Here is a 54612-nt window from a genome sequence, read left to right as displayed (position 1 = left end):
GGCCGCGACCTTCGAGGGGTGCACGCCCGACGCCCTGGTGACCGATGAACTGATCGACTTCCATCGAGAGGTGGCCGCCGGTGGCGTCGGCATGACCACCGTCGCGTACTGCGCGGTCGCGCCCGGCGGTCGCACCGATCGGCATCAGATCTGGACGCGCCCGGAAGCCGTTGCGGGACTGCGGAAGCTGACCGACGCGGTGCATGCCGAGGGTGCTGCGGCCAGCGCGCAGATCGGGCATGCCGGACCGGTGGCCAATGCCGCCTCCAATCGGGTACCGGCGCTCGCGCCGAGCCGGATGCTCAGCCCGCTGAGTATGAAGTTCATGAAAAGTCCCAGTGTGTCCGAGATAGCCGAACTCGTTGCCGCGCACGCGAATGCCGCACGCTTGGCCGAACAGTCCGGATTCGACGCGGTGGAGATCCACTTCGGCCATAACTATCTGGTCAGCTCGTTCCTGAGCCCACTGCTGAACCGGCGCAACGACGGCTACGGCGGAATCTTGCGCAACCGGGCTCGACTGGCGCGTGAAATCGCTTGTGCGGTAAAAGATGCCGTGGGCGATCGGCTTGCGGTCATCGCCAAGCTCAATATGGAGGACGGCAGGCGCGGTGGCCTCACCATTCCGGAATCACTCCAGGTGGCAGCCTGGCTCGAGGCCGACGGCGCACTCGACGCCCTCGAATTGACCGCTGGCAGTTCACTGCTCAACCCCATGCTGCTTTTCCACGGCGCCGCGCCGCGCAGCGCCTTCGCGAAAGTCTTGCCCGGCCCGGCCCGCCTGGGCTTCCGGCTGGTCGGGCGCGCCTTTCTCAAGGAGTACCCCTACCAGGAGGCGTACCTGCTGGAACGGGCCCGCCAGTTCCGTCGCGAACTCTCCCTGCCGCTGATCCTGCTGGGCGGCATCACCAATCTCGACACCATGCGGCTCGCCAGAACCGAGGGCTTCGAATTCGTCGCCATGGGCCGGGCATTGCTGCGCGAACCGAATCTGCTGCACCGCATCCAGGCCGATGACTCCACGCGATCGGCGTGCGTGCACTGCAACGAGTGCATGCCCACCATCTACACGGGCACGCACTGCGTGTATCGCCCCAACCTTTCGCATGAGCCGATCCAGCTGACGCTCGGCTGAACACCCGACAGAGAACACACGCCATGAGTGAACAGCTGCCGCCGCCGGTTGCGCACGATCCGCGGCGCGAAACGCGCCCCGAGACCGCACGGGACGTCGACCTCGACCGAATCGAGAAGACGGCAGCGTGCCATCTCGAGCCCGCTACGCAGTGGATAACCGGGAGATCGTGCATGCAGATCGAGGGAAGAGTATTCGTCGTCACCGGAGCCGGGAACGGCATCGGACGATGCGTCGCATTGGAGCTGATCGCCCGCGGAGCGGTCGTGGTCGGCGCTGATCGTGATGAGCAGGCACTCGCCGCCACCGCCGCACTGGTCACGAACCGTGAGCGCTTCACGGCCCACCCGATCGATATCTGCGACCGAGTCGCCGTGGCCGCGTTCCCCGGCAACGTGATCGCCTCCCACGGACAAGTCGACGGTCTGTTCAACATCGCGGGAATCGCTCAGGAACTCCAAGCCGTCGCAGATCTCAGCGACGCTCGGATCGAGACGCTGATGCAGGTGAACTTCTTCGGCGCGGTGTGGATGTCGCGGGCTTTCCTCCCGCACCTGCTGCAACGCCCCCGAGGCATCATCATGAACACCTCGAGTCTGTCGGCGATCGTTCCGGTGCCCGGTTCAGCGGTGTACGGCGCGTCCAAGGCCGCGCTCGCCCTGTTCAGCTATGGCCTGGCACAGGATCTGCGCGGTCGCTCGAATGTCACGGTGACCACGGTGCTTCCCGGTTCGGTCTGGACCGACCTGGTGCGCAAGGTCGCCCAGCAAATGGGTGCGCCCGAGAAGCTCGCCAAGGGATTCTCGGCCCAGCCCGAGCAGGTGGCGCGCCGAATAGTCGATGCGACCGCGAAGGGTAGGGGGCGTGTCGTGATCGGCAAGGACGCCCACGTCTACGACACCGTCCGACGGCTCAGCACCCGACTGGCCGATCGGCTGTCCTACATACAGGTCGGTCACGGTGTCTACCCCAAGCGCACCGCACCCACCCCCCAGTAAGAAGCTGCTTCTGAACCTCGGCCCGGCGCAAATCGCGGGTCTGCTTGTTCGCCATGTCGATCACTGGCTGCGCTGGTGAATCCTGATGCCTCCAGTCACACACGGACTATGACGTCGTGCGGTGAGCCTGAGATCTGTTGATATCAGCGAGTTCTGACGTCAACAGCGAGCGTGTCGCTCTGTCAGGGCGGGTTTGACGGATGCACGTTTTGCGGAGGACCTATGAATACGCCGATGTCCTTGTTGCTCACAACACTCGGCGACTATATGAGCCGCACTCGTGCGTGCACGAATGCGCGATGACGGACGGGCTGGCCCCCGGCCGTCACTGCCAAGCGCTCGCCGTCCCCCCGGACCTGGAGGTGCCCGTCCGCCGTGACCGGCTTCGAGTGGTAAGCGGCCAGTTTCGAGGTTTACGCCGGAGGTGTCTGTGTGAGCGCTCGGACGTGGCCGAGGACATCGGGGTATCGGCGCAGGTGTGCGCCTCCGTTGAGGTCGATGGTGGAGCCGGTCATCCAGGTTGCTCGATCGGAGGCGAGGAATGCTGCCATATCCGCGATCTCCTCGGGGCGTCCGCTGCGTCCCAGGGGAGTGTTTTCCAGGTAGTCCTCGGTCAGGCCCGGCACCAGTGCGATTCCGGCTACCAGGGGTGTGTCCACCAGCCCCGGAGAGATTGCGTTCACGCGGATTCGGCGTTCGGACAGTTCGAGCGCCGCGACCTCCACGAGCATGAGCACTCCGGCTTTGGCCGCGCAATAGGCGGCCATTCCGGTACCTGGTTGGCGTCCGTTCAGCGAGGCGATGCAGGTGATGCTGCCGCCGTCGGCGATATGACGGCCCGCGTGTTTGAGTACCAGGAAGGTACCGGTCAGGCAGACGTCGAGGGTGATGTGCCAGTGTTCTAGTTGGAGTTCGGTGATCGGGCCGGGCATCGAGAGCCCGGCGCAGTTCACCACAGCGTGCAGGGCGGGTGCCGCGCGAAATCCGGCCTCGACCGACGCCTCGTCGGTGACGTCCATGCCGATGCTCGAGGCGGTCGAGCCGATGGCGGTGGCAGCGTCTCTGGCTCCGGTCTCGTTGAGGTCGGCGATGATCACCTGGTATCCGTCAGCGGTCAGGGCGTGCGCGGTCGCCAGGCCGATGCCCGACGCGCCGCCGATCACCATCGCTGTGCGGTGGTCTGTGGTCATGCTGCTCCCTCGGTGCTGTGGTGGTCTGTGTAGTCGAGTAGGTGTCGGCGTAGGAATCGCAGTTGTTGTGCGACAGCCGGTTCGAACCATGGGTTCGGCACGAGTAGGTCGAAGTGGTCGCACAGGGAGTGCATGACTTCGGCACGTGATTTGTCCGCGGCGTGCGGTGGGGCGGTGCGGTCGAGGTCGGCGATCTGGACCAGCGGGTCGCGCCGATGTGTTCGGCCCCGCCGGTGGGGATGCGCGACCGCGCCTACACCAACCTGCGACAAGGCGTGTTGAGCGCCTTGCTTGTGGTCAGGCCGCTGATATCGGCGCCGATGACCGCTGTCCGCGGTGGGGGCATGGCTACTTTCCTTTCAGCGTTGTAGACACATCTTGAATTTTGTCTACAAGTAGACACATTCTCAGATCTGTCTAGTTTTTGCTAGGGTTCGAGCGAAACCGCTGTCGCGCCCTGAACCCGTACCGAAAGTGAGCCGCGTGATCGAAGCAGGGACCGCCACGGTGGTCGACAGGCTTCTCGATGCCGCTCAGAAACTGTTGGCACGCAAGGGAATCCGAGCGACTACCGTCATCGAAGTCGCCGAGGAAGCGGGTGTCTCGCGAGCGTGGCTCTACCGGCACTTCCCGGACAAGACTTCGCTGCTCGGCGCGGCGATCGTCCGGCTCAACGACGCGTTGTGGAGCGGCGCGCGCGCCGAGCTCGACCCGCTCGGAACCTTCGCCGAACAGCTCACGGCAGGTGTGCGCATCGGGCGCGGGGCCTACGACGACCCAGGGGCATTGTTGCTGCGGTTACGGATGGCCGAGCCCGAGGAGTTCGCACTGTGTGTCGGCGTGGGGGTTTCCGGTCTCGTTCCCGATCTCGCCGCCTTCTGGCGTCCCTACGTCGAGGCCGCCGCCGCGCGAGGCGAGATCCATCCACACCACGACCTCGCCGAGGTATCGGAGTGGGTGGCGCGCATTCAGATCAGCCTCGGCACTGTTCCCGGAGATACCATCGACACAGACGACAGCGCTGCTGTCCTGCGCCACGTGCGCCGCTACATCCTGCCGGGCATGGCCGCGGACCCTGGTGGATTCGACGCCCGCCCGAATGGGTGAGCTGGGCATCGTCGACGATTTGTGGGCGGTCGCCCAGGGTTCTCAGGAATCGGAGATCCCCGACTGTCGGCGAGCCGCCGGAGCCGCCCGAACGAGGTCGTGCGCGTGCACGAGTTGCGCAGCGTCGGCGGAGTGCGCGTCCGCCGCGGGATGATCGAACCTGACCGTGGTCATGACGAGGTAACAGTGCCGACGCGGCCGCGGGCGGACAGTTCGGATGGTGTCCGCCCACGGCCGTCGGCGATGCCTGCCGACAGGAGTTCAGCTACCGCGCAGGCTGTATAGCAGGCTCGAACAGGGTGTAATCCGTCAAAACGATCGAATCGGCCTTCTGCATGGACTTGGCCATCAATCCGCGCAGCGGCCTCGAGGTGAACATCCGCACCGACAGATTGCGCATCCGGATGGCGGCGCGACTGCTGGGGAGGAACCCGTTGACGCCGCCGGGCGGCAGCTTCTGGCACTCGGTGACATACGGCCGCAGCTGCTGCTGATATCCGTGGAATGCAGCGTGATGATCGCCTCGAGACCGGGCGAGTTCGCCCGCGAGGACATACGCGCCGACCATCGCCATGGCGGTGCCATTGCCCGAGAGCGGTGATCCGCAGTAGCCCGCGTCGCCGACCAGCACGATCCGCCCACGCGACCAATCGTCCATTCGGGTCTGGCTGATGGTATCGAAGTAGAAATCCGGCGCGTGATCCATTCCGGCCAGCAATCGCGGCGCGAGCCAGCCCATTTCGGCGAACGTCTCGGCCAGGATCCGCTTCTGCCCCTCGACGTCGCGCCGATCGTAGACCAAATCCGTTGCCTTGAAACCGAACATCGCCTTGGCGTTGGACGGTCCTTCGGGCCGGACGGCCGCGAGCTTGCCGCCGGGTGCGTTGTGCAGCTGGAACCAATCCGTGAGCCCGAGCCCGTCCACCGGGACGGTGAAGTAGGCCATGTACGCGCCGAGATGATGGACGAAGTCGGACTCGGGCCCGAAAGCCAGCTTGCGGACGGTTGAGTGCAGACCGTCTGCGCCGACGACAATATCGAATACGCGTGATGCGAGGTGCCGGAAGGAGACCACAACGCCGTCGGACACTTCACGCATACCGGTGATCGTGTCGTCGAAGATATATTCGACGCCCGATTGTGCGGCCGCGTAGAGGATTTCGGTCAGATCGCCGCGCAGTATCTCGATCCCCGCTACCGCGCCTTCGCCGTCGAAGAGCTCGGCGGGCATTCTCGCGCTCCATGCGCCGGTTTTATCGACATAGGCCAGCCCATTCTCGTGGACGCGCGCCCGATCGATCTCCGGCATGATGCCCATCCGCTCGGCGACTTCTTTGGCGACGCCGCGTAGATCGACGGCCTGCCCGCCGGGGCGTGGTGCGGGAGCTCGCTCGACCACGGTGACGTCGAAGTCATAGCGGCGCAGCCAATACGCGAGCGTCAGCCCGGCGATGCTGCCGCCGGAGATCAGAACACTGCGTCGGACGGTGCTGTTGTTCATGGGGTTCTCCTGAGTTGTCGTGGGTCATGGATTCGGAGGATCGGCGGCCACCCTTGCTCGTGGGCGAGCTCGCCGACGGCGTCGGCTAGCGGGCCACCCGCGTGGTCGCCGCCGACGAGCAAACGACCCGGGTCCGCGTTCAGCTCCGCGGCATGATCGGCGGCCCACTGCAGCACGCTCATCGCGTCCGGCACGATGACCGACCGAAAGTTCCGGGACGCGGGTGCGTAGCGCACCGACAAGACGATGAAATCGGATGCGCTGCAGAGATTCCGGCAATGGGCGTCGAAATCCGCGGTGTCGCTCGGCCTGCCGATGTCGAACAGCGCCAGCAGCGGCCGCGGTGGCCCGGTGGGGGACGGCCAATAGATCCGAGTGCTACGGGATCCGATGGTGCGGCGCAGCCGCACCTCGGCTACCCGGCAAACGGTTGGTGAAGATGTCACCCGACAACGTTCGCATCCGGTGCGGGGGAGAAGGAAGGTCCGAATGGGCATGACAGTCTTGCGTCAGCGACATAACCATCCACGGATGGCAATAGACGATACTGCATGTCATGAGCAGCGAGGATGCGGCGGGGACGCTGTCACATATGCCGAAAGCGCCGGACGCGATCGAGTTGCGCCACCTTCGGTCGTTCGTCACCGTGGCCGACGAACTGAATTTCGGCAGGGCCGCTGCCAAGCTGCATATATCGCAGCCCGCATTCAGCAGGCAAATCCGTTCGCTCGAGCGACTCGTCGGCTGTGATCTGTTGCGCCGCACCACGCATCAGGTCGAGCTCACAGTCGCGGGCGACGCGTTGCTCGAACGGGCCAGGCGGATCCTCGGTGACGTGGACGAAGCGGTAGTGGCGACCCGATCGGTCGGCGGTGAGCTGTTGGCTCGGATCTCCAAGTACTGGGAGCCGCTCGGGGATCCCGATCCCGAATTGCCAGTGCTCCGTGACGCATACGAAGAGTTGCACGCGCAGTTTCCACCGCCCCCGGAGGTTTCCGTGCGGCCTATCACGGCGGGCGGGGTGTCCAGCCTGCTGCTCACGCCGCAGGAGCCCGCCGACATCACCGTGCTGTACCTGCACGGCGGTGGCTATATTGCGGGATCCGCGTTCGGATATCGCTCGCTGGCCGGTGCTCTCACCGCCGCTGCGAACACCACCACCCTCCTGCCGGACTACCGTTTGGCGCCAGAGCATCCGTTCCCCGCGGCCGTCGACGACGCGCTGCGCGTCTACCTGTGGCTGCTCGACGGCGGCACCGAACCCGACCGGATCGCCATCGTGGGCGACTCCGTCGGCGCGCATCTGGTGATGTCCACGCTGACACGCCTAAAACAACAGCAGCTACCGATGCCCGCTGCCACGGTAATGCTCTGCCCTGGAATAGATCTGCACTGCCACGAGGAGGTGGCGGTTTCGCGGCAGGCGCAGGCGGACACCGTCTCGGCGAGCCAGTTCCGCAGGCGCATCGTCGGCGACTACCTGGCCGGTCACCCGGACGACGATCCGGTCGTCAACCCGCTGTTGGCCGACCTGACCGGCATGCCGCCGATGCTGGTGCAGGCGAGCACCGGCGACCCCCATCTCGTCGATGCCCATCAGCTCGTCGACCACGCTCGCGAGCACGGTGTCGATGTCCGTCTTCAGCTCTACCCGGTCGAGACCCACAACTTCCACATCTTCTGGTCTTTCCTGCCCGAAGCATCCGACGCATTGCAGCAGGCGGGTCAATTCATCCGAGAGGAAGCAGGCCGAAGCGTGGCACGCGCAAGTTCTCGATCGAGCGCATAGCGTCGAGCTCGCCCAATCGGCGCGGAAGTCAAGCTGCGGGAATCTATTTCGGAGCTGATGAATACGCTTGCAAAGCAGGAGAACTCGCCCCGGTCGCTGAAGCACTGCCCGAGACCGAACTTCCGCGGCATCACAGCGACCGGCTGCCCGCCACACTGCCCGGAGCCCTGTTGGCCCTTGCCGACCGGTTCGACCTGCTCGTTGCGATGCTTGCCGTCGGTACCAAGCTCACCGGAACCTCGGATCCGTTTGGGCTGCGCCGCCCTGGGCATAGTCCGAATCCTGCGCGCACACCCTGTACTCGAAACGCTCACCTATCGCCAGGTGCTCGACATTGCGGCTGAGGCACTGCGCAGCCAAGGCGTCGCTGTCGACACCGCGGTCCTCGACACCGCCGAAGACCTGCTCATCACCCGCTACGAACAACGACTCCGCGACGAGAGTATCCCCGTGCCTCTTATCGATGCAGTCCGGCCTGCGGCAGGAAATCCCCGCCGCGCCGACCAATTGCGCGCCGAGATCGACCAAGCCCGCAATATCCACGGTCCACGCTTTGTCGAGCTGGTGGAAGGACTTCAGCGCATCGTTCGGATCTTGCCGCCGGGCGCGCTGCCCGGTTGCGACACACGTCGACTTACCGAACCAGCTGAACAGCGGCTCATTGACGCTATCGCCACCCTGCGTCGCACCCATGCCACCTCGTTGCCGGACTGGGTTGCCAGCGCCGTGCCACTGGCTGATGGTCTGCGAACCTTCTTTGACGCCTTACTTGTCATGACCAGTGACCAGGTAGAACACTTCAACGCGGCCTGCTCGGCCGGAAATGCCCTCGGACCTTGATCGCACGCCGGTAGATGGCGGTGAACGACTCGATCGGTTCGTCGAGCAGATGACCCGCCGGATCGCGATGTCATAATCCAGGGACGAGATGAACTGCTCCCACGCGTTCTGTCTAGACGCGATCGAACGAGAAGATGATGCCCAGGCGAGAGAACTGGCAGAATTACATACAGAATCACGCATCCGCCGCCTCGTCGCCCTACGTTTGGAGCTCCGTGATCGATGAAGGAGACCGATAGCTTTCCGGCCCCGGTGACCGTCGAGTCGCTCGCTTCTGCCGTCGCAAGGCTGGCCGACGAGATCTACCTGTCGGTAGCAACCATCGGGACCGCGCTGACGACCCTGTGGGATGGTCTCACCGAGAAACTGGGGTCCGCTCCTCGGTCGACTGATCTAGCACCGCTGCGCGAGACCATTGTCGGAGAGCTCGAGCGGCGCGAAAATCTGTTCGACGGCGCAGGCGTTGTGTTGGCCGACGGCCTTCTCGTGGATCAGCCCCGGCATCTGGAATGGTGGCTTCTGGACGTGCAACGCGGACCACGACGCCTGATGCTCGAATTGAATCCGCAGAGTGAATACTTCTACGACTACACCGGAATGGACTGGTTCGTGATCCCGCGTGACCAGGGTAAGCGGTGGGTGGACGGGCCGCACCGCGATTACGCGTGCACCAATCGGTGCGTGTGTACGTTCGCGATACCGGTCACGACCGCATCGGGAGCCTTCCTCGGAATCGCCGGTGCCGATGTGTCGGCTGCCTCGATCGAGGAGGTCCTGCTTCCGCGTTTCCAGGTATTCGGTCAGCGGCTAGTGCTGGTCAACAGCGAAGGCTGCGTCATTATGGGGACCGATTCCGAATTCACGACCGGGTCCAAGACGACCCGGACGGACCGATCTGCTGCGGCAGTGCCGATCGAGGCGATGCCCTGGTTGTTGCAGCCGCTGGGATCCATGCCGTCTCACTGACGCGCAGCACACTACTGTGGCAAGCCGGGTCGGCTACCATCACCCGGTTCCGGCTGGAACCTGAGAATTCGCCCCCAGCAATGCGGAGGAACCTCGGGGCGAGTTCCTGCCGCCTAACTTGCATTGACGTCTGTGGTACTCGGTTGCGCGAGATTTGCGCCCCTGTCATCATCCTCGGGTGAAGATATCGAAAGTTGCGGTGCTCGGTGCCGCTGCGGCGCTGTCAGTCGGAATCGCCGGCTGCAATTCCGACGAGAAATCGTCGTCCGCCGCCACCTCGGTCGCGTCGACCAGCGTCGCGGCCTCGTCGCCCGCATCGATCGATTACACGAGGCTGCTCATCAAGCCGAGCGATATCGACGGCGGCTGGGCATTGAAGACCACCAAGCCGGAGCAGGACGGCATTACCGGCATTTTCGGCAACGGTGAGGGCACTGAGAAGATCAGTACGTCTATCACTGTGCGCGAGAATTCGGAGACCGCCGCTGCAGCCGTCGCGGCGGCAAAGGACGCCGTGTCCCAGAAAGCCGGAGGCGCGGCCTTTTCTCCCGTCGATGTCGGTGTTGGCGGCGGCATACTGAATGCCCCGGGTGGGACGACGGTCGTAGCTTTCGGTGAGGGCAGAGGTTTTGCGATCCTCGAATTCAACAGCAAAAACGGTGAACGTGTCCCGGCTGACGTGGCAATCGAGATCGCGAAGAAACAGGACGCCGCCATCAAAGCAGGCGTGAAGTAGGAGCAGGCTCCTTCGGTCTCGAGCACACCCTTCCTCACTGCGGCCGGGTCGGCCACGGGGTGAACCGACAGTTCCCACAGTGGAGCCGGACCCCGACCGCGACGTAGGGTCTGGCTCTAAGCAGCCCCAGGTGAGGGGCACCGCTTCGCGGTGCCCCTCACCTGGGTGTTTGTGAAATGCGTTGTCCGCGTTGGTGTGTCGGTCACCAGATGTAGAAGTGGCCTCCGGTAGACGGTTCAGCGACGAAGAACCTGAATTACCGGGAGACCTCGTGACCAGCGCAACGGTGACGGGACGCCCGGACCTGACCGATGCCCCATGGGCACGCCAGGAACCGCTGCTGCCCCGACGAAAACCGGCCGTCCACCGAAATGGACTAACGACAGCTCATCAACGGGATCCGGTGGCGGACCCGGGTCGGCTCACCGTGGCGCGACGTGCCACCACAGTACGGGTCGTGGCAGGTCATCTACAGCCTCTTCCGGCGCGGGCAACCGCACCGGGGGCGGTCAGATTCGCGATGTCGTCGAAGCTGCTCCTGGGCTGAAGCCGCATCGCGGCTGGTGGTCCGGTTCATGTCGGCGCGGCTCGGCGGTAGAGTGCGGCCGCGGTCTGTGCGAGTGCTGTGGTCAGGGGGTTGCGGTCGCTCGTTTCCCAGGCGAGGACGAGGTCGCTGCGGGGCGCATCGGCCAGGGGGACGGTGACCAGGCCTTCGGGTTGGGTGTGGCCGAGCGGGGTCAGGCCGACTGAGCCGTTCCAGAGCACAGCCTGAAGGCATTCGCTCACGGTGCGCACCACCGGGCCGTCGGGCCCGGTGTTCGGTGGCGTCCAGAATGACCGCCAGACCGGATCGGTGTCTTCCGGCAGGCGGAACCAGCGGCGGGTACGTAGGTCGTCGGTGCGCAGTATGGCGTGGCCGGCCAGCGGGTCGTCGGCGCGCAGCACCACGCCGAGCGGCTCGGACCGCAATACCCGCACGGTGAGACCCGTCAGGTCGAACGGTGACCGGGTGAGGGCCACGTCCACCCTGCCGCGGCGCAGGCCGGCGGTCGGGTCGGTGAAATCGGCTTCCCTGATCTGAATCTGGATGCCGGGGTGCTGCTGCCGGTACGCGTCGGCGAGGTTGCCGACCTCGGCGTTGTCGGCGAGGGTGCCGATGGTGAGCGTATGCGTGCCTGCCGCGTTCTGGGCTCGTGTGCGCGCCTGCTCGGCCGTGCCGAGCAGTTGCTTCGCGTCGTTGTACAGCGACAGTCCAGCGGCGGTCAGTACCGCCCCCGATGGCGATCGGCGTAGCAACTTGCAGCCCAGATCGAGTTCGAGCTGTCTGATGGCTCGGCTCAGCGGCGGCTGGGTCATGTTCAGGCGCGCCGCCGCCCGGCCGAAATGCTGTTCCTCGGCTACCGCCACGAAGTAGCGCAGTGTTCGCAGCTCCATCACACGCACGATACCCAAAAGGTATGGGGCGCACAGGATTGGTCTTGGACCACCCGCCCTGTCCGGCGGTGGAATGGACTCGACAGTTCCGACCGTGAAGGAGTCGACATGACCGACCCGCTACGCCTGCCCGATCCGGTGGTCGAGCTCACCGAAATCCATGAGCTCGCCGACGATTTGGTTGTCATCGGCGACCGTCGGGTGGAGTTGGTGCCGAATGTGGGCATCATCGGTGGACGTGAGGCGGTCCTGGTGATAGATACCGGCATGGGTCCGGCCAACGCCGAAACCGTGCTCGGGTTCGCCACCGAATTCGCCAACGGCCGTAAGCTTTACCTGACCACGACACACTTTCACCCCGAACACGCCTTCGGTGCCGACACCTTCCGCGGCGCCGCGACATACCTGGTGAACCGGGCTCAGGCCGATGACCTGAAACAGAAAGGTGACGGTTATCTCGCCTGGTTCCGCGAGTTCGGCGGCGCGGTGGCCGCGCGCCTCGCGGGCGTCGTGCTCCCGGAACCGGACATGGTTTACAACGACAGCTACGAACTCGACTTGGGTGGCCGGATCGTGCGGATGCGCGGCACCGGTCGCGCGCACAGCAAGGGCGACCAGGTCGTCGAAGTCCCCGGCGCGAGCGTTCTGTTCACCGGCGACCTGGTAGAAGCCGCGCACTTCGCTATCTTCCCCTGGTTCCCACCGCACGACACCGATGTCTCCGGCCTTCGCTGGATCGAGGTGATGGACCGGCTCGCGGCCTTCCCGCCCCGCATCGTAGTGCCCGGTCACGGTGACATCGGCGGGCCGCAACTGCTCTCCGACGTCGCCGACTACCTGCGGCTGCTGCGCGACGAAACCTGGATCCGGCGCGACTCCGCGATGAGCGAAGAAACGATCGCGGAGGAGATTACGGCGCTGATGATCCAGCGACACCCGGATTGGGCCGGACGCGAATGGATCAGGAACGGCGTTGGCTGCACGTGCGCCGAACACGAACTTCATCGAACGCCGCAGCGTTCCTAGCGGCGAACGCGGGGCGCTATCCCCGTTGTCGATCGGAGGTCACGATGAGTAGGTGCCCCCACCCATGTCGGCTCACACCCACATCGTCGTGCAAAGGGCCCGGGTAGTTCGCCTCGGCCGGATCGTGCGGTCACCGCTCCGCCGGATGCTGATCGGCCCGATCGGGATCGGTGCGTTCTCAACCGCGACCGCGGACGGACCCGATGTGTTGGTTGTGGCGGGGTGGGGAGATCTCGGCCGCGCCTCTGGACGCGGAGGAAGGCCGGCACGATGCGGCGCACCAGGTCGGGCCGGATGAGAGCGATCTCCTGGACGACGAAGCTGCCGATCGAGAATCCGAGGATATCGACCTGCGGGGCGTTCAACGCGGCGATGAAAGCAAGAGCATCCCGCGCTGGTCCTCGCGTTCCCCCATCACCGTCATGGCCGTGCGCCCTTCCCAGAGACCACCGACAACCCCGTGCGATCCGCCTACCGCTCCCGCTCGTGCATGGACTCCAGCGCACGGGTCAAGGCATTCCCGGTCACGCCCTCGAGTGCGCTCCCGGAAGCGCTTCGGGATTCCCTCTGGTCCAAGGCTTCTCGCTCACGGTCAGCCTCAGCGAGTTCCCGGTCGATCGCTTCCAGCCGTTCGGCGCGTTCGAGCAAGTGTCGCTGCCGAGCCTCGGCGGCCGCGGCGACGTCGCGTTCGACCCTCTCCAGGTGCAAGACGTTGCGGATCTTCGTCAGCGCCTCGCTGCGCAGCTTGATCAGCTCGCGGCGCTCATCGGCGGAATACAAGCCCTGCCACTTGCCGAAGTCGCTGACCAGCATCCTGGTGTGCTCATGCAGATCGACCGCCTCCTGCCACGTCTGCATGTGTCTGGCATCCTCGATCACGTCGAGAAACAGATCCTTCAGAGTGGTCATCCCCATCGCCTCCACACCCAGACCGACAAGCCGTCACGACCGACAATAGGTCAGCCCGCTGCGGCAGCGAACCGGATTCGCCAGACCGCAGTCACACGTTTGTGTGGCGAATTGCGTTGCCCGGATACGTGTTCCGCGTTGGACGCTCGCCGAGCTCGGTCGGCGAGCCCGCAGTGCGTCGAGTCAGAATCGCGGCAGCCCCGTTGGGCTGCACGACATCGCCAGCATGGTGGGTATGGTGCTGAACCACCTTTGGTAGTCAGTCCAGTCGGTGACCGGAATGTCGTTGTGCGGCAAAGATGGTGGTTCGTGGATTCCAGTGATGGCCAGCCCGTGGCTGGTCAGCTGTTCGGCGTACCAGGACAGGGGGCGGTGGTAATGACGGTGTCCACCGAAGGATTCGATCCACCGAGTTTCATGCTCCAGGTAGCCGGTGACCTTGCGGTAGCGCTGTCCGTCGGGTGCTTCGTCAACGATGTCGCGGTTGAAGAAGGCCGGATGCAGTATCGAGAAGACGAACACGCCTCCGTCGCGCAATGCGGCCGCGACATCGGTGAGCAGGCGGTCCAGAACCGGAACGTCCATGAGGACCATGTGCGCGACGATCCTGTCGTATCGGCGGGCCGGGTCGGGCAGGCCGAGCGTGAGATCGTGTTGATGGAAATCGATCTCGGGGTAGTGCGATCGCGCAGTGGTCAACAGTGCCTGGCTGCCGTCGATGCCTGTGACGCGGGCACCGGCCCGTCGAATCTGTTCGGCCAGCCAACCGTGCCCACACCCCAGGTCCAAGACATCGAGATCGGCGATTGAACCCAGCTGGGACCACAAGAACCCATGAATCCGCCGATAGAAGCTATCGGCGGGACCCGACACCGTCGTGGTATAGCTGGCGGCGGCCGCATCCCACAAACGCAGATCCTCAGAACTGTTCGTCACCGACGAAGCCTGCCTGGCACCGGCACACCGATCAAGTCGTTATGCCGCGAACCTGACCACGCCTCGCGAATTCGGTTGATCCCAGCCCGAATCGACCGGCCACTCAGATTCTGGAACCTCCGACATGCCGACAGCGCATCATGTCGACCCGAAGTGGTCGCGGGTGCATCGGGACGCGGGCGCCCCCTCGTTGCGGGCGCGATTTGAGGCAAACGCCTCATGCGAACACGGAGCGGCGGACCGATGATCAGGGCATGACAAAGCGAGTTCAGGAATCACGGAGATCACTGGTCATGACCGAATTGACATTCGAACCACCGACCGTCGAGCGGTTCGGTACGCGCACTTCAGATCACGCACCTGGAGTGCCGGACGGCGGGCGAGTCGATGCAATCAACGTAAGCCGGCATGTCGGGGCGCGGCAGATTCTCCAGAAGTTGTCGTTGTCGGTCGAACCAGGCGAGTTGGTCGCCATTGCCGGCGGCAGTGGAGCAGGAAAGAGCACATTGCTGGAGATCCTCGCGGGACTGCGACCACCGTCTGCCGGGGAAGTTCGGCATGACGGCGTCGTTCGCGGGGCCCGAGTCAGCGCCGATTCCCGTATCGGCTACGTGCCCCAGGAGGACATCATTCACCTCGAGATGCCCCTGCGTCGCACGCTGCGCTACGCGGCGCGGCTGCGGCTGCCCGCAGGCACATCGGCGGCCGAGGCGGACCAGGTAGTCGAACAGACCATGCATGACCTCGACCTGGCTGATCGGGCCGAGGTGCCGGTCCGTGCGCTCTCCGGCGGCCAGCGCAAGCGGGCCAGTATCGCCGTGGAGCTACTGACCCGGCCACATCTTTTCTTCCTCGACGAACCCACCTCCGGGCTCGATCCGTCGACCGCAGCCGACGTGATGCGCCTGCTGCGCCGACTCAGCCAGCGCGGGGTCACAGTCGTCCTCACGACGCATGAGCCGACCTCCATCGACCGGTGTGACCGGGTGGTATTCCTGGCGCGCGACGGCCACCTGGCCTTCACCGGCAGCCCGACCGAGGCTCGGCGCTACTTCGGCGTGGAGGATCTCGCCGAGGTGTACGACCGGCTGGCTCGTGAACACACCCCTCAGATCTGGGCGAAGCGATTCGCGGACAGCGGTGGGAAGTCGAAAACCCGGCCTGGCTTGGCTCTACTGCCCATCCCCGCCACCCGTTCAGACGTCAAGCGCACAGACATGGTCCGGCAATGGTGGCTACTTACACGACGCAATGTTGATGTTCTCCTTCGCAACCGGCTGACCCTGGCGGTCCTGCTCGGCTCACCGGTGCTGGTCACTGCGATGATGGCGACGCTGTTCCAGCGAGACGCGTTCGATCCGCGTAACGAAGCCGACCTCGGCCCGGTCCAGATCGTGTTCTGGATCGCATTCGCAGGCTTCTTCTTCGGCCTTACCTACGGCCTGCTCCAGATCGTCGGGGAGATGGCCGTCTTCCGGCGGGAGCGCCTGGCCGGGCTCAGCGTGGGCGCCTACGTGGCATCCAAGGTGACAGCGCTGCTTCCGGTGCTGGCTGGAGTGAGCGCGGTGCTCCTCGGTGTGCTGCGGGCGCTCGGTCGGCTCCCCGCCGTTGGATGGGACGTGTCCGCCTTCCTGTTTGTGACGATTGTGATCGAGGCGACCTCGGCACTGGCCCTCGGATTGCTCGCCTCGGCCGCGGTCTCCAACGCCGCGCAGGCCGCCCTCGCCCTGCCGATGCTCTGCTTCCCTCAGGTTCTGTTCGGTGGCGCCATAGTCCCCGTTGACGAGATGGCCCTCCCGGGACGCCTGATGAGTCTCGGCCTATCCAACCGCCACGCATTCGAAGCGCTGGGTCGCGACCTGGATCTCGAGCGGTACACCGCCACGCTGCCGGCCATGTCCGCCTACGGCGACACCTTCCACGGAGGCACCGGCGCCAGTCTCATCGCGCTCGCCTTGTTTGCCGTTGGCCTCATGCTGGCCACGATATGGGTCTTGGACCGGCGGTCCCGGCCCAGCGCATCCCGGCGATGAAGGCCCCGCGCAGTCGGTCCCGCTGTCGGCTCGGCCGACTCGCTACCGGGTCCCGACTGTGCGTAATCAGCCGGGTCTCCGGCGCGCTCCACATGCCGACTTGCCCGTCCATCAGCCGTCCACCTGCCCCGCATCGACTACGCCTCTGAGCCATGTGACGTCGATATCGCGCCGGGCAGCATCATTGCTGGTTGCCGAGCTGAAGTACCTGGCGCAGCGGATGCTTCAATTTCCGACGGTCGCATTGACCGGAAACCCCGCCAGACCCCGATCGATCGCGGCGAGACTGGCCTGCGTGCGGTTGTTGACGCCGAGCTTGGCGTAGACACGTTCGACGTGGTTGCGTGCCGTTTTCTCGGCGATGAACAGTTCGGCGGCGATTTCTCTGTTCGATCGGCCCTGCGCGACGAGTCGCAGGATCTCGACCTCGCGGTCGGTCAGCCCGGCCGGCCAGGGCGTCCGCCGCGAGATTCGCGGACCGGCCACCGCAAGCACGGCCGCAGCCGACTCGGCGTCGAAGCGTCCGGCGCGCGCCTCCTTTCGCAACTGATCGGCAGCGCCGCGAGGATCGAGCGGCGGCCGGTAGGGACGCGGCTCGAGCAGTCGCTGATACGCCTCCGCCGTGGCAAGCAGCCGGTCCTGCGCGGTCAACTCCGCGCCGGCGATCCCCCGGGGAAAGCCTGATCCGTCGATCCGTTCCCGGTGCTTCATCGCGATGGGCACCACAGACTCCAAGCCGTTGACTCGACTCAGTATCCGGCCGGTCAGATCCGGATACATCCGTACCCGTTCCCATTCAGCCGTAGTGAGCGGCCCCTTCTTCTCCCAGATCCGGTTGGACACTCCCATTTTGCCGAGGCCGTGCACTAGGCCGGCACGGTAGAGATGCGTGATGTCCGACGGCGACATGCCCAGGTGTCGGGCTGCCCCGGCCACCAGGTTCGCGACGCCACGCGAATGCCCCAGAGTGAAAGGAGATTTGAGATCGGCGAAATCGGCCATGGCCTCGAGCAACTCGTCGCTCTCTTCGGCCGTCAGGGTTCGGTCACGATCCGGTGCTTGGGCCAACGCTGCTGTCCAGACGTCGATTTCGAGCAACCCGTCCACGATCGCCGCCGCGTCGCGATCGAACACCGCCGCCACGGCTGGGCTGAACTGACTGCCGCGCCGAGAACGGACAACATCCTTCGCGTGCTCGAGCCCACCCGTCCGCAGGTGCACCTCGACGACGTCTGCGACGTGAGCGATGTGGATCTCGACCGGGATATCGTCTCCGTGGGAACCATTGGGCAACCCCCGGCCGTCCCAGCGTTCGAAGGCGTGGGCCAGCGCCTTTCCGACCTGCTCGTCCAAGCCCATCCGATCGGAGAGAACCCCGGCGGAACTGCAATGTGACTGGATCAGTGTGGCGACCTGGCTGCGAGCCGTGACCAGAAAGGCAGTGGCACGGATGCCGCGCTCCCAGCCCGGCAATCCGTCGCCGACATGACTCATCATCAGCCGCAGAAACGGCAGGCCGGTCATGTCCACCGTGTAGGTGTCGGCCCGGAAGGCGATGTCGTCGCCGAAGAGCGCCGAGAGTTCGTGGGAGTCGGCGTGACAACCGATCCACCCGACCAGATTGGCGTAGTACACGGTCGCCCGCTGTTGCAGGTCGAGCCTCATCCGCTCGGCGATCCGTGTCGCGATCAAGGACGACCGAAGCATGTGTTCCATCGGCTGACCCAGACCGAGGTCGATCGCAAGCGATATCGCGGCGAGCAGTTCGGCTCTGCTCAGCCCGTTTCCCGAGCCGGGCAGCGTCCCGTGCGGGTGCATCTTCCCATTGTCCACCTGGACAACGGCTATCTCTGCGTGAATCTCGAGCAGCTCGACGACGCGATCACGACGATGGCGAAATTCGGTGCCGACGTTGTCGTCGGTGCTGTCTTAGTGGTGACGCCGCCGTCGCCCAGCTGCGGACTGCCCCGACCAGCGCGAGCACGACATCTCCTGGACAGGGACGTCGCCCACCTTTTCTGCCAGTTGCCGAACCGACTCGCCTCGCCGCCGCACTGCTGCACCGTTGTCCAGCGTTCACAGCGGCCGCTGGCGTCCAGGACTTGATCGAGAGCTGCGATGTCGAGGTTGCGCGCACCGTTCGTGTTGTCGACAGTTGTGGCATCCACATGCCGAGAGGTCGAGTGGCCGGGCTCGACGTTCCGGTCGCGACAGTGCTGATCCTGGCAGCAGACGCAGTAGCTGTTTTGTCAGCTGTGTTCGACAAAGCCGACGATCCGCCACCGCGGATCGGATGATTCCCCCGCCGGTCCAGCGCAGCATGGCCGACCGGGCGAACGCGACCATCACCGAAGTCGTCGGGAGTCACGCGGTCTATGTGCCGCAGCCGGAATCGGTGGCCGCTCTCATCAGAGAGGCCGCGGACGCGGTGTCGGTGTAGCGGTTGCTCGAGAACGCTCGACGTTACTGATCATTCGACTAACATCGGTGATCGTGGCGTCGGTGCAACTGATCGGCCGAGACCGTGAACTCGCCCAGTTGAACACCTTCACGACCGAATCCGCTGTCGGTGGCGGCGCGATGCTGGTCGTCGGCGAGGCCGGAATCGGGAAGACCGTTGTACTCACCGCCGCAGCGGAATCGGCTGCGGCGGTAGGTATCCGGGTGCTGCGGTCCGCGGGTGTGGAATTCGAGGCATCGGTGAGTTTTGCCGGGCTTCATCAGTTGCTCTACCCGCTGCAGGATCGGCGGCACCAGCTCGCGGCTGTGCATCGGCGTGCGCTCGGTGTCGGGCTCGGATTGGACGATGGCCCCGTTCCCGATCAGCTCGGCCTGGTCAACGCGGTGCGCGCGTTGCTCGTGCGCGCGGCGGTCGATGGGCCGGTGCTGCTGGTTGTCGATGACCTGCACTGGATTGACCGCGCCAGTGCGCTGGTGTTGGGGATGCTCGCGCGTCGATTGCGCGACACCAGGGTCGGATTGGTCGCGGCGATCCGCGCGGGCGAGGACAGCTTCTTCGAATCCGAAGGGCTACACGAGATCCATATCGGTCCGCTCGACGATGATGCCGCTACCGCGTTGTTGAGCGAACACTATCCGGACCTGGCGAGTCGTTCCTGCCAGCGTTATCTCGCAGAGGCACAGGGAAATCCGCTCGCGCTGATCGAACTGCCGGACGCGAGCACTGCCCATCGGGCGCCGGGCGTCACCCGAGTCGGTCGGCGCCTACATACCTTGTTCGCGCGGCGGATCGAAAGCCTTCCGGCCAGGACGCGCCAACAGCTGCTCCTGGCGGCGCTTTCCGGCGCCGAGCCAGGTCCCACGGCCGTCCCGACCGACCTCGGCCCGGCGGAGGAACTTCGCCTGGTGTGCGTCGATGTCGACAGCCGTCGCCTGCGATTTCGGCATCCACTGATCAGGGCAGCGGTCGTCGACCTGGCCACACACGAACAGCGTCGCCGGGCGCATCAGGAACTGGCAGAGCGCTTTCCGGAGTTCTCGGAACAGCGCGCTCGGCACCTGGCCGACGCCGCGGTCGGGGCCGACGCGCACATCGCCGACTTGCTCGAGCGGGCGGCGACGGGAACTCAGCGTCGGGGCGACCCAGTGGGCGCGGTCGGCCTGATGCTGCGCGCGGCCGAATTGAGTTCGCGATCGCAGGACCGCGAGCGCAGAGTCATGGTCGCGGCGTATCTGGGTGCGGACATCACCGGTGACCTGGCCGAGGCAAGGCGGCTGGTCGAGGGCGCCGAACGAAGCCCGGGTGGATCGTCGGCGGGGGCGGTTGCTGTGGCGTCATTGATGCTCAACATCGGTGGTGACATCGACACCGTCCATCAGTTGCTGGTCAATGCGATCAAGGCGGCTCGAGATCCCTCCGATGCCGACGACGTCGTCCTGGTGGAAGCGCTCTATGTCCTACAGGCCACCTGCTTTTTCGGCTCGAGGGCAGGTCTGGCGGCCGACTTCCACACCGCGCTCGACCGTCTCGGTCACACGGCGCCGGAGTTCCTCGTCCTGCTCGGCAGCACGTTCTTGGAGCCGGTCCGTCTCGCGCTGCCGATGCTAGGACGCCTGGACGCGGAGATCGCGGGGATCAGCGACCAGAGCGATCCCGCGCATATCGTGCGGCTCGGCATCGCCGCGCTGTACGTCGACCGGTTGTCGGGCTGCCGGACGGCGTTGGAACATGTTGTCGCGCACGGCCGTTCCGGTGGCGCGATCACCTCCGCGATCGAAGCGTTCGTCCTGCTCGGCTACGACGGCGTACTGAGCGGGGAGTGGGACCGAGTCCAGCAGCTGGCCGGTGAGGGGCTCGAGTTCGCAGAGCGGCACGGGTACACGTTGCTCGGTGGGCTCCTGCAATTCCAGCAGGCCTACCTCGCGGCCGCGCGAGGAGACAGCGACACCGTGAAAGCCGTGACGGATGAACTGACCCGGTGGGCTACGCCCAACAGGATCGGGCTGGTGCTTCACCACGCCGCGCACGCGAAAGCATTGGCCGAACTGGGACGCGGCGATTTCGATGCGGCTTACCAGCAGGTCAGCGGCATCTTTGCCGAGACGATCCCCGTTCACGCGCCGCATGCGCTGTGGATCCTGCCCGACCTGGTCGAGGCCGCGGTCCGCGCGGGCCGGTTAGCGGAGGCGGCTCGGCATGTCGATGCGGTGGCTGCTACCGATGTCGCGACGATCTCGCCGCGCCTGGCGCTGGTGGTAGCCGGAGCCCGAGCCATGGTCGCCGGACCCGAGGACTGGCGCGACCGATTCGGCCTCGCGCTGGCGACACCCGGCGCCGAGCGATGGCCCTTCCACCACGCTCGAATCCAACTCGCCTACGGTGAGCGCCTTCGTCGCGCGAAAGTCACTGTCGGAGCCCGCCGGCACCTGACCGCGGCACTGGAGACCTTCGACCGGCTAGGGGCTCGACCGTGGGCGGACCGCGCGCGCAACGAACTCCGTGCGACCGGCCGCGCCACCGCGCCGGGCGGCTCCATCGAAACCCTCACCCCGCAGCAGCGACAGATCGCGTTGCTCGCCGCGTCCGGGCTGACCAACAAACAGATCGGCGACCGACTGTTCCTCTCGCCGCGCACTGTCGGCACCCACCTCTATCAGGTGTTCCCCAAGCTCGGCGTCACTTCACGTGCGGCGCTGCGTGATGCCTTGAGTCCACCGGATATCACCGACTAGGCCTGTTTCGAGGTGATGGTGGGTGGCGCTGCGACGCGGTGCCACCCACCCTTCGTTTCGGCGAAAGATGATGCCCGCGTTGGTATAGGTGAGGTCGCTGGTAGCGCAATCGATGGGATCGGTAGACCCGGTCCAAGAAGTCAATGCGTCTGGGCGAACAGGCCGAATCCGATGATGCTGGAGCAATCGTCGGTTGATCCAGCGCGGACGGCTGACGACGGCCTGGTCACGTTTACTAAGCACTTCTTCGGCGATACCGCCTACCTGCTCGAACGATCCCTGCGCCACATCATGTGCAACGTGGACGCCATCGTCACGACCACGATTATGCCGATCACATTCTGCTCGAAAGCTGTTGTGTCGCAAACGCTCACACGCTCCACCCGCTCTGCGCGACTACCCGTGGATCTGTATCGATCGCCTGTACCGCCGGACCGGCGGGGAGATGCTCACGGACTACCGACCGGCTGATCAACTTCGACCTCCTTCGGCGGGAGGGCGGCCTCCTGAAGACTGCACAGACGACCGCCAGCACCCGTGTGGGCCGCATCGGACCGCCTCCCTGTCCGGTGTAACCATGGTTCGGCATCCTCCTGCACTGAACAAGGGGCGTAAACGTTTCCGGCTCACCGCCTCGGGGGCGACTCTGTCCGGAAACCGGCAAGTTCGCACACCACCTGATTTGGGTCAATAACCCTTGGGCGGAATGACAGCTTCGGATTCAGGCGGCCTACTTTGCGGCCCAGGCCAGCTTCGGTATTCCCCGGCCCAGGAGCGGCCGTCGTCGTCGTAGTGGCCGGTGTGGGCCTCCGACGTGTCGCAATGGCCCAACCCACGCAGTCTCGCTGAGCGTGACTTTCCTGCCACTGGCCCTTGATGTGGGATCTGTCAGCTCTGTGTCAGCGGTCGTGTCAGCACGGCGACAGTCTGATGTCAGGACAACGGGCGATTGTTGCTTCCGTAATCAGTTCGGCGAGCACGACATACGCCGACCCGGACAGCACAAAGTCAAGGGAGCAACCACCATGTCCATCACCCTCACCCTCACCGACCAGGACAAGGCCACCCTGCGGACCGCCGCGTACGGCGCCGTCTCGCTGATCGCCGCCGCTGATGCCACCGGCAAGCCCCACAAGGCCGCCACCAACGGCAGCAACGCCCTGTACGCCGCGACCGGCCTGGTCGGGCACGTGCTGGCCGCGAAGTCCAAGGACATCAAGCTGAAGGGCAAGAACGTCGCCGAACTCGCCGATCAGGTGCTGCCGGCACTGACGGCGGCCATGAGCATTCTCGGGCAGCATGATCCGGCCGAGGCCGAGAACTTCCGCAGCACCGTCCTCGTCGCTGTCGACGCCGCGACCCGCCACCAGAGCCGGCCCAGCCCCACCGTGGCCGCGATGACCAGCAAGATCACTGGAGCCCTGTACGCCGCGTGAGGGGATGGGGCCGGGAAAGAATGCGCAAGCAGCAGCCGGCTTTCGGGGAGCGCCGTCGGGGCCATGGGCGCCATACCGGGACGGGTCCCGCAGATCGAACACGATAAGCAAGGAGATCAATGATGGGGCACAACAACAGCGGCTTCTCCGAAGCAGGGCTGCGCAGAGTACGCGACGTGCTGGCCCGGCATGTCGAGTCCGGAAAGATTCCCGGGCTCGTCGCTCTGGTCAGCCGGGGCGGTGAGACACACGTCGAAGCTATCGGGACGATGCGCGTCGACGGTGACGCTCCGATGCGCCGGGACACCATCTTCCGGATGGCGTCGGTGTCCAAGCCGGTCACGATGGCGGCGGCGATGATCCTGCTCGACGAATGTCGGCTGCGGCTGGACGACCCGGTAGATCCGTGGCTGCCCGAACTCGCCGACCGTCAGGTGCTGAGGCGGGCCGACGGACCGCAGGAGGACACCGTGCCTGCGCGGCGACCGATCACCGTACGGGACCTGCTGACCTCCACGTTCGGGCTCGGAGTGGATCTCACGTTGATGGGCTCCCCGATCATGGCCGCGGTTCTCGACCGGGCCAACTACAGCCCGGAAGCGGGGTCGGCGCCCGAGCCGGACGAGTGGATGCGCCGCCTGGGCGAGCTGCCGCTGTCGTACCAGCCCGGAGAGCGGTGGCAGTACGAACTCAGCCACGATGTCCTCGGCGTGCTTGTCGCCAGGGTCTCGGGTCAGTCGTTCGAAACGTTTCTCCGCGACCGCATCTTCGATCCGCTGGGGATGAAGGACACCGGCTTCCACGTGCCCGCCGGCAAGATCGACCGGTTGCCGCCGAGCTACGCGCCCGACCCGCAGACTGGAGAGTTCATCGTGTGGGACGAGGCAGCAGGCGGAAAGTTCAGCCGGCCTCCGGCGTTCCAGCATGGCGGCGGCGGGCTGGTCTCCACCGTCGAGGACTATCACGCCTACTTCCAGATGCTGCTGAACCGCGGGATGCACGGGACCGAACGGATCCTGTCCCGGCCCGCCGTCGAGCTGATGACCACCAACCGCCTCACGCCCGAACAACAAGCCGACCGAGATGCCCTGGCCAAGAACAACGTCCATCTGTCATTCGGCCAAGGGCAGCAGGGCGGCTGGGGCTTCGGGATGGCGGTGCGCACCTACCGTGGCGACTACGCGCCCATAGGTCAGTTCGGTTGGGACGGCGGAACCGGCACCACGGCCTACGCCGACCCGGACAACCAGCTCACCGGAATTCTGTTCACCCAGGTCGGGTTGTCGACCCCGGATCCGGCGTGGCTCATCCACGACTTCTGGACCACGCTCTACCAGGCACTCGACGCCTGACGAGGTCGGTCTCGACCCCGTTTGCCTCAGGTCGGGTCGCCGGAGGGGGAGATCACCTCGTGTGACCCGACCTGAGCAATCCAGACAACGGATTTATCAGCCGACGAGCTGAGCACCTGGGATCTGTACGCCTCGAGGGTGGACTCGATGCCTTCCAGCGAGCTACGCTCACAATCGCTGATCTGCCGCATGACGGCCCTGCGCGACAAGCCTTTCCAGCGTGGTGGCTGCTCGTCGAATTCTTCTGTGCCAGCAACAAGGGCTGCACACCGAGCAGCGACATCACCCGCATCCGGTGGCGCTACCTCGACGACGCGCAGGCCGGAGGCTGATCCACCGCAACCGACGAACGGAGGACTCCATTGCTGGCCCTGACGCCAGCAGGGGAGTCCTCCGTTTCGGGGTCAGGGTTCACGATCGTCGTCGGGTGCCGGGCCCAACTCGCCAGACTGCACCAGCTCGTGACAGTTGATTGCGCGTGGAAACGTACTGGTGGGCAGAAAGATCGGCTCTTAGCGGGCCTGCGGATAGCCGATTTCGGCGATGTCTTGGGCCAGGTCCGCCAGGGTGACCTCTACGTTCAACGACGACACGAGTTCCTGGTCCAGCGGCCGCAAGGCATACACTTCACTCACCGCTTTCAGGTCCACAGAGACCTCGTAATAGTCCTCGGCGAAGCGCTGGAACGCTTCGGGTGAGCGTTCGACCAGTAGTTGGAACAGACCTGTCACCCCATCAGGGTCGACACGGTCCGAGGGGAAGTCGATCGTGCCGTGGTGCCACTGATCATCCGTCGCCTCCCGCCACAAGCAGGCCGTCACGACCGGCACGCCGTCTTCGTCGGTGAACGCCGGCTCCTCGACGAAGGGTTTGAAGACATCGGGAACATCGTCGATCACTCCCGGCCAGGGCTCGCAGTCATGGCCATACGGGCTCATCGGCGATTCGTGGCTGAAGCCGCGGGCATAGACCCCGGCCAGCGAGAACACGATGGAGAACTCGTCTCCCGACCCGTTGCTCATCGAGGCCATCTCCTCGCCTTCAGCCCAAGCGGCGTTGAAGGAGTAGTACCGGCTTCCCCAGTCCGGGCTCAGGATCGCGTCGAGCATCGCAAGCGAGCGGCACAGGTCCCGCAGGTCGGCGATGGTCGGAAGCTGGCGGGCTACGTCATAGACAGTCACGGGCTCATCCAACCGGATCCCTCGGACATCAGCCGCGCCCCTGCCAGACGTCACGGTCAGCAGCAATTACAGAGCTGGACGGGCCAACACGCGACAGTTGAATATGCGAGCCGATCAGTATTGTGCCGCCAATCGCGACGGAAGCCAAGGCCGCTCAAGAACCGGTCCGGCATCCGGTAATCAGCGTGCGCGGCAGATAGTCGGTCTCGACGGGCGGTAGCCAACCCTCGCGGCGGTAGGCGAGAGCGGTCAGGGCGAGCGGCACGAGTGGAAGCAGAGCACGAGGCCTGCCGAAGAAGCCGGGCACGATGCCGAACTGGACCAGCGACTCGGTCAACTCTGTGAAGGGGTCGGGCACGGTGCCGTACTGGAGCAGCAACTCGGTCAACTCTGTGCCGAAGGCCTCCTGGTCACCGGCGGCCAAGGCGCGCAGTCCGCGCAGTGCGGTGCGGTGCGGTAGGTCGGAAAAACTCTCTCCCACGTGGACTCGGGAAAGCGCGGCGTCGATAGCGGCGACCACTGCTTCCCTGGACGGCGGGTAGTCGGCGTACTCGTTCCCCGTTAACCCGAGGACGTAGGCCATCAGGCCGTTGACCAGCTCGACGTTGGGCTGGCCACCCACATCGCCATCGAGCTCCTTCCGAGCGAAGCTGAATGCCTCGCGATACCATTCCGCTCTCTCGGACAGGATCGCCAGACAGAAGGCGTCCAGCCACTGGTTGGCGGAGACAGGATCCGGGTCGTACGGGGTTTCCCTCTGGTAGTCCATCCCGAAGTTCGCGTAATCGAGGAAGACGAAGAAAGTGGTGTTGCCGAAGTAAGCGGCGCACTGCACGCCACCGGCGGCGGCCTCGGCGGCGTTGTCGAGGACCGCCTTGACCTCTGGAGCGTCGAGGTCGGGGAGCACGACGGAAAGAGCACCCAGATAGTCGAGGAACTCGCGCGAGATCCGCCACCACTCGTAGGTTCCGATCGGACCGGCCTTCGCCATGGAGTGGCACTCGCCCTGGATTCGCTCGGCGAAGCCATCGCGGGCCGCTGCCAGTACGGCTTCATCCATCCGGCGTCGCTCTATCCGCATCTCTCACCCTTCATTTAAAGGTACGTGTTGATCATCCTAAGGAAGGGGCGGAAACGGGGGTGTCCCTGTGGGATTCGTCAAGGGTTGAGTGGGGTGTTGAGGCGTTCAGATGCCCGCGTCCGTCGTCGCCGACGCACTCGGCTCTCACTACGTCACGACCACGAAACTCGCCGCCGAGGCGGCGGTGACCTGGAGTCGCGACGTCACCGCGCCACGATTCCGGTCACCGAGCGGCTGGACTCCTTCGACAACTCGCGACAGTCGAATACGCGATCTCACCAGTCCGGACCCTCGATATCCCCGCTCAAAATTCGCCCGCAACGTCGCCCGCGCCGAGCGGGAACGGAAGCCCATGGCGCGGCAATTCCGACCATCCTGAATCCGCGCAGCGCGCACGCAGACTGGACTCCCAACGCCATCATCCAATCCGAACGCACCCGCTGAGAAGGCATCGAGCGTGAACGCTGACCGGCCGAGAACAACTGCGATGCGGGTCTTGGTCAAGTCCTCCTCCGGACACCACCAATGCGCAACCAACCTGCGAGTGAGTTCGATCCTTGTCGGTCTCGCCGCGCCTCGCCCAGTCACTTATCAGCTGGGATGACCGACTTCATGTCGGAGGCAAGGCATTTAGCGATGGCTTCAGCGGCAGTGCGCAAACCAGCGGTGGGCGTGGTCGAGAAGGAGCCATCTGCCCCGTCCTTCTGGCCGGTGTAGTCGTCGCCTTTGACCTGCACGTGGACGCGCAGGTTGCTGATGCGGAATCGGACCACGCCCGCCGGCCGCTGCTGGTCTATTCGCGTCCCCGCCAACGCCTCGTCACCTACATCCACCAAAGTGTCGAAGTGGGGGCCGAATTCGGCGCGGAACTCTCGGAGGTCTTGCTGCACGGCGGCGATCGGATCGGGCTCGGCGGTGGTGACAGTGAACTCTACAAAGACACTGCGTTCGACGGGAGTCCCGGCCGAACCGTCGGCTTCGGATGGGGATTTGCTGGTGTAACGGGCCCAACATTGGGATTTGAAGAACTCGGGCGGCCTGGATCCCCACCCGTTGCTGAGCTCCACGAATTCATTCTGCGAGGTGTACAAGGCGCCCGCGAATCGTTGAATTTCCGGCTGAGCAGAGCGGACAAGGTTATTGCACGTGGTCGGTAGCGCGGTGAACCGCAGTGTCTCCAGATCGGAGCAGCCTGTCAGACCGAGCGTTAGCACGATCGGCGCTGCGAACCTGTAGCAGGCGGAGTCCATCAATAGTCGAGGGCGTGTTCCGGTTGACAGACATGCATGGGAGACGGCAGATATCGGACGATGGCGTCCAGGAGCGGGGCGATGTCACTCCATGGCGCCGCATCGCACAGGACGGGCGCAGCGTCGCCGATTCGCGTGAGGCAGCGGACGCGGTCATGCAACTGGTCGGGTGGGATCTCTCGCAGGCCGAGGAGGTCGTCCGAATCGGTGGCGTCCTGTTCCATCATCGTGTCCACGAGGTTGCGGTACCACTTCTCGGCGACTTTCCAATGGCTCCCGTAGAATTCGACGGCCATCGGTTCGAGCGCCCACATCGGGACCAGGTCGATGACACCTTCGAACTCGGTGCCGATGCCGTGAGGAATCTGCAGCGTCAACGGCACCGCCCCGTGCGTGTCGGCGATCGTGCGGACGCAGCGGTCGAAGTCGGCGGCGGGATGATCGAGTCCGGTCACCAGACACAGCCGTGCGACCTGGTGGTCGTCGGCAACCCGCAGTATCGTCTCGAGTCGCGGGGCGCTCTCCTCGGCAGCGTTCACGACCGCGATTACCCCATCGGATACCCGGATGGACCGCTCCAGGGCCGCGATGGGCGCGTGGCTCGATAGCTCGGCGATACGAATCGTGTGATCGACATGGCTCGTCACCCAATGGATCGTGGCCGGCGTGCCGGACCCGGTCTTGGCGAAACGGCGGTACAGGCCGTGGACAACTCGTGTTGTCTCATCGGGGTCCCCGATGATCGTGACGTTGCGGATCGACTGCGGTTCAATGGCTTTGGTGCCCATCGCGTTGTGGTACTCCAGATCGACTCGAGGATGCCATCGCATCCTCAATCCGGTCTCACCGTACCTCCGCCCGCATGCCGGTGGAGCAGATTTCCGCCCCAAAGTAGAACGTGTTCCTATACCGTCAGGTTTGTGCAGAAAGATCAACGCCCCGCCGTGGCTGACTGGTTCACCGCGGACGACGGCACGATGCGTCTGAAGGGAAGTGGTTGTACTGCCTGCGGCACGCCGTACTTCCCGCGGAACACGTTGGCCTGTCGGAACCCGCAGTGCGCAGGTCCGAAAGACGGCTCCGAGCTCGTCGAGTACCTGTTTTCCACACGTGGCCGGATCTGGTCGTATGCGGACGCCCGTTACAAGCCGCCCCCGCCCTATGTCTCGCCCGATCCGTTCGAGCCGTATGTCGTTGCGGCGGTGGAGCTCGAGGTCGAGCGGATGGTGATTCTCGGGCAGGTGGTGCGCGGCTTCACGGTGGATGACCTGGCCGTCGGCATGCCGGTCGAACTGACCCTCGGCGTGCTGTACGAAGACGAGGAAGCGGAGCACACGGTGTGGATGTGGAGGCCGGTCGATGACTGACACGAATGATCGCGCTGTCGCCGTCCTCGGTGCGGGCATGCACCAGTGGGGCAAGTGGGGGCGCAATTTCGTCGAATACGGGCTGGTCGCGGCGCGCGCGGCGCTGGTCGATGCCGGGGTGGACCACCGCGACGTCGGCTATATCGCCGGCGCGGACACGATCCGCAACGGATACCCAGGTTTCGTCTCGGGCGCGACGTTCGCCCAGGCGCTGGGCTGGTCGGGTGCGCGGATCTCGAGCAGCTACGCCGCCTGCGCCTCCGGTGCCCAGGCCATCGCCAACGCGCGCGCCCAGATTCTGGCCGGGTTGTGTGACGTGGCGTTGGTGGTCGGCGCGGATACCACCCCGAAGGGCTTCTTCCAGCCGGTCGGCGGTGAACGCCGCGACGATCCGGACTGGTTGCGTTTCCACCTGCTCGGCGCGACAAACCCCATCTATTTCGCGCTGTATGCCCGCCGGCGGATGGCGCTGCACGGTGCCACGCTCGACGATTTCGCCGCGGTCAAGGTGAAGAATGCCAGGCACGGCCTGAACAACCCGTATGCCCGCTATCGCAAGGAGGTTTCGGTCGAGGACGTCGCCGCCTCGGCGATCGTCTCGGACCCGCTACGGCTGCTGGACATCTGCGCGACCAGTGACGGCGGTGCCGCACTGGTGCTGACATCGATGGATTACGCGAGGCGCCACGGCGTCACCGATCCGGTCCGCATCCGGGCGCTGTCGACGGTCACGCCGACATTCCCGAAAACCGTGCTCGATCTGCCGGATTTCGCGACGGACTCCGCCGTGGCCGTCGAGGCTCCCCCGCGCGCGTTCCGTTCCGCCGTTGCGTACGCCGCGTACGAAGAGGCCGGGCTCGGGGCCGCCGACCTGTCCTTCGCGGAAGTCTATGACCTCTCCACCGCGCTGGAGTTGGACTGGTACGAGGACATCGGGCTCTGCGAGACAGGCGGCGCGGAGGAACTATTGCGCAGCGGCGCAACGACATTGGGCGGACGTGTGCCGGTGAACCCCAGTGGTGGTCTGGCCTGTTTCGGTGAGGCGATACCCGCGCAGGCAATCGCCCAGGTCTGCGAGCTCACGTGGCAGTTGCGCGGCCGAGCCGAGGGCCGCCAAGTGGATAACGCCCGCGCAGGTATTGCGGTGAATCAAGGCCTCTTCGGCCACGGCTCGGCAATCATCGCCACCCGCTGAACCTGGGGGTCACCCAGGTCCACTGCATCGCCGCCTCGATCTGGAGCCGCGCCCCCGACACGCCCAGGGGCCGGCCGAACGGCGACGGGTGGGCACGGTGTGGGGCAACGGATTCGAGACCGATGACTTGATCGTGCCTGTCGGCGGCCGGGAGCCATCCGGTTGTGAACGATTGAAAAGCCTTGCCGTGCTGGACAAATACTCCGACCTGACGGCTAGCGCCAAGGCCTGAACGGGGGCATCCCCGAGGATGGGACGGTGCGATGAATCCCGGGTCTGGGCGCTCACGGGCGGATGAGGACCTTGAGCGCTGCGCGAGTATCCATCGCGTGGTAGCCGTCAGAGACGTGGTCGAGGTCGGTTTCACGATCGAAGACCTTGCCCGGTTCGACGCTGCCATCGAGGACGCCGGGCAGCAACGTCTCGATGTAGGCGCGGACAGGTGCGGGCCCGCCGGTGAGAGTGATATTGGGAGCGAACAAGCTACCGAAACCGATTGGTGCGCTTTTGTATTGGGGAACGCCGACACGGCTGATCACGCCGCCGGGCCGGACCACGCCGATGGCTTGCTCGTAGGCGGGAAGGTGGCCGACGGCTTCGATGACGACATGGGTGCCGTCGCCGCCGGTGAGGTCGCGAACCGCAGCGATGCCTTCGTCACCACGCTCGGCGACCACATCGGTAGCGCCGAATTCGAGCCCCAGATCGGTGCGGTCTTTGTGACGGCCCATGAGGATGATCCGCTGTGCTCCGCGTTGAGCTGCCGATAGCACGGCCATCAGCCCGACGGCACCATCGCCGATGATGGTCACGGTGGCGCCGCTGGCGACATGGGCTCGAGATACGGCGTGGTGTCCGGTGCCGTAGACGTCGGACAGGGTCAGCAGCGAGGGGATCAGGGGTGAGTGCTCTTCGACCGGGACAGTGACGAGTGTGCCGTCGGCGAGGGGGACTCGGACCGCTTCGGCTTGTCCGCCGCCGACACCCTCGGTGTTCCAATAGCCGCCGTGCCTGCAGGAGGTGTGGAGTCCTTCGCGGCAGAAGTCGCAGATGCCGTCCGAGAATACAAAGGGTGCGATGACCAGGTCACCCTTCTTCACGATGCGTACGTCGCGGCCGATGTCCTCAACGACACCGACGAATTCGTGCCCCATCGAGTTGCCGTCCGGGGTGGGCCGCATCGAGTGGTAAGGGTGCAGGTCGGTACCGCAGACGCACGCTCGTACCACGCGCACGATCGCGTCGGTGGCTGCCTGGATCGTCGGGTCGGGTACGTGGATGACGCGGACCTCGCCCGGGCCGTACATGTAGGTCGCTCGCATGGGAACTCCTGATGATCTATGGACGAATGATCGTGGTGGTGGTTGTGGCGTGGGCGATGAGATTTCCTCGGTCGTCGACGACTTCGCCTGTGGCCGTGGCGTGGTGGCTGCCGGATGGTCGCTGACCACGCCGCGGCGACTGTCAGGCTTGGTGACCGATGATCATGGGTTGGTCGGCGCTGATGACGTCCTTCGGAGAGTGGGCGCGTTCACCGAAATACAGCAGTTCCCATACGGTTTTCGCGCTCAACGCTTCGCTGTGCCCTTCGCGGGTTTCGATGAAGTCGACATCGCCCAGGAACCGGTGGTACGCGCCATGCTGACCGAAGTCGATCCGGAAGATGTCGGCGTTGTAGCGGAAGGTGACGGTGTAGGTGGTGCCGGATTCCTCGATCGAGTACTGCACCCGTCGGTCGACCGGTACACCGCTGTCGGGATGAACTGTTCGGGCGTCGGTGATCACCTCGACGCCGTCGCCCACTCGGGCGACGACGATCTCATCACCCTTGGCGATCAGCAGCACGGGAACTGTTGTGCCGCCGTAGTTATCGTTGACGACGAAGGTCAGCGACACGATCGTGTAGTCGCCGAGAAGCGCTCTGCCCCAGTACCAGTGGTCGAGCACCTTGCGCGGCGCGATGTTGCCCCAGTTGTGATCGTGATAGCCGAGCCCGCTCAGTTCGGTGGTGCGGCCGTCGACGCTCAAACTCGCCTCGACCGCGCCGCGCGCCACAACGGGCAGCCACGCGATGTAGTGCTCTTCGTCGGGGCCGAAGTACAGGAAGCCCGATTCCGGACGCCACGGCGGCACCTGCGGTGTGAGGCTGAGGTCGACAGTGAGTTCGTCGATCTCGACGTGGATTTCGTAGCGCTGGTTCTGGACGCGGAACACGTTCGCGCCGATACGTACGTCGCAGGTGTCGGTTGCGGCGAAGAATTCCGCCGGCTTGCCGATGTAGGTCTTTTCGAGGCGGCTGCCGTCAGCGCGGGTCAGCGTCACCAGCACGAACGGGGTCAGTGGTGCCTTGGGTGACACGTATGGGGGTTTGGTGTGGAACTCGACGGTCAGGACAGAACCATCGTCGAGGTGGCCGTCGAAATACCACCACTCGAATGTCCCGTCGGCTGCGCCGGTCCGGAGCCCGTCTTCCCAGGTGCGAATCACTCCGGGCGTCTCGTTGGCTCGGCGGTAGTGGTTGTCGGTCCGGCCGACGACGGCTTTCATGCTGCCTCGTTCTTGACCGCGATCACCGAAAGCGCAGACACGACAGGCGGTTCGGCAAGCAGACCCGAGCTCTCGCTCAGGATCAGCTTGGCGGCTTGGCCGACCATGTGGGCTTGCTGGGCTTCAGTCGAAGCGAAGACGTCGACGAGGTAGAACGTCGACGGTTCGGTCGCCGATCGACCTGCCAGCCATACCGTCGTCCCCTCCTCGGCCTGGATGTGGGGCAGGGCGCGTTCGAGGATTCCCGCGAAGGCGTCGGCTTTGCCTTCCGCGGTGGTGAAGGTGACCAGGATGGCGGTGTTGGTTGTGCTCGTTGTCATGACCGTGACCCTATGAACACGAGCAATCGCTATTGCGACAAAACTTCTATATTTTGCGACATGAGGATCGGTGTTGCTCTCGAGGGAGGTCTGGCGATCGAACATGCGTGGGCCGACTGGTGTCGTGAAGTCATCGACGAGCTCGACACCATCCAGAAGCGGAGCTGACCCCGCCGAGACGGAGGCGAGGGCATCGGATCCGAACGGATTCCAGGACACAGACTTGTCGCAATAGTCGCTTTTCGTGTCGTATCAGTGGCCTTTGTGCTGCGTAGCGTCGGCCGCGATGACGAATTCGTCGCATCGCAGACCAGTACCTACTTCGCGACCGCGCAGCGGTTGCCGCGGATGGAGTCCAGCCTTGATCAAGAACTTGCGGCCCAGCGAGGTCCTCACCGTCGAGAAGTCCGGCCATGTCTTGCTGATGGGCCTGAACCGGCCGACGAAACGCAACGCCTTCAACATGGACTTGCTTCGCGCACTCGGAAACGCCTACTACGTGCTCAACACCGATGAAGATCTGCGCTGCGGAGTCCTCTACGGCAACGGCGACAACTTCACCGGCGGACTCGACCTCGCAGATGTGCTTCCCCGGATCGTCGACGACAACGTCGATTGGGCCGAGGACGAGCTGAATCCGGTCTTCACCACCGGCCCCGCCCGCACCACCCCGCTCGTCGCCGCCGTACACGGATGGTCCATGACCATCGGAATCGAGCTGCTACTGGCCGCCGATATCCGAATCGCCGCCGCAAACGCCCAATTCGCCCAGATGGAAGTGCAGCGAGGGATCTTTCCGCTCGGCGGCGCCACCTACCGGCTGCCGCGTGAAGCCGGCTGGGGCAACGCAATGCGCTGGCTGCTGACCGGGGACCCGTTCGACGCTGATCAAGCGCTGCGGCTGGGACTCGTCCAGGAGGTCGTCGAGACCGGCCAACAGCTCACCAGAGCGATCGAATTGGCGCACCGGATCAGCGAGCAGGCCCCGCTCGGTATCCAAACCACCCTGGCCTCTGCCCGCCTCGCGCTGACCGACGGTGAGGTGGTCGCCGGCGACGCGATTCGAGACCAATTGCGACACATCTCTGTCAGCGACGACGCCAAGGAAGGCATGGTGTCGTTCATGGAGCGACGTCCGGCCCAATTCACTGGCCGCTGAAGCGAACACCGAGCCCACGGAGCCCGAGCACGATAGCCCCCTCGGCCAGCGACGTCAGTAATGCGGCTGATCGCGGTGCCCGGCAAGGTCATCCCAGGTCCATAAGAATCTGGAAATTCATGTGCCGTGGATGTCGAGAACGTTCGGGCGGCTCCGTCCCAGGGGTACGAGCAGCCGAACGGGCCTCGATGACACCGACGAAGGAGCGACCATCATGCAACCGAACGAGATCACCGCGATCCTGAACCTCCCGATCAGCCAGGAGCTCCTGGCTCGGGACCTGCTGCGCATGGCCTACGTCGCCAAGGACGGCACACCTCGCAACGTCCCGATCGCGTTCACCTGGAACGGCTCACAGATCGTCGTCTGCACCAGCAAGAATGCCCCGAAGCTGCCCTCCTTGCGGCAACATCCCGAGGTCGCGCTGACGATCGACACCGAGGTGCACCCGCCGAAGATCCTGCTCATCCGGGGCCGGGCGGAGCTGGAGGTGGTGGACGGGATCCCGCAGGAGTACCTGCGGATGAACGGCAGCTACGAAATGAGCCCCGAGCAGCGCGTCGAGTGGGAGGCGGAGGTCCGCTCGCTCTACGACGGCATGGTCCGGATAGTCATCACTCCGACGTGGGTGAAGCTGATCGACTTCGAAACCACCCTCCCCACCGCGGTCGAGGAGCTGGTCCGGCAGCGGGCCGAGCGTCAGCGCGCCTGAACCGATCAACCCGGCCAGAATGGGCCGTAACGAACCCAAGGAGAACATCATGGCCAAATACCTGCTGCTCAAGCATTACCGGGGCGCGCCGGCGCCGGTCAACGACGTATCGATGGACCGATGGACGCCGGAGGAGGTGACGGCCCACGTGCAGTATATGGAGGATTTCGCCGCGCGACTCGAGGCGACCGGTGAGTTCGTCGACAGTCGAGCGCTGTCCCCGCAGGGCACGTTCGTCCGCTCCGACGGCGACGGACGCCCTCCTGTTACCGACGGCCCGTTCGCGGAGACCAAGGACCTGATCGCCGGGTGGATGATCATCGACGTCGAGACCTACGAGCGGGCGCTCGAGCTGGCCGGCGAGCTATCCGCGGCTCCGGGCGCGGGCGGGAAGCCGGTCCAGGAGTGGCTCGAGGTACGACCGTTCCTCACCGAGTTGCCCACGGTGACCGAGTGAACGAGCCGCTGCTGCGCGAACTCGTGCCCGCGGTGATCGGTGTCCTCGTCCGCCGCGGAGCCGACTTCGCCGCGGCCGAGGATGCGGTGCAGGAGGCGCTGATCCGGGCACTGGAAACGTGGCCGGACGATCCACCGCGCGATGCCAAGGCATGGCTCGTTGCGGCCGCCTGGCGCAAGTTCCTCGATGCCGCCCGCGCCGAAACATCCCGGCGGGGAAGAGAACTCGCCGTGGAGGTCGAGCCTCCGACAGGTCCGGTGCCCGCCACGGACGACACGCTGTGGCTGTATTTCCTGTGCGCGCACCCCTCCCTGTCTCCCGGGTCGGCCGTCGCACTGACCTTGCGCGCTGTCGGCGGTCTGACGACCCGGCAGATAGCCACGGCCTATCTTGTCCCCGAAGCGACGATGGCGCAACGAATCAGCCGGGCCAAGCGGCGAATCACGGGGTTGCCACTCGACCAGCCCGGCGACCTCACGACGATGCTGCGCGTGCTCTACCTCGTCTTCAACGAGGGCTACAGCGGGGACATCGACCTGGCGGCCGAAGCAATCCGCCTCACCCGCCAGCTCGCCGCCTCGACCGACGAGCCCGAGGTCTCGGGGCTGCTCGCGCTGATGCTGCTGCATCATGCTCGCCGCGCGTCTCGCACCGGCCCGGGTGGTCGCCTGGTGCCGCTCGCGGAGCAGGACCGATCCCGTTGGGACACCGGCCTTATCGCCGAGGGGGTGGCGATTCTGCAGACCGCGTTGGCCCGCGACCGGCTGGGCGAATACCAGACCCAGGCCGCGATCGCCGCCCTGCACGCGGATGCCCCGAGCACCTCCGAGACGGACTGGGTACAGATCGTGGAGTGGTACGACGAACTGCTACTGCTCACCGCCAGCCCGGTAGTGCGGCTGAACCGCGCAGTGGCAGTCGGCGAGGCCGACGGACCCCGAGCCGGACTGGCCGCGCTGTCCGAACTGGACCCAGAGCTGCCCCGCCACACCGCAGTCCGCGCCTACCTCCTCGAACGCGCCGGCGACCTCGAGCAAGCAGCTGCCCTGTACACCGAGGCATCCCGCGCAGCCACCAATGTGCCTGAGCGTGACCACCTCACCCGCGAGGCGGCCCGGGTGCGGCAGTTGCTGCATTCCTGAGCCTGGTTGCCGCAGAGCCACACTCGATTTCCCCAGTGGCAGCCCCATACGGAAGCCACTAACTCTGACGCAGGTTGTTGGTGGTTACCTGCCTGGAGTGGTCGTCGTGGGTCGTGTTTGTCGCCGCTGTGAGCGGGGTTGACGAGGGCTGCTGGGCCGAGTTCATCAGCGCGGCCGCTGCACTCTCAGGATTCGCGGGCCGCGATTGCGGCTTGGATTCGTCGTAGCGTGCGCAGGCCTTTCTTCGCGGCGACGCTCACCATGCCGTCGAAGACTGTTGAGCCACGGTCGTGGGCCATCAGCCGTTCCAGCATCGGCACGGCACGATCGTCGCCGGTCGAACCGAGCGCGACAGCTGCCCAGTAGCGCTGGTCCGGGTCGTCGCTGTCGGCCGCGTCGCACAGCCTCGGGATGACGTCCGGTGCGAATTTGGCCAGCGCGCTGGCGATATAGCCGATGCGGTAGTACCGGCGGTTCTCGAGTTCCTCCCATAGTGCGGCCAGGGCTGCATCGCCGCCGATCATGCCGAGGGCCTCGGCGGCGCGTTCGCGCATTCCTGCGATCGAGTCCCGCAGCACGGGTGTGAGCGCCGGGACGACCGATTCGTCGCCGAGGGTGCCCAGAGCGATCACCGCTTGCTCTCGAGCCATCTGCTGTGGGTGGTCGAGCATGGCGACCAAGCCGGGAACCGCGTCGCGGAAGCCGAGCGCCGCGCAGCCCATCGCCGCCCATGCCTGGCAGTTGTATCGAGTGTCGGCGAGTGACGCGAGCAGCGGTGCCTTCAGAGTGTCGTCGCCGAAGGCCGCCGCCCGGTTCAACGCCCGGCTGTACAGCGATCGGTGGTAGTCGGGATAGTCGCGGACGAGCGCGCACAGTGCTTCCTTGGCGGATGTGTCGCCGTCATCAGCTCGCCCGAGCAGGAGCCGCAGATTTTCCTCGCGGGTCTCGAGATCGCCGTCTTTGAGGCGTCGCGCATCAGCTGGGTTCACCGCCCAACGGTACCTGGCGATGATCTCGTCCCCCCGGCCACGTTTTGGGTGGTCGGCGCCGCCCGAAACGCACGTGAACCTGGACAGTGACTTGCGTCGGTAGCGCTGCTACAGAGCTGACGCGCACAACCCGAGCGGGAAATCGTCGTGCTCGACGAACGGCCCGTCCGCGGGCGGGCCTTCGCTGTGTAACGCGCTCGTATGCCCCGACCCGCGCGGTCGATCAGGGACAAACGTTGCCCAGCAGTTGATCTCGTGAATGCACGCACGCACATGCCGCGACCCGCGCGGTTCGGACCGGCTGGGCTGAGTCAGCCGAAGGCGCTGAAGTGCGGATGGCGTCTGTGAGGACCACTCCAATCCACTTGATCTCGCTACTACCTGACGTCACTCCCCCCACGGGGGCGTTCTACGTTCGAGGCGGTGGCCGGTGTCGCTCCGCGCGGGTCGCAGGCTTTGACAAACGTGCCGCTATCGTCGGAACGACAATCGGAGATTCCGAGATTTCGGGATGTGCGGAACGGAAGCAGCGATGACCGAAGCGAGTTCGACAATGCAGTCCGCGGCCGGAACTCGCCTTAATCGGAAAGGGCGGGAGACGAGGCAGCGTCTGCTCGATATCGCCATCGTCTGTCTCGCGGAGGGGTCTGGCGAACCGCTGTCGGCGAATCGGGTTGCCCGTGAGGCCGGGGTCAGTTGGGGCACCTTGAAGCATCAGTTCGGCGACATCGACGGATTGTGGGCCGCGGTGCTCATCGAGTTGACCGATCGTAGTGGGGCGAACAGCCCCGAGATCTGGCCGCAGGTGACCGGTTCGATCCGGGAGCGGGTGTGGGAGGTGGTCGATGCCATCTGGACCATCCTCGATACACCCGAGGGGCGAGCGGTCGAGACGCTGCGGGCCGGTCTGCCCAATGGTCAGGACGAGCGGCTCGAGGTCTTCCCCCGGACCACGGCGGCGATGGCCGGGTACGAGGATGCCTGGCTCAGGGCATTCGAGTACTTTCTGGCGGACCTGCCCCTCGATTCGAACAAGGTGCATCGGGTCCAGGCCCTCATTCCGATGGCCATGCGCGGCATCAATAACGAGCGCCGGCTTTCCTCACCCGCCGAGCTGGCGAACACGCGCCACTGCCTGGTCGACGCGATAGCGGGCTACCTGCAGTGACTCGCATTCTTTGAGAACCCTCGTTGACAATTGCGAAGGGGAGGTCCACTGTTACCTCCAGCCTTTGCAATCCAGTCAGGAGTGATCCATGTCTCCGTCTCCCGATGACCAGGGCATGCGCCTGCAGCGCAGCAGCCGCGACCCCGCCGCCCTGATCCCGCGCCTCACCGAATGGCTGGCAACACAGCTGCCCGACGAGGCTGATCCGAAGCTCACGCTGGGGTCCGGCATCGACAGCAACGGCATGTCCGCGCAGACCCTGACCCTCACCCTGAGCTGGCGTGAAGCCGGAGACACAGAGGTCGCCGGCCTGATCGCCCGGGTGGTGCCGGCTCCCGGCGACTTCCCGGTCTACGAGCACTACAACCTGCGAGACCAATTCGACGTCATGCGTATCGTGGCTGAAGCCACCGACGTCCGCGTCCCACAGGTGCGGTTCCTCGAGCCGACCGGCGATGTGCTGGGCACGCCGTTTCTTCTGATGGACCGCGTCGACGGCCGGGTGCCGCCCGATGTCATGCCCTACACCTTCGGCAACAACTGGCTCTTCGACGCCGCCCCGGAGCAGCAGCGCCGAGTGCAGGAAAGCACCATCGAGACGCTCGCGAAACTGCACGCAATCCCGGACGCGGCAACCACTTTCACGTTCCTCGACCCGCGGCAGCCCGGTGCGAGCCTGCTCGAACGAAACCTGAACCGAGCCCGGGCATGGTACGAATTCGCGGCTCGCGATATCGGCCCGTCGCCGTTGGCGGAGCGAATCCTGACGTGGCTCACGGCCAATCTCCCGGAGCCCTCGTCCTACGAGACCGTGCTTTCCTGGGGTGATGCGCGGCTCGGCAACTGTATGTACCGGGACTTCGCACCGGTCGCGGTGCTCGACTGGGAAATGGCGACGATCGGCCCCCGCGAGCTCGATGTGGCCTGGATCGTGTTCGGGCACCGCGTCTTTCATGCGATCGCCAACAACTTCGGCCTGCCGGGCATGCCGGACTTCATGCGCGTGGAAGACGTGCGGACGACCTACGCCGTGCACTCGGGCGTAGAGCTCGCTGACCTCACCTGGTACACGATGTTCGCCGCCCTGAACTACAGCGTCGTCTTCATGCGCGCCGGTGGTCGGCAGATCCATTTCGGAGAGATGGAACGTCCTGACGACATCGAGTTGCTGCTCCACCACCGATCGCTCGTCGAAGAACTGCTCGCCGAACTCGGCGCCTGACACGCGGCGTCGACCTTCGCCGTTCCGAACACTATTGGGGAAGTACCACTCTCGTGACCGACCAACTGAACGAACTGGCCTACTACTGCATCACCCGGCACCCTGCCGACGCCCGTGTTCTGCTGCCCGAGGCCCGCGACGCGGAGCAGCTCGGACTCGGCTCGTGCATGATCGGCGAGCGCATGACCGTCAAGGACTCCGCCGTCTTGTCCGGCGGCCTCGCCGGATGCACGACCGACCTCGGAATCGCCGCGGCGGCAACGAATCACCACACCCGGCACCCGATGGTGACGGCAACGATCGGCTCTACCATGCAGGCGATGACCGAAGGCCGATACGCCATGGCATTCGGCCGCGGGATGGCGGCGAACTGGAAGGCGATCGGCCTGCCCGCCGTCACCGAGGCACAACTGCGGGATTTCGTCGGCATCCTGCGCCGCCTCTGGGCCGGAGAGACCATCGTGAATCACGATGGGCCCGCTGGCAAATGGCCCGTCCTGTACCACCAGAACGGCCTCGACGACGCGCCCCCGATCGGCTTCGTCGCAGTAGGCCCCAAGACCCTCGATCTCGCCGGCGCGATCGGCGACTTCGTCGTACTGCACACCTTCTTCTCCGACGAGGCCACAGCGAATTCCGTTGCGGCGGTGCGCCGCGGCGCCGAACGAGCAGGCAAGGACCCCGACAGCGTCCGCATCTGGTCGTGCCTGGCGACCGCGAGTGACGCACTCTCCGAAGCAGATCAGCTGCGTCGGCGAACCGGCCGGCTGGTGACCTACCTACAGGCGTACGCCGACATCCTGATCAGCGCCAACGGCTGGGATCCGCAGGTGTGGGAGCGAATTCGCACCACGCAGCTGTACCAAGACGCCGCGGCGGCGGGCCCCATCGACGCTTCCGCCTCCGTCGAGGTGCTGGAGCAGTTCGACGCCCTCATCCCGGACGAATGGCTCGACTCGGCCGCATACGGCACGCCGGAGCAGTGCGTACGGAAGATCTCCCGTGAATACGACCTCGGCTGCCACTCGGTGATCATGCACGGCGCGAGCCCGCATGAGCTGGCATCGGTGGTGGACGCTTACCGTGCCAACCGACCCACCTTGCGCCGTGCCGTGGCGGCGAACCCGGGAAAGTTCGCCTGACATAAGGATTCTCGTACCCCCGCCGAGCCGATGACCACCTGTCGGCTCGGCGGCCGACGAACTGCGGCACCGCGCATGCTGCGCCTGGCCCTGCCGATCCGAGGCCGGCGGAACGCACCATATTGCCGCTGGGCGCGCGGACGTGAACGTCCGCATGTGCCGATGAGCAGACGCCCGACACCGCGGCCGCCGACGGCCCCGGTGTGTCCCCGGGGGCGTGATACCCAGCTTGTGTTCAACGATTACGTTGTGGCACTTCGGCACCCGAGGGGGTGCGTAGGGGGGCGCCGACGTGGTGCAGGTGTCGCAGCGCCTCGCGGTAAGAGGAGATCAGCCCAGTTTCGTGGTAGGGCACGCCGATTTCGGTGCAGTAGTCGCGGACGATCACCTGGGCGTGACGCAGGTTCGGTGTCGGCATGCTCGGGAACAAATGGTGCTCGATCTGATAGTTGAGCCCACCGAGGGCGAGGTCGGTCAACGCACCACCCCGCACGTTGCGGGAGGTCAGCACCTGTCGACGTAAGTAGTCGGGGCGGTCGTCGCCGGTCAGGGTTGGCATGCCCTTGTGGTTCGGGGCGAAGATACAGCCCATGTACAGGCCGAACAGGCCCTGGTGGACAGCGAGGAACGCGAAGGCTTTGTCGGCGGGCAGAGCCGCGAACAGCGCGGCCAAGTAGGTGGCGAAGTGGCCGAACAGCAGTGCGCCCTCCAATCCGCGGTGTTTGACCGATCGATTTCTGAGCGCACGTACGCCGGCCACATGGAGGTTCAGGCCCTCCAACAACAGGAGGGGGAAGAACAGGAACGCCTGCGCCCTCCCGATGAGACGAGGCAGACCGCGGCTGGACCGTGCCTGCTGTTGTGACCAGACCAGAATGTCGGGCGCGACATCGGGGTCGAGTTCCTCGTGGTTCGGGTTGGCGTGATGCCGGGTGTGCTTGTCCTGCCACCAGCCGTAGCCCAGGCCGATGCCGGCGTTGCCGACGAGTCGTCCCACGAGCTCCGTCGGCTGCCGTAGCCGGAAGACTTGGCGGTGCGCGACATCGTGCATGACGAGTGCGATGTGAGCGAACGTCACGGCCATGAACGCCGCGACCAGCAGCGTCCACCACGAGTCGCTGGTCAGGACGAACGCCGACCAGCCGGCTGCGAACGCGACCCCGACGAGGCTGAGCCGGACGGCGTAGTAGACGGGACGCCGGTTCATCAGCCCGGCGTCGGAGATCTGGCGCAACAGACGGGCGTAATCACCGTCAGCACCGCGCCGCGGTGACCGTGGATATGACTCGGGGACCAGGGCAGGTGTCGTCATAGATCTTCCTGAGAGCTGGGTCGCAGACGCGACCTCCGTCCGTCGACGATGCCGGCCGGTCGATGGCGGAGCAGGCGCCGATTTCGATACCCCGAAGCTATCGGCCGAATTCTCGTTGCCTGTAATCCCTTGGTATGACATGGGATCGGACTGCGGTGTGATATCGGATGTCCAGCGCAGACCGAGGCCGCTGACCGGTTTGTCGGCCAACACATCCGGGTCGCCGGACCGGACGTACGCTCATCCCGAATTGAGGGTGATCGGTGGCCATTGACAGATCAGGGCCCCTGGCTCGCCTCGTCGGCCGGGCCAGTTCGGCGCCGCCGTGGGTGTAGATTCCGCTCGCGCGGTTGCCGCTGATGTCTTGGACTTGACCACGGCCGCGGTTTACTAGGACGTAATCGCAGGTTATCCCCACCAAGCTGGCGCGCAAGCCACGGCGTCAGGCACGAAAGGGACATCGATGAGCTCGCACTCGACGATCTCGCCCACCGAAGCCGCAGACCGGCTCGCTATTCGCGAGTTGATCGACGCCTACGCTCACTGCGCCGACCGGCGTGACGCCAAAGGGCAGATGGCACTGTTCACCCAGGACGCACATTTCGTCGTGTTCATGGATGCCACATCGAACGAACCGAGCCAGGAGCTGCACGGCCGTGATGCCCTTGCGCCGGTCTTCGACAACCTGAACACCTACGCCATGACCACCCACTTCAACGGGCAGAGCACCGTTTCCCTGCAAGGCGACCGAGCGACCGGCGAGAGTTACTGCCTGGCTCACCACGTGTCCACCGACGCCACCGGCCAGCGCACCCTCATGATCGCCTCGATCCGCTATCTCGACGAGTTCGTCAAGCATGACGGCGAATGGCTGTTCGCTGAGCGTCGCCTGATGGTCGATTGGACCGAAACGCGGGCTAGCGCACCGTAACCGACGGCGGCCGACGAGTCGGAAATGTAGGGCCGAATCCCAGCGATGGGCGTGGGCGACGTGCACGCCGTCCACGGGGGCGGGAAGCTCGCCGGCGTGCACCGAGAAACCCCCACGGTCGCTGGTTCCAGCCGTTTGACAATCAATTCAAACAACTGCTTGACTTTAGTTGTGCGGGCAGAGAAGGCGGATCTACGTCGCGAGGCCGGCCAGCGAACGCGCGGCGGCCTGCTGGCGGCTGCCCTGGACGTGCTCGCGCAACGGGGCCAGGACGGTGTGACTCTGCGTGAGATCACCGACAGCGCCGGAGTCAACGTCGCCTCGGTGAGCTACCACTTCGGATCGCTGAAAGCGCTGTGTGATGCGGCGATCGAGCAAGCGCTGGAACAGTATCTGGACGCACAGATCACGGAGCTCGGCTCCCTCGACTCCACCGCGACGCTTTCCGAGCTGGCGGCGGCCTTCGCCCGGCCGATGATGCGGGCCCTGGCGGCCGGTGGGCAGGATCTGGCGGTCATGCGGACCGTGGCACGTGTCGGGATCGACCCCCCGCAGGGGTGGGAGCGGCTGACCGGCAAATTCGAGCAGACCCGCCGTGACGCCCTACGGGTGCTGAGCGCGTGCCTGCCCGAGGTCGACGAGCAAGAACTGGTATTCCGTACACGATGCGCGGCCAGTTTGCTGAACTGGCTGGCCCTGGCTCCCCTCGGTGGCGAGCTGGCCGCCAAGGGATCCGGCGAAATCGAGCGGCTGCTCGTGCCCGTGGTCGCGGGGGCGTTGCGCGGGCACACCCACGCCAACTGAGGAGGCCGCGGACCCAACCGCAAACAAATCAAACAACTGCTTGACAGCGCTTGCAGTGTCGCCACAAACTTAATCAAGCATTTGATTTACTTCTTGAGGAGTTGTGATGATCACCGATGCAGAAGCCGTAGTCCGGGCGGCCTACCACGCGGCCGAAGGAAGCGTCCTGGACGTCCAGGGTTTCGTGGACATGTTCGCCGAGGACGGTGTGTTCAACAACATCGTCGCCCGGGAGAGCTACCGGGGTGAGCACCTGGGTGACCTGGTCGTGTCTATGGGACAGCTGGCACCGGATGTCCACCGCGAGCTTCACCGTTTCCACGTCATGGGCAACATCGTCGCCGTCGAGCTGACCATCGAGGGCACCGTCGCCGGACCGTTTCAGACCCCCGCCGGGGTCCTGTACCCTACCGGCGCCGAACTCTCCATCCCGACCGCCGACTTCTGGTACATCGAGGACGGCAAGATCAAGGAGTTCAACTGCTATGTCGGGGTCAGCGTCATGCTCGCCCAACTCGGCGTGCAGCCGGACTTCGCAGGCGCAGTGGCCGCGGCGGCCGATGCGGTGAGCTGACCGCTTCCCGCTGACGATGGGGCGCGGCGGCGTAGCCTAGGCCCGATATGGAACAGGCACGGTCCCCGCCCCGCTCTCCGCGGCGTTGAACAGGCCGACCGAGAAGGACGTCTCAGCGCTGCTGGCCAATGAATGCCGTGATTCCACGGCAAGGGTGTCTGGATGAACCATGGGCAGAAAACGTCTCCCGGCAGCGGTGAGCAGACAGCAGAGCGAGGTTGGCGATATGTACTTCGGCCCGGCCGGTCCGGTGGCCTGACATGGCGACCGGATACACGCACGTGATCGTCCTGCCCGGCGGTGGGTACGCAGAACACGCTCCGCACGAAAGTGAGCCCATTGTCCGATGGCTCACCGGAACAGGATTGTCCGCCAGCGTATTCCGGTATCCGCTCAACGTCCGGCACCCGGCGCCGCTGGAGGCGCTGCGGGGGGAGATTCGCCGGTGGCGGGCCGAGGGGGCACAGCGAATCGGGATTGTCGGGTTCTCCGCGGGCGGCCACCTCGCGGGGTTGGCGGCCCTCTCGCCGGGCGCGTTGCCCGCAGAGACGGTGCAGTTCGCGGTTCTCGGATACGCGATCACCTCGATGGAGACCGAAACCTACCGTCCGGCGCGGCTGATCCTGCTCGGCGAGGACGCGGACCCACAGCTGCGCCGGTCGACATCGCTGGACGTATTGGTGACACCGCAGTCGCCACCGTTCTTCCTCTGGCACACCGCGGAGGACCGCTACGTCCCCGCCGAGCACACCTACCGGTTGGCGACCGCGTTGTCGGCCCACCAGGTGCCGCATACTGTGCATGTGTTCGCCCACGGCCCGCACAGTCTGGGCCTGGCTCGTGGTGCGGGCGAGGCCGAAGCGTGGACCGTATTCGCGTCCGCCTGGATCCGTGAACACGTGTAGGCGGATCTGAACCCGCGAACTCCTCGCCCGGGCGCCTGCCTGGCCGGGATCGAGCCCTACCGCCAGTCTCCAAGTAGCCGCTTATGGCGCTGCTAAGACCGGCGGGCCGACCGAAACGCACCCTCATGCCGATTGCTAGGTGCCGAGGTGGCAGTGCAGGCTTCAGCATGGCTCGCCCGTGGGACTGCGCCCTCGAACGTTGTTCGACCGCCCCTTCGAGGCCGGACGGACGGTGTGGGACTGGATCCACCCGGGACTCTTCCACGCGAGCAGTACTTTCAATCTGGAATTACAGCGATTACCCCGCATGAAAGGATTCGCCATGACCAGTTCCCCCGCCGACCTCATGCGCCGCAACCTTCTCGACGTCTTCAACGAACCCGACCCGGCTCGCCGGGCCGCGGCCATCGCCGAGACCTATACCGAAGATGTGGTGTGGCACGAATCGGACCGAATTGTGCACGGGCGCAAAGATCTCGAACGCCGTGCCGAAGAGTTGCGTGTCGAAAACCCGGACTGGGTCTTCCGACCCGCAGGCCCCGCGTCGGAGCTCGACGACATCGGCCACCTCGGCTTCCAATACGGCCCTGTCGACCAACCGCCGGTGGTCAGCGGCATGGACATCGCTCGTACCAAAGACGGCGTCATCATCGAGCTCTACACCATCGTCACCGAGATCCGTCAGCCGTCCTAGCTCGAGGCCGAGATGGCCAGACGGGACTTCTACAGAGTGCATTACCTCCGGTGGGCTCTCCTTCGGACTTGTTTCGAACGCGCCGCGAGCGGAATCCGTTGACGGAGGTCACAGCGAATTCGAGAGCCGAGGAGGTCGGTATGGATGTCGCGGTGTTGGGCATGGGACAGATGGGGCGGGCGCTGGCCGGGCGTCTGCTAGACCGTGGGCACCGGGTGCGGGTGTGGAACCGAACGAGGGGTAGGGCTGGGCAACTCGTGTCCGCAGGCGCTGAGGAGGCGCAAAGTATCGCCGCGGCTGTGGATGGTGTGGATGTCGTTGTCACTATGTTGGCCGACGACGCCGCGGTCAGGGCGGTGGCGTTGGGGGAGTTGCGTCCGTTGCTGGGCTCCGCGACCGTCTATGTCGACTGCTCGACCGTGTCGCCTGCGCTCAGTGGTGCGCTGAGCGAGGGTTTTGCGGATCGGTTCGTCGCTATGCCGGTCCTCGGTGCTCCTGCTGCGGTCAGTGCGGGCCAGGCGGTGTTGCTCGTCGGCGGTGCGGCTGACCAGATCGACCGTCTCGGTCCGATAATCGATTCGCTGTCGGATAAGGTCCGGCGCTACGACACGGCGCCGCTCGCTCTCACTGCCAAGCTGACGAGCAATATGTTGTTGCTGTCCGGCGTTGTGGCGCTGGCCGAGGCGTTCGCCGTCGGGCGGTCGGGAGGACTCCGGGACGATCAATTGCGGGATCTGCTCACCACGAGCGTGGCGCCCGGATTACGGAACCGGTTCGACAGCGTGCTGACCGGCTCTCCCGAGGGGTGGTGGACCGTCGTTCTCGGAGCGAAGGATGCTGGGTTGGCGATCGAAACAGCACGTTCTGCTGGTGTCGAGTTGCCGTCGGCCGAGGTGGTGCGGCACCTCTATGAGGCAGCGGCGTCTCGTCAGGCGGATGCCGACATCGCGTTCGTCGCCGACCTGTACGGCCGGCCATAACGCTCCGGCATGGATCGTTGGTGTCAGGAGGTCGTCGGCGACTCGATGATCGGGATTCGCACAACGAGGGTTGTCCCGCGTCCAGGATGGCTAGTGATCTGTAGATGGCCGCCGAGGGCTTCGACGCGGTCGGTCAGACCGATAAGGCCTGACCCTTCGGTGGGGTCGGCGCCGCCGACGCCGTCGTCGTGGACAGCGAGGTGCAGGTGCGTGCCGTCGGTTCGGGCGTGGATGTGGATCCCGGATGCCTGCGCATATTTGGCCGCGTTCGTGAGTGCTTCTGCCGCAACGTAATACGCGGCCACTTCAGCGGACTCCGGTACCAGGTCGGTCAGGTCCAGATCCAGTTCGACAGGGACGGACGAGCGGCGCGCCAGTGCCTTGAGCGCGGGGCCGAGTCCACCTTTGGACAGGATCGCCGGGTGAATTCCACGCGAGATCTCGCGCAGGTCCGCCGAGATGTCGACCAGTCCCGCCACCACCTGCGTCAGCTGAGTTCGCAGGGCGTTCAGCTCGGGTGGCACGGCGGATTCGACGGTGCGCAGCGTGAGTCCCAGGGACACGAGGCGCTGCTGCGCTCCGTCGTGGAGGTCACGTTCGAGGCGTCGCCGGGCCTCGTCCGCGGCGGCCACGATCCGGGCGCGGGAGGCGGTGAGTTGTGCGCGCGCTTCGGCATTCGCGATGGCCGTCGCGACCAAGTCCGCGAACTCTGCCAAGCGCGACTCGGTATCGGATGGCAGCAGCTCGCGGCGCGACGTGCCTGCGACGATCACTCCCCACAGGCGGCCGTCGACGACGATCGGCGCGCCGACCCCCGCACGCAGCCCCAGCTCCCGGATGCGGGCGGCGGCGGAGCCAGCGGCATGGTCGTGGCTGTCCATGCGGGCGGGCGTGCCGGTTTTCCGCACCATCGCCGCGATATTCTCGCCCTCCAGCGTGAGGCACTCGCCGACCGGCATTTTCGGCAGTCCGGGCTCATCGCGGGCGGCGACGATCATGCTCGAGCCGTCGGGCTGGTAGCGCAGCAGCGTCGCATTCAATACGCCGAGGCAGCGGGCCGATTCCTCGGCGACGGCCGAGAACACCTCCGATGAGGTCGCCCCGCGCGCGACGAGCGTGGCGACCCGGCGCAGCGCTGCCTGCTGCTCAGCGACGAGATCGGCCTGTGCTCGTCGTCGGTCCGCCTCGGCGGCGTGGGATCGGGCCAGGCCCGCGAGCGTATTGGCCAGCAATGCGACGACCAGGAATACGGCGACGGCCGCCAGATCATCGGCATCCGGGACGAAGGCGTTCGGCCAGTTGCGGAGGTAGTCGAAGGCGATGGCGCTGGCCAGTGAGGTCGCCACCGCTATTCCGAGTCCCCAGATGGTGGACACCACCAGGACGCCGAGCAGGTAGACCACACCGAACGCGTCCCCGGGGGAGAATTGTTTGAGCCAGTAGACCAGTACCGATTCCGCGGCGATGAACGCCGCGGCAACCGCGACCCCGAGCCAGCAGGGCGGGGTCGTCGGGCGTAGGGACAACGACACCAATCGCGCGCGCGGCGAGGTCGGCGCGATATCGGTGCGGTGGCGTGCGGTGACCGCGCCTGGCGTGGCCGCCAGCCAGTCGCGTACTCGGGACCGCTTCCGCCTCATGATGCAGAACTCGGATCGACTGCCGACGGATTTCCACGACACATCGATCTCGATCGAAGTCCGCCTGCGGACGCCGCTACCCGCGCACGAGTCCCAGGTCCGCGGCGGGTGTGGCCGAGGCGATGTCATCGTCGCCGTGCCCGTCGGCGATGGCCTCCTGCGGTTCCACACCCGAACGTCGTACCCCGCGCGGAGCAGATTGCGTGCGATCGGTGCGCCCATCGTGCCGGTGCCGGGCACCGCGACGGCGGTCACCGGACACGCTCCGGTGACGGCCCGGCGACCGGGGTGGCACCAGCCATGATCTTGTCGATCTCGTCGAGATCGTCCGCGCTCAGGGCGACGTCGGCGGCGCCGACGCTGTCACGCACGTGATCGGCCCCGCGGGCGCCGACGATGGCGACATGCACGGCCGGATTGGCCAGCGTCCACGCCGCGGCGCAGGCAGTCCGGACTCGCGTCGCGGATCACCCCGGCCTCGGTACGACGTAGACCGCCCTTGGTGGCGATCACGAGTTCGTCTCGGGCGGTGGTGAGTTCGCGCCGCAGGGCCTTGCCGAGCAGCTGCTCGGACGCGCCGAAGCCGTATGCCTGCGCGGTGTCGAAGAAGTTGACACCGAGCTCACGGGCGCGGCGAATCGCGGCGATCGCCGCCGCTTCGTCGAAATGGCCCCAGTCGCCGCCGAGTTGCCAGGTGCCGAAGGCGATTCTAGAGACGAACAGGCCGCTGGTTCCAATGTTGTTGTCTTCATGGAGACCACCCTCGCCCACCGCGGCGGTCATGTCGCCACCGCTGGCGGCCAACGTCACTACCGGCCAGCAGTACTTCCGAGATACTCGCCAGCTGGAAAAGGCAGCGATTCCGGTTAGCAGCAATGCGGACCGCCACCGCTGGCGGGCAAGCTGGCCTGATGACGCGGGTTACGCCGTTACGCTGTCTCATCGTCGATGACAGCCCGAACTTTCTCGCTGCCGCTCGTGGTCTGCTCGAGCAGCAGGGAGTCAGTGTCGTTGGCGTGGCCTCCTCCGGTGCCGAAGCGCTGCGACGGGTCACCGAGCTACGACCGGATGTCACTCTGATCGATGTCGATCTCGGTGCCGAGAGCGGTTTCGAACTCGCCGAGCGCCTCGCCGCGCCGGTCATATTGATCTCCACCCACTCCGAGCGCGACTTCGCCGATCTGATCGTGGCAAGCCGGGCGGTGGGCTTTCTGTCCAAGTCCGCGCTGTCTTCCGCGGCCATCCGCGATCTGCTGCGCGGCGCCGGTCCGCTCAGCGCGCCTCGAGGAACCTGACCACCGCGAGGACCCTGCGGTGATCGTCACCGGTCTCGGGCAGGTTCAGCTTCGTCAGAATGCTGCGGACGTGCTTTTCGACCGTACCCTCGGTGACCCACAATCGACGGCCGATCCCGGCGTTCGAACGGCCTTCCGCCATCAACGCCAAGACCTCTCGCTCCCGAGCGCTGAGCGCGGCGAGCGGATCGTCGCGCCGCCGCGCGGAGACCAGCTCGGTGACCAGCGCTGGGTCGACGACCGACGCACCTCTGGCGATGCGATGCAGGGTATCGACGAAATCCTCCACATCGGTGACCCGGCTCTTGAGCAGGTAGCCGATCCCGCGGCCGCTGGCCAGCAGCTCCATCGCGTGTTCGACATCAGTGTGGGCGGACAGGACCAGGATGCCGGTCTCGGGGAATTCCGCGCGGATGGCGCGGGCGGCGTCGAGGCCCTCGGTGGTGTGGGTCGGGGGCATCCGAATATCGACAACTACGAGCTCCGGAGCTTGGTCTCCGACCAGTTTCAGTAGTTGCACGGCGTCGCCTTCCTGCGCGACGACATCGAATCCTGAGCGTTCGAGCAGGCTGGCCAATCCCTCGCGCAGCAGGACATCGTCCTCGACCAGAATCACCCGCAATCCGGTCATACCGTGGTCGGGTTCGGCTGTGCGGGCGCCGTCCGATCCGGCCGTGGTCGGCTCCATCCGGTCACCTCCTGGCTGGTCCGGTTCGAGCATATCGGCACCGCGTTCGAGCAGGTCGGAGCGGCGTGTCCAGGCGCGCCGCGAGGAGCGGCTTGCAGCTAGCGGGTATCGGTGATGTGTGGCTGGCGGGTATGGGTAATGGCCGCCAGCGCTGCCGACTTTTTCGGCGCGCGGGGCGATTCTGAAAGTCCTACAGCGTAATTCTGAGGAGTCGGGACATGGCTACATCGCAGGAGAGCACTGCAGAACCGACCCGCGCCGACACCGGTGCGGTGACTACCGCCGCGCACCGGTTCGATCCGGCGTATGCCGTAGAGCTGATCGGCACGTTTTTCCTGGTTTTCACTGTCGGCACCGTCGCCGGTAGTGGCAGCCCGTTCGCCCCGCTGGCCATCGGCACGGCGCTGATGGTGATGATCTACGCCGGGGGCCACATCTCCGGCGGTCACCACAACCCCGCCGTGACCCTGGCGGTGCTGGTGCGACACCGGATCGGCCTGCGGACGGCTGTCGGATATTGGATCGTCCAGCTCGTCGCCGGACTGCTGGCCGCGATGGTGGTGCGCGAGATCATCGATCCGGCACGGGCGGCGACCGGGTCGGCACTGACGCTGACCGGTTGCAATGTGGGAGCCGCGTTCGTCGTGGAACTGCTGTTCACCTTCGCCCTCTGCTATGTGGTGCTCAATGTGGCTACCAGCAAGAGCCATCCGGACAACTCGTTCTACGGGTTGGCGATCGGATTCACTGTCGTGGCAGGCGCTTTCGCGGTCGGCGCGATTTCGGGCGGGGCATTCAACCCGGCCGTCACTGTCGGCGCGGCCGTCATGGGCATGTTCGCCTGGTCGACCCTGTGGGTGTATCTGGTCGCTCAACCCATCGCGGGCGCGGCCGCGGGGGCCGTCTTCCTCGCCCTCAACCCCGACGACATATGACCCCTGACAACTTACCCATCAACCTATTCCACTCAGGAGATCGTCATGAACGACCAGATCGCAGGTATCGCAATCCCCGACAGCCGTATCGTCGCCGAGGCTACCGAGCTGGTGCGTAGCGCGGCGCCACCGCTGCTGTTCCATCATTCGCGCCGCGTCTACTTGTTCGGGATGTTGCAGGCGCAGGTGCGCGGCCTGAAGCCCGACCCCGAATTGCTATATGTCGGTGCGATGTTCCACGACCTCGGACTCACCGAGAGCTACCGCACCACCACGCAGCGGTTCGAGGTCGACGGCGCCGATGAAGCCCGCCGCTTCCTCACCCTCCACGGCATCGATGACGAAGCGGCGCAACAGGTATGGACGGCCATCGCGTTGCATACGACCCCGGGGATCCCCGAACATATGGGCCCCGAGATCGCTTGCGTCACCGCGGGCGTCGAGACCGACGTACTCGGCATCGGATACGACGATCTCGATCCCGCCGATATCGAGGCCGTCACCGCGGCCCATCCGCGCCCGGACTTCAAACGGCAGATCCTCACCGCTTTCACCAACGGCTTCGCCGACCGCCCGGACACCACCTTCGGGACCGTCAACGCCGACGTCCTCGAACACTTCCTGCCCGGCTTCACCCGGACGGATTTCGTCGAGGTCATCGAATCCAACTCTTGGCCCGAATAGTCAACCACCCCAATAGAATCAGGAGAAATATCATGACCACTCACCTGGAATCGGATATCGCTTTCCGCGCCTCGTCGCAACTGGCGGCCAACCTGCAACGGGTCCTCGTCGACCTCACCGCGCTGCACTTGAACGGCAAGCAGGCGCATTGGAACGTCGTCGGTCACAACTTCCGTGATCTGCACCTGCAACTCGACGAAATCGTCGACTCCGCAAGGGAATCGAGCGACGTCATCGCCGAACGGATGCGCGCGCTGGACGCCGTTCCCGACGGTCGGCCACAGACGGTCGCCTCGTCCACCGCCCTGCTAGTCCTTCCGGCCGGTGAACAAGACACCACTGTCGTCGTCGACCTGGTCACCACACAGATCCGCACCGCCGTGGCGACCGTGCGCGCAGTGCACGACGACATCGACGCCGAGGATCCATCCACGGCCGACCTGCTGCACGCCATCATCAATCAACTCGAAAAGCAGGCGTGGATGCTCAGCAGTGAAAACCGCACCCGGGGATAACCCCGCAGGCATCGGACGGGGTGCTCGGGCCGCACCCCGTCCGATGTGCTATATCCGTTGCTGCGCTGTGCATTTGGCCGTCCGATGATCGACCATAGTTCGGGGCCCAGGTATCGCCAGCGGCGCGCGGCAGCGGCCTTGCGTCTACGGGAGATCGTCCCGTTCAAATCCTGCGTGTCGCCTGGCGATGGCCGATCGTCGGCGAATCGACCCAGCTGCGGCACGATCACCGTGCTGGCACCGGCGGGGTGTCCTACCGCCGTTCCGAGGTATCGGGTCATACACTTCGATTGCTGCAGCGTAGCTGCTCGCCCTGTCTGCGTTGCGAACGGAGGCGTATGTCAAGCGATTCTGAATCCGAAACGACAGGAGTCAACCGGCGCGCGGCGCTCGGTACCGGTGCCGCCGCGCTGGGCGGTGCCGCGCTGGGCGCGGGACTGATGGCGGCTGCAGCCTGCGCCGATACGGTGGCGAGCCAACTGCCGAACACCGGTGAGGTCGCCGAGAACCTCCAGAACTCCTCACACCTGTTCCATCTCACCCGCGCGGATCCGCAACGCTTCGATGGGGGCACGCTTCAGGGTGCCCATGAGGGGAGCTTCCCGGTGCTGGCCGGGCAGAACGGATCGGTCTACTTCGTGCGTTTGGAGCCGGGCGGCATCCGCGAGCCGCACTGGCACCCCAGCGCCTGGGAGTTGAACTACCACATCTCCGGAACCGCGAAATGGACCATCCTCGGTACCCACTCCGACGGCAGCTACCGCACCGAGGCCTTCGAGGCGCACCCGGGCGATCTCGTGTTCGCGCCACAGGGCTTCTTCCACTACTTCGAAAACGCCCGCACCGACATACCCCTCGAGGTCCTCATCGTCTTCAACACCAGCGCCGCCGAGACCAACGACGACATCGGCATCCTCGCCGCGATGAACTCCATCCCACGCTCGGTGCTGGCCACTGTGCTCAACGTCCCGGAGTCCGCCCTGGCGGGCATACCGACCGAGGTCAAACCTGTTGTGGTCACCAAACGGCCGAACGCACGGTAATGGCTGCGGGTTCAGGCGGTCATCGCAACGCTTGGTTGAGTGCTTCTGATGGTGTCTTGAACCCCAGGGTTTGTCGAGGTCGTTGGTTGAGTTCGTCAG

General features: G+C 65.5%; 57 protein-coding genes and 2 pseudogenes (1 of these 59 only partly in view). 36 read left to right on the top strand and 23 right to left on the bottom strand.

Features of this window, described 5'->3' with window-relative positions:
• On the top strand, nt 1-1135 hold the 3' portion of the coding sequence (locus ACFU4Z_RS34800; protein ID WP_379072175.1) for an NADH:flavin oxidoreductase. It extends 62 nt beyond the left edge of the window; only the last 1135 of its 1197 coding nucleotides appear in the window; its start codon lies off the left edge, out of view; the stop codon is at nt 1133-1135.
• Nucleotides 1136-1158: 23 nt separating this feature from the next.
• Complete coding sequence (locus tag ACFU4Z_RS34795; protein ID WP_379072172.1) at nt 1159-2133, top strand: SDR family NAD(P)-dependent oxidoreductase; 975 nt, start codon at nt 1159-1161, stop codon at nt 2131-2133.
• Between the two features lie 413 nt (nt 2134-2546).
• Here ACFU4Z_RS34795 and ACFU4Z_RS34790 read toward each other — a convergent pair whose 3' ends face one another.
• Nucleotides 2547-3323 (bottom strand): SDR family NAD(P)-dependent oxidoreductase, encoded by a 777-nt coding sequence (locus ACFU4Z_RS34790; protein WP_379072169.1) that lies wholly within the window; start codon nt 3321-3323, stop codon nt 2547-2549.
• Nucleotides 3324-3806: 483 nt separating this feature from the next.
• Between ACFU4Z_RS34790 and ACFU4Z_RS34785 the strand changes: the two genes are divergently transcribed.
• Nucleotides 3807-4430 carry a TetR/AcrR family transcriptional regulator gene (locus tag ACFU4Z_RS34785; protein ID WP_379072166.1) on the top strand — a complete coding sequence of 208 codons (624 nt, stop codon included), beginning with the start codon at nt 3807-3809 and terminating at the stop codon, nt 4428-4430.
• Nucleotides 4431-4472: 42 nt separating this feature from the next.
• Here ACFU4Z_RS34785 and ACFU4Z_RS34780 read toward each other — a convergent pair whose 3' ends face one another.
• From ACFU4Z_RS34780 to ACFU4Z_RS34770, 3 genes are all read right to left on the bottom strand, one after another.
• Nucleotides 4473-4604, bottom strand: coding sequence for a hypothetical protein (locus ACFU4Z_RS34780; protein WP_379072164.1), 132 nt, complete (start codon nt 4602-4604; stop codon nt 4473-4475).
• 91 nt (nt 4605-4695) lie between these two features.
• Nucleotides 4696-5931, bottom strand: a complete 1236-nt coding sequence (locus ACFU4Z_RS34775) for an FAD-dependent monooxygenase (RefSeq protein WP_379072161.1) — start codon at nt 5929-5931, stop codon at nt 4696-4698.
• Complete coding sequence (locus ACFU4Z_RS34770) at nt 5928-6377, bottom strand: alpha/beta hydrolase (RefSeq protein ID WP_379072158.1); 450 nt, start codon at nt 6375-6377, stop codon at nt 5928-5930. Before ACFU4Z_RS34770 ends, ACFU4Z_RS34775 begins: the two co-directional genes overlap by 4 nt.
• A 110-nt stretch (nt 6378-6487) precedes the next feature.
• On the opposite strand from ACFU4Z_RS34770, the gene ACFU4Z_RS34765 reads away from it, so the two are divergent.
• Both ACFU4Z_RS34765 and ACFU4Z_RS34760 read left to right on the top strand, forming a co-directional pair.
• Nucleotides 6488-7720 (top strand): alpha/beta hydrolase fold domain-containing protein, encoded by a 1233-nt coding sequence (locus ACFU4Z_RS34765; protein WP_379072155.1) that lies wholly within the window; start codon nt 6488-6490, stop codon nt 7718-7720.
• Nucleotides 7612-8064: a glycine--tRNA ligase subunit beta gene (locus tag ACFU4Z_RS34760; RefSeq protein ID WP_379072192.1), complete on the top strand. Its 453-nt coding sequence runs from the start codon at nt 7612-7614 to the stop codon at nt 8062-8064. The genes ACFU4Z_RS34765 and ACFU4Z_RS34760 overlap by 109 nt, the downstream gene beginning before the upstream one ends.
• Here the strand turns inward: ACFU4Z_RS34760 and ACFU4Z_RS34755 are convergent.
• Nucleotides 7949-8413, bottom strand: a complete 465-nt coding sequence (locus tag ACFU4Z_RS34755; protein ID WP_379072194.1) for a hypothetical protein — start codon at nt 8411-8413, stop codon at nt 7949-7951. The genes ACFU4Z_RS34760 and ACFU4Z_RS34755 overlap by 116 nt on opposite strands.
• Before the next feature lie 101 nt (nt 8414-8514).
• Nucleotides 8515-8671, bottom strand: a pseudogene (locus tag ACFU4Z_RS34750) (transposase); the annotation flags it as partial.
• A gap of 111 nt (nt 8672-8782) precedes the next feature.
• On the opposite strand from ACFU4Z_RS34750, the gene ACFU4Z_RS34745 reads away from it, so the two are divergent.
• The 3 genes and pseudogenes from ACFU4Z_RS34745 to ACFU4Z_RS34735 form a co-directional block, all read left to right on the top strand.
• On the top strand, nt 8783-9526 hold the full coding sequence (locus ACFU4Z_RS34745) for a cache domain-containing protein (RefSeq protein ID WP_379072152.1): 744 nt from the start codon (nt 8783-8785) through the stop codon (nt 9524-9526).
• 178 nt (nt 9527-9704) lie between these two features.
• The gene (locus ACFU4Z_RS34740) at nt 9705-10262 is read left to right on the top strand and encodes a hypothetical protein (RefSeq protein WP_379072150.1); all 558 of its coding nucleotides are present in this window, start codon (nt 9705-9707) and stop codon (nt 10260-10262) included.
• A 389-nt stretch (nt 10263-10651) separates the two neighbouring features.
• Nucleotides 10652-10699: pseudogene (locus tag ACFU4Z_RS34735) on the top strand (hypothetical protein); the annotation flags it as partial.
• 136 nt (nt 10700-10835) lie between these two features.
• Here ACFU4Z_RS34735 and ACFU4Z_RS34730 read toward each other — a convergent pair.
• Complete coding sequence (locus ACFU4Z_RS34730) at nt 10836-11696, bottom strand: LysR family transcriptional regulator (protein ID WP_379072147.1); 861 nt, start codon at nt 11694-11696, stop codon at nt 10836-10838.
• Between the two features lie 108 nt (nt 11697-11804).
• Between ACFU4Z_RS34730 and ACFU4Z_RS34725 the strand changes: the two genes are divergently transcribed.
• A complete protein-coding gene (locus ACFU4Z_RS34725; protein ID WP_379072145.1) occupies nt 11805-12722 on the top strand; it encodes an MBL fold metallo-hydrolase in 918 nt (305 codons plus the stop codon).
• Nucleotides 12723-13193: 471 nt separating this feature from the next.
• Here ACFU4Z_RS34725 and ACFU4Z_RS34720 read toward each other — a convergent pair whose 3' ends face one another.
• Together ACFU4Z_RS34720 and ACFU4Z_RS34715 are read right to left on the bottom strand one after the other, a co-directional pair.
• Nucleotides 13194-13631 carry a hypothetical protein gene (locus tag ACFU4Z_RS34720; protein ID WP_379072142.1) on the bottom strand — a complete coding sequence of 146 codons (438 nt, stop codon included), beginning with the start codon at nt 13629-13631 and terminating at the stop codon, nt 13194-13196.
• Between the two features lie 183 nt (nt 13632-13814).
• Nucleotides 13815-14567 carry a class I SAM-dependent DNA methyltransferase gene (locus ACFU4Z_RS34715; protein ID WP_379072139.1) on the bottom strand — a complete coding sequence of 251 codons (753 nt, stop codon included), beginning with the start codon at nt 14565-14567 and terminating at the stop codon, nt 13815-13817.
• A 254-nt stretch (nt 14568-14821) separates the two neighbouring features.
• Here ACFU4Z_RS34715 and ACFU4Z_RS34710 point away from each other — a divergent pair, with 254 nt between their 5' ends.
• Complete coding sequence (locus ACFU4Z_RS34710) at nt 14822-16600, top strand: ATP-binding cassette domain-containing protein (protein WP_379072136.1); 1779 nt, start codon at nt 14822-14824, stop codon at nt 16598-16600.
• Between the two features lie 225 nt (nt 16601-16825).
• Here the strand turns inward: ACFU4Z_RS34710 and ACFU4Z_RS34705 are convergent, their stop codons facing one another.
• Nucleotides 16826-18418 carry an HD domain-containing phosphohydrolase gene (locus ACFU4Z_RS34705; RefSeq protein WP_379072133.1) on the bottom strand — a complete coding sequence of 531 codons (1593 nt, stop codon included), beginning with the start codon at nt 18416-18418 and terminating at the stop codon, nt 16826-16828.
• Between the two features lie 475 nt (nt 18419-18893).
• Here ACFU4Z_RS34705 and ACFU4Z_RS34700 point away from each other — a divergent pair, with 475 nt between their 5' ends.
• The 5 genes from ACFU4Z_RS34700 (at nt 18894) to ACFU4Z_RS34680 (ending at nt 24581) form a co-directional block, all read left to right on the top strand.
• Nucleotides 18894-19040 (top strand): hypothetical protein, encoded by a 147-nt coding sequence (locus tag ACFU4Z_RS34700; RefSeq protein WP_379072130.1) that lies wholly within the window; start codon nt 18894-18896, stop codon nt 19038-19040.
• 53 nt (nt 19041-19093) lie between these two features.
• Nucleotides 19094-21793, top strand: coding sequence for an AAA family ATPase (locus ACFU4Z_RS34695; RefSeq protein ID WP_379072127.1), 2700 nt, complete (start codon nt 19094-19096; stop codon nt 21791-21793).
• 171 nt (nt 21794-21964) lie between these two features.
• Nucleotides 21965-22264 carry a hypothetical protein gene (locus tag ACFU4Z_RS34690; protein ID WP_379072124.1) on the top strand — a complete coding sequence of 100 codons (300 nt, stop codon included), beginning with the start codon at nt 21965-21967 and terminating at the stop codon, nt 22262-22264.
• A 554-nt stretch (nt 22265-22818) separates the two neighbouring features.
• A complete protein-coding gene (locus ACFU4Z_RS34685; protein ID WP_379072121.1) occupies nt 22819-23229 on the top strand; it encodes a hypothetical protein in 411 nt (136 codons plus the stop codon).
• Between the two features lie 119 nt (nt 23230-23348).
• Nucleotides 23349-24581: a serine hydrolase domain-containing protein gene (locus tag ACFU4Z_RS34680; RefSeq protein WP_379072118.1), complete on the top strand. Its 1233-nt coding sequence runs from the start codon at nt 23349-23351 to the stop codon at nt 24579-24581.
• Between the two features lie 512 nt (nt 24582-25093).
• Here ACFU4Z_RS34680 and ACFU4Z_RS34675 read toward each other — a convergent pair.
• Entirely contained in the window at nt 25094-25762 is a 669-nt protein-coding gene (locus ACFU4Z_RS34675; RefSeq protein WP_379072116.1) for a hypothetical protein, read from the bottom strand.
• 154 nt (nt 25763-25916) lie between these two features.
• Entirely contained in the window at nt 25917-26822 is a 906-nt protein-coding gene (locus ACFU4Z_RS34670) for an Imm49 family immunity protein (RefSeq protein ID WP_379072114.1), read from the bottom strand.
• Between the two features lie 130 nt (nt 26823-26952).
• Between ACFU4Z_RS34670 and ACFU4Z_RS34665 the strand changes: the two genes are divergently transcribed.
• On the top strand, nt 26953-27222 hold the full coding sequence (locus ACFU4Z_RS34665) for a hypothetical protein (RefSeq protein WP_379072111.1): 270 nt from the start codon (nt 26953-26955) through the stop codon (nt 27220-27222).
• Between the two features lie 205 nt (nt 27223-27427).
• Here ACFU4Z_RS34665 and ACFU4Z_RS34660 read toward each other — a convergent pair whose 3' ends face one another.
• On the bottom strand, nt 27428-27910 hold the full coding sequence (locus ACFU4Z_RS34660) for a hypothetical protein (RefSeq protein ID WP_379072108.1): 483 nt from the start codon (nt 27908-27910) through the stop codon (nt 27428-27430).
• A 182-nt stretch (nt 27911-28092) separates the two neighbouring features.
• The gene (locus ACFU4Z_RS34655; RefSeq protein ID WP_379072105.1) at nt 28093-28923 is read right to left on the bottom strand and encodes a GTP-binding protein; all 831 of its coding nucleotides are present in this window, start codon (nt 28921-28923) and stop codon (nt 28093-28095) included.
• Nucleotides 28924-29037: 114 nt separating this feature from the next.
• Here ACFU4Z_RS34655 and ACFU4Z_RS34650 point away from each other — a divergent pair, with 114 nt between their 5' ends.
• Nucleotides 29038-29460, top strand: coding sequence for a Zn-ribbon domain-containing OB-fold protein (locus ACFU4Z_RS34650; protein ID WP_379072190.1), 423 nt, complete (start codon nt 29038-29040; stop codon nt 29458-29460).
• Nucleotides 29453-30655: a lipid-transfer protein gene (locus tag ACFU4Z_RS34645; protein WP_379072102.1), complete on the top strand. Its 1203-nt coding sequence runs from the start codon at nt 29453-29455 to the stop codon at nt 30653-30655. Before ACFU4Z_RS34650 ends, ACFU4Z_RS34645 begins: the two co-directional genes overlap by 8 nt.
• Before the next feature lie 284 nt (nt 30656-30939).
• Here ACFU4Z_RS34645 and ACFU4Z_RS34640 read toward each other — a convergent pair whose 3' ends face one another.
• The 3 genes from ACFU4Z_RS34640 to ACFU4Z_RS34630 all read right to left on the bottom strand — a co-directional run bounded on the left by ACFU4Z_RS34640 (nt 30940) and on the right by ACFU4Z_RS34630 (nt 33522).
• Nucleotides 30940-31977 (bottom strand): zinc-binding dehydrogenase, encoded by a 1038-nt coding sequence (locus ACFU4Z_RS34640; protein WP_379072099.1) that lies wholly within the window; start codon nt 31975-31977, stop codon nt 30940-30942.
• A 142-nt stretch (nt 31978-32119) separates the two neighbouring features.
• Complete coding sequence (locus ACFU4Z_RS34635) at nt 32120-33202, bottom strand: lipocalin-like domain-containing protein (protein ID WP_379072096.1); 1083 nt, start codon at nt 33200-33202, stop codon at nt 32120-32122.
• Nucleotides 33199-33522, bottom strand: a complete 324-nt coding sequence (locus ACFU4Z_RS34630) for a putative quinol monooxygenase (RefSeq protein ID WP_379072093.1) — start codon at nt 33520-33522, stop codon at nt 33199-33201. The genes ACFU4Z_RS34635 and ACFU4Z_RS34630 overlap by 4 nt, the downstream gene beginning before the upstream one ends.
• A gap of 361 nt (nt 33523-33883) precedes the next feature.
• Here ACFU4Z_RS34630 and ACFU4Z_RS34625 point away from each other — a divergent pair, with 361 nt between their 5' ends.
• The 4 genes from ACFU4Z_RS34625 (at nt 33884) to ACFU4Z_RS34610 (ending at nt 36992) form a co-directional block, all read left to right on the top strand.
• Complete coding sequence (locus tag ACFU4Z_RS34625) at nt 33884-34681, top strand: crotonase/enoyl-CoA hydratase family protein (protein WP_379072090.1); 798 nt, start codon at nt 33884-33886, stop codon at nt 34679-34681.
• Between the two features lie 214 nt (nt 34682-34895).
• Complete coding sequence (locus ACFU4Z_RS34620; protein ID WP_379072087.1) at nt 34896-35393, top strand: pyridoxamine 5'-phosphate oxidase family protein; 498 nt, start codon at nt 34896-34898, stop codon at nt 35391-35393.
• Between the two features lie 49 nt (nt 35394-35442).
• The gene (locus ACFU4Z_RS34615; RefSeq protein WP_379072084.1) at nt 35443-35850 is read left to right on the top strand and encodes a YciI family protein; all 408 of its coding nucleotides are present in this window, start codon (nt 35443-35445) and stop codon (nt 35848-35850) included.
• Nucleotides 35847-36992, top strand: coding sequence for an RNA polymerase sigma factor (locus ACFU4Z_RS34610; protein ID WP_379072081.1), 1146 nt, complete (start codon nt 35847-35849; stop codon nt 36990-36992). The genes ACFU4Z_RS34615 and ACFU4Z_RS34610 overlap by 4 nt, the downstream gene beginning before the upstream one ends.
• Before the next feature lie 185 nt (nt 36993-37177).
• Here the strand turns inward: ACFU4Z_RS34610 and ACFU4Z_RS34605 are convergent, their stop codons facing one another.
• On the bottom strand, nt 37178-37981 hold the full coding sequence (locus ACFU4Z_RS34605; protein ID WP_379072078.1) for a HEAT repeat domain-containing protein: 804 nt from the start codon (nt 37979-37981) through the stop codon (nt 37178-37180).
• A gap of 532 nt (nt 37982-38513) precedes the next feature.
• On the opposite strand from ACFU4Z_RS34605, the gene ACFU4Z_RS34600 reads away from it, so the two are divergent.
• From ACFU4Z_RS34600 to ACFU4Z_RS34590, 3 genes are all read left to right on the top strand, one after another.
• On the top strand, nt 38514-39149 hold the full coding sequence (locus ACFU4Z_RS34600; protein ID WP_379072075.1) for a TetR/AcrR family transcriptional regulator: 636 nt from the start codon (nt 38514-38516) through the stop codon (nt 39147-39149).
• 88 nt (nt 39150-39237) lie between these two features.
• Nucleotides 39238-40371, top strand: a complete 1134-nt coding sequence (locus ACFU4Z_RS34595; RefSeq protein ID WP_379072071.1) for a phosphotransferase family protein — start codon at nt 39238-39240, stop codon at nt 40369-40371.
• 53 nt (nt 40372-40424) lie between these two features.
• On the top strand, nt 40425-41513 hold the full coding sequence (locus ACFU4Z_RS34590; RefSeq protein ID WP_379072068.1) for a TIGR03857 family LLM class F420-dependent oxidoreductase: 1089 nt from the start codon (nt 40425-40427) through the stop codon (nt 41511-41513).
• Between the two features lie 235 nt (nt 41514-41748).
• On the opposite strand, the gene ACFU4Z_RS34585 is transcribed toward ACFU4Z_RS34590, so the two are convergent.
• On the bottom strand, nt 41749-42825 hold the full coding sequence (locus tag ACFU4Z_RS34585) for a fatty acid desaturase family protein (RefSeq protein WP_379072065.1): 1077 nt from the start codon (nt 42823-42825) through the stop codon (nt 41749-41751).
• Between the two features lie 463 nt (nt 42826-43288).
• On the opposite strand from ACFU4Z_RS34585, the gene ACFU4Z_RS34580 reads away from it, so the two are divergent.
• The 6 genes from ACFU4Z_RS34580 to ACFU4Z_RS34555 all read left to right on the top strand — a co-directional run bounded on the left by ACFU4Z_RS34580 (nt 43289) and on the right by ACFU4Z_RS34555 (nt 47713).
• Complete coding sequence (locus ACFU4Z_RS34580; protein ID WP_379072062.1) at nt 43289-43756, top strand: nuclear transport factor 2 family protein; 468 nt, start codon at nt 43289-43291, stop codon at nt 43754-43756.
• Nucleotides 43757-43927: 171 nt separating this feature from the next.
• Entirely contained in the window at nt 43928-44560 is a 633-nt protein-coding gene (locus tag ACFU4Z_RS34575) for a TetR family transcriptional regulator (protein WP_379072059.1), read from the top strand.
• 106 nt (nt 44561-44666) lie between these two features.
• The gene (locus ACFU4Z_RS34570) at nt 44667-45134 is read left to right on the top strand and encodes a nuclear transport factor 2 family protein (RefSeq protein WP_379072056.1); all 468 of its coding nucleotides are present in this window, start codon (nt 44667-44669) and stop codon (nt 45132-45134) included.
• Nucleotides 45135-45394: 260 nt separating this feature from the next.
• Nucleotides 45395-46039 (top strand): alpha/beta hydrolase, encoded by a 645-nt coding sequence (locus ACFU4Z_RS34565; protein ID WP_379072053.1) that lies wholly within the window; start codon nt 45395-45397, stop codon nt 46037-46039.
• A 322-nt stretch (nt 46040-46361) separates the two neighbouring features.
• Nucleotides 46362-46733, top strand: a complete 372-nt coding sequence (locus ACFU4Z_RS34560; RefSeq protein ID WP_379072050.1) for a nuclear transport factor 2 family protein — start codon at nt 46362-46364, stop codon at nt 46731-46733.
• Nucleotides 46734-46873: 140 nt separating this feature from the next.
• Nucleotides 46874-47713, top strand: coding sequence for an NAD(P)-dependent oxidoreductase (locus ACFU4Z_RS34555; protein WP_379072046.1), 840 nt, complete (start codon nt 46874-46876; stop codon nt 47711-47713).
• A 23-nt stretch (nt 47714-47736) separates the two neighbouring features.
• On the opposite strand, the gene ACFU4Z_RS34550 is transcribed toward ACFU4Z_RS34555, so the two are convergent.
• The 3 genes from ACFU4Z_RS34550 to ACFU4Z_RS34540 form a co-directional block, all read right to left on the bottom strand.
• Nucleotides 47737-49353 carry a DUF4118 domain-containing protein gene (locus ACFU4Z_RS34550; protein WP_379072188.1) on the bottom strand — a complete coding sequence of 539 codons (1617 nt, stop codon included), beginning with the start codon at nt 49351-49353 and terminating at the stop codon, nt 47737-47739.
• Nucleotides 49354-49604: 251 nt separating this feature from the next.
• On the bottom strand, nt 49605-49763 hold the full coding sequence (locus ACFU4Z_RS34545) for a hypothetical protein (RefSeq protein ID WP_379072043.1): 159 nt from the start codon (nt 49761-49763) through the stop codon (nt 49605-49607).
• Nucleotides 49717-50136, bottom strand: a complete 420-nt coding sequence (locus ACFU4Z_RS34540; RefSeq protein WP_379072040.1) for an aldo/keto reductase — start codon at nt 50134-50136, stop codon at nt 49717-49719. Before ACFU4Z_RS34540 ends, ACFU4Z_RS34545 begins: the two co-directional genes overlap by 47 nt.
• A gap of 128 nt (nt 50137-50264) precedes the next feature.
• Between ACFU4Z_RS34540 and ACFU4Z_RS34535 the strand changes: the two genes are divergently transcribed.
• The gene (locus tag ACFU4Z_RS34535) at nt 50265-50648 is read left to right on the top strand and encodes a response regulator transcription factor (RefSeq protein ID WP_379072037.1); all 384 of its coding nucleotides are present in this window, start codon (nt 50265-50267) and stop codon (nt 50646-50648) included.
• On the opposite strand, the gene ACFU4Z_RS34530 is transcribed toward ACFU4Z_RS34535, so the two are convergent.
• On the bottom strand, nt 50626-51279 hold the full coding sequence (locus ACFU4Z_RS34530) for a response regulator (protein WP_379072186.1): 654 nt from the start codon (nt 51277-51279) through the stop codon (nt 50626-50628). The two genes, ACFU4Z_RS34535 and ACFU4Z_RS34530, sit on opposite strands and share 23 nt — an antisense overlap.
• Before the next feature lie 275 nt (nt 51280-51554).
• Here ACFU4Z_RS34530 and ACFU4Z_RS34525 point away from each other — a divergent pair, with 275 nt between their 5' ends.
• From ACFU4Z_RS34525 to ACFU4Z_RS34510, 4 genes are all read left to right on the top strand, one after another.
• Nucleotides 51555-52271 carry an MIP/aquaporin family protein gene (locus ACFU4Z_RS34525; RefSeq protein WP_379072034.1) on the top strand — a complete coding sequence of 239 codons (717 nt, stop codon included), beginning with the start codon at nt 51555-51557 and terminating at the stop codon, nt 52269-52271.
• Nucleotides 52272-52316: 45 nt separating this feature from the next.
• Nucleotides 52317-52955, top strand: a complete 639-nt coding sequence (locus ACFU4Z_RS34520) for an HD domain-containing protein (RefSeq protein WP_379072031.1) — start codon at nt 52317-52319, stop codon at nt 52953-52955.
• A 32-nt stretch (nt 52956-52987) separates the two neighbouring features.
• Nucleotides 52988-53470 carry a Dps family protein gene (locus tag ACFU4Z_RS34515; RefSeq protein ID WP_379072027.1) on the top strand — a complete coding sequence of 161 codons (483 nt, stop codon included), beginning with the start codon at nt 52988-52990 and terminating at the stop codon, nt 53468-53470.
• Between the two features lie 338 nt (nt 53471-53808).
• Nucleotides 53809-54513, top strand: coding sequence for a cupin domain-containing protein (locus tag ACFU4Z_RS34510; RefSeq protein WP_379072024.1), 705 nt, complete (start codon nt 53809-53811; stop codon nt 54511-54513).
• Nucleotides 54514-54612: the final 99 nt, after the last annotated feature.

The sequence above is a fragment of the Nocardia sp. NPDC057440 genome (genome assembly GCF_042802915.1).
GTDB lineage: Bacteria > Actinomycetota > Actinomycetes > Mycobacteriales > Mycobacteriaceae > Nocardia.
This window is presented reverse-complemented; position numbering and strand designations above follow the sequence as displayed.

Excerpts from the sequence above, each read along its gene's own strand:
- ACFU4Z_RS34795 (WP_379072172.1), top strand. The coding sequence starts at position 1,159 with ATGAGTGAACAGCTGCCGCCGCCGGTTGCGCACGATCCGCGGCGCGAA.
- ACFU4Z_RS34790 (WP_379072169.1), bottom strand. The coding sequence starts at position 3,323 with ATGACCACAGACCACCGCACAGCGATGGTGATCGGCGGCGCGTCGGGC.
- ACFU4Z_RS34780 (WP_379072164.1), bottom strand. The coding sequence starts at position 4,604 with ATGACCACGGTCAGGTTCGATCATCCCGCGGCGGACGCGCACTCCGCC.
- ACFU4Z_RS34775 (WP_379072161.1), bottom strand. The coding sequence starts at position 5,931 with ATGAACAACAGCACCGTCCGACGCAGTGTTCTGATCTCCGGCGGCAGC.
- ACFU4Z_RS34765 (WP_379072155.1), top strand. The coding sequence starts at position 6,488 with ATGAGCAGCGAGGATGCGGCGGGGACGCTGTCACATATGCCGAAAGCG.
- ACFU4Z_RS34755 (WP_379072194.1), bottom strand. The coding sequence starts at position 8,413 with ATGGGTGCGACGCAGGGTGGCGATAGCGTCAATGAGCCGCTGTTCAGC.
- ACFU4Z_RS34745 (WP_379072152.1), top strand. The coding sequence starts at position 8,783 with ATGAAGGAGACCGATAGCTTTCCGGCCCCGGTGACCGTCGAGTCGCTC.
- ACFU4Z_RS34730 (WP_379072147.1), bottom strand. The coding sequence starts at position 11,696 with ATGGAGCTGCGAACACTGCGCTACTTCGTGGCGGTAGCCGAGGAACAG.
- ACFU4Z_RS34725 (WP_379072145.1), top strand. The coding sequence starts at position 11,805 with ATGACCGACCCGCTACGCCTGCCCGATCCGGTGGTCGAGCTCACCGAA.
- ACFU4Z_RS34720 (WP_379072142.1), bottom strand. The coding sequence starts at position 13,631 with ATGACCACTCTGAAGGATCTGTTTCTCGACGTGATCGAGGATGCCAGA.
- ACFU4Z_RS34710 (WP_379072136.1), top strand. The coding sequence starts at position 14,822 with ATGACAAAGCGAGTTCAGGAATCACGGAGATCACTGGTCATGACCGAA.
- ACFU4Z_RS34705 (WP_379072133.1), bottom strand. The coding sequence starts at position 18,418 with ATGCACCCGCACGGGACGCTGCCCGGCTCGGGAAACGGGCTGAGCAGA.
- ACFU4Z_RS34700 (WP_379072130.1), top strand. The coding sequence starts at position 18,894 with ATGATTCCCCCGCCGGTCCAGCGCAGCATGGCCGACCGGGCGAACGCG.
- ACFU4Z_RS34690 (WP_379072124.1), top strand. The coding sequence starts at position 21,965 with ATGATGCTGGAGCAATCGTCGGTTGATCCAGCGCGGACGGCTGACGAC.
- ACFU4Z_RS34685 (WP_379072121.1), top strand. The coding sequence starts at position 22,819 with ATGTCCATCACCCTCACCCTCACCGACCAGGACAAGGCCACCCTGCGG.
- ACFU4Z_RS34680 (WP_379072118.1), top strand. The coding sequence starts at position 23,349 with ATGATGGGGCACAACAACAGCGGCTTCTCCGAAGCAGGGCTGCGCAGA.
- ACFU4Z_RS34670 (WP_379072114.1), bottom strand. The coding sequence starts at position 26,822 with ATGGATGAAGCCGTACTGGCAGCGGCCCGCGATGGCTTCGCCGAGCGA.
- ACFU4Z_RS34665 (WP_379072111.1), top strand. The coding sequence starts at position 26,953 with ATGCCCGCGTCCGTCGTCGCCGACGCACTCGGCTCTCACTACGTCACG.
- ACFU4Z_RS34655 (WP_379072105.1), bottom strand. The coding sequence starts at position 28,923 with ATGCGATGGCATCCTCGAGTCGATCTGGAGTACCACAACGCGATGGGC.
- ACFU4Z_RS34645 (WP_379072102.1), top strand. The coding sequence starts at position 29,453 with ATGACTGACACGAATGATCGCGCTGTCGCCGTCCTCGGTGCGGGCATG.
- ACFU4Z_RS34640 (WP_379072099.1), bottom strand. The coding sequence starts at position 31,977 with ATGCGAGCGACCTACATGTACGGCCCGGGCGAGGTCCGCGTCATCCAC.
- ACFU4Z_RS34635 (WP_379072096.1), bottom strand. The coding sequence starts at position 33,202 with ATGAAAGCCGTCGTCGGCCGGACCGACAACCACTACCGCCGAGCCAAC.
- ACFU4Z_RS34630 (WP_379072093.1), bottom strand. The coding sequence starts at position 33,522 with ATGACAACGAGCACAACCAACACCGCCATCCTGGTCACCTTCACCACC.
- ACFU4Z_RS34620 (WP_379072087.1), top strand. The coding sequence starts at position 34,896 with ATGCAACCGAACGAGATCACCGCGATCCTGAACCTCCCGATCAGCCAG.
- ACFU4Z_RS34615 (WP_379072084.1), top strand. The coding sequence starts at position 35,443 with ATGGCCAAATACCTGCTGCTCAAGCATTACCGGGGCGCGCCGGCGCCG.
- ACFU4Z_RS34600 (WP_379072075.1), top strand. The coding sequence starts at position 38,514 with ATGACCGAAGCGAGTTCGACAATGCAGTCCGCGGCCGGAACTCGCCTT.
- ACFU4Z_RS34595 (WP_379072071.1), top strand. The coding sequence starts at position 39,238 with ATGTCTCCGTCTCCCGATGACCAGGGCATGCGCCTGCAGCGCAGCAGC.
- ACFU4Z_RS34585 (WP_379072065.1), bottom strand. The coding sequence starts at position 42,825 with ATGACGACACCTGCCCTGGTCCCCGAGTCATATCCACGGTCACCGCGG.
- ACFU4Z_RS34580 (WP_379072062.1), top strand. The coding sequence starts at position 43,289 with ATGAGCTCGCACTCGACGATCTCGCCCACCGAAGCCGCAGACCGGCTC.
- ACFU4Z_RS34570 (WP_379072056.1), top strand. The coding sequence starts at position 44,667 with ATGATCACCGATGCAGAAGCCGTAGTCCGGGCGGCCTACCACGCGGCC.
- ACFU4Z_RS34565 (WP_379072053.1), top strand. The coding sequence starts at position 45,395 with ATGGCGACCGGATACACGCACGTGATCGTCCTGCCCGGCGGTGGGTAC.
- ACFU4Z_RS34560 (WP_379072050.1), top strand. The coding sequence starts at position 46,362 with ATGACCAGTTCCCCCGCCGACCTCATGCGCCGCAACCTTCTCGACGTC.
- ACFU4Z_RS34555 (WP_379072046.1), top strand. The coding sequence starts at position 46,874 with ATGGATGTCGCGGTGTTGGGCATGGGACAGATGGGGCGGGCGCTGGCC.
- ACFU4Z_RS34550 (WP_379072188.1), bottom strand. The coding sequence starts at position 49,353 with ATGAGGCGGAAGCGGTCCCGAGTACGCGACTGGCTGGCGGCCACGCCA.
- ACFU4Z_RS34540 (WP_379072040.1), bottom strand. The coding sequence starts at position 50,136 with ATGACCGCCGCGGTGGGCGAGGGTGGTCTCCATGAAGACAACAACATT.
- ACFU4Z_RS34535 (WP_379072037.1), top strand. The coding sequence starts at position 50,265 with ATGACGCGGGTTACGCCGTTACGCTGTCTCATCGTCGATGACAGCCCG.
- ACFU4Z_RS34530 (WP_379072186.1), bottom strand. The coding sequence starts at position 51,279 with ATGACCGGATTGCGGGTGATTCTGGTCGAGGACGATGTCCTGCTGCGC.
- ACFU4Z_RS34525 (WP_379072034.1), top strand. The coding sequence starts at position 51,555 with ATGGCTACATCGCAGGAGAGCACTGCAGAACCGACCCGCGCCGACACC.
- ACFU4Z_RS34520 (WP_379072031.1), top strand. The coding sequence starts at position 52,317 with ATGAACGACCAGATCGCAGGTATCGCAATCCCCGACAGCCGTATCGTC.
- ACFU4Z_RS34515 (WP_379072027.1), top strand. The coding sequence starts at position 52,988 with ATGACCACTCACCTGGAATCGGATATCGCTTTCCGCGCCTCGTCGCAA.
- ACFU4Z_RS34510 (WP_379072024.1), top strand. The coding sequence starts at position 53,809 with ATGTCAAGCGATTCTGAATCCGAAACGACAGGAGTCAACCGGCGCGCG.